Genomic DNA, 54,881 nt, shown 5'->3' on the forward strand with positions numbered 1-54,881 from the left:
TGCTGGTGTTCGGCGACGACCAGACGGTGTTCCCCCGCCTGGGCCGTCCCACCGCCTACGTGCACGACAGCGGGCTGGTCGCCGACGAACCGGTGATCAAGCGCTTCAGCCTGCGCCTGGCCAGCCGCACCACGCGCACCACCCGCCGCGACTACGACTTCGAGAAGCCGCGGCTGCTGCTGGAGGCCGGCAATCGCCCCGCTGCCGACGCCCCGGCCGAGCCGGACCTGGAGGACTACGACTACCCCGGTCGCTTCGTCGATCGCCAGCGCGGCAAGCTGCTCAGCCAGCGCGCCCTGGAGCGGCACCGCGCCGACCGGCGCCTGGGCGAAGGGGTCAGCGACCAGCCGCTGCTGGTCAGCGGGCACTTCCTGGAGATCGCCGAGCACCCGCGCGCGGAGTGGAACGACCTGTGGCTGCTCAGCGAAGTCTTCCACGAAGGCAAGCAGCCGCAGGTGCTGGAAGAGAACGTTACCTCCGACACGTCGGCCAGCACGGACGACTTCCAGCAGGGCTACCGCAACCGCTTCCTCGCCACGCCCTGGGAGGTGTTCTTCCGCCCGCCGCTGGAGCACCCGAAGCCGCGCGTGCTGGGCAGCCAGACCGCGGTGGTGACCGGCCCGCCAGGCGAGGAAATCCACTGCGACCGCTACGGCCGGGTCAGGGTGCAGTTCCACTGGGACCGCGAGGGCCAGGGCGACGACAAGAGCAGTTGCTGGCTGCGCGTAGCCAGCGGTTGGGCCGGCAACGGCTATGGCGGCATCGTCATTCCGCGGGTCGGCATGGAAGTGCTGGTGGACTTCCTCGAAGGCGATCCCGACCAGCCGCTGGTCAGCGGCTGCGTCTACCACGCCGCCCACCCGGTGCCCTACGAGTTGCCGGCGAACCAGACCCGCAGCGTCTTCAAGAGCCTCAGCAGCCCTGGCGGCGGTGGCTACAACGAGCTGCGCATCGAGGACCGCAAGGGCCAGGAGCAGATCTTCGTCCATGCCCAGCGCGACTGGGACGAGAACATCGAGCATGACCAGAAGATCCGCGTCGGCCACGAACGCCACGACACCGTGGAGGCGAACAGCTACAGCGAGTTCAAGGCCGAGGAGCATCACACCGTGCACGGAGAGCGCAAGGTCGAGCTGAAGGCCGATGACCACCTGACGGTCGGCGACAGCCAGCACGTGAAGCTCGGTCGTGCCTACCTGGCCAGGGCCGGGCGCGAGATCCACCTGAAGGCCGGGCAGAAGATGGTGATCGAGGCTGACAGCGAACTGACGGTGAAGGCCGGCGGCAGCTTCATCCGGCTCGACGCAAGCGGCATCGCCATCAGCGGCCCGCTGGCACGGATCAATGCAGGCGGCGCGCCGGGAAGCGGCTCGGGGATCGCGATCAAGATGCCGCGGGTGCCGGGCATGGCCGACCAGGACAGCTCCGGCGCGCCACCCGAGGCGGTCGCGGCCAACCTGCCGCCGCGGCAACCGGTCTGCGAAGAGTGCCTGCTACAGGCGAAGAAAAGAGGCCAGGCGCTCGCCGAGCGCTGAGGAACCGCGATGACGCCGAACCCCCGCCATTGGGCCCGCGAGCTGTGGCAGCGCTCCCGCGATCGCGGCTTGCAGACCCACATCGATGTATTGGTCGATGCCACCGGGCTGGACGACTATCCCTTGCTCGCCGAGCATGCGCGGCAAAGCGATCCTCCGGCGCTGTTCAAATTGCTGGAGCAAACCCCGGAGGCCGCCCTGGCCGACGAGGGCCCGCTGCTGCTGCGCCTGGAAGACGGCCACGCGGCCTGGCTGGACGAACTGCTCGAACGCATCGACTGCCGCCGCCACCTGATGCTCCTGTTCAGCCCCTGGCCGTTGCCGCGCCTGGGCGAGCACCTGCGCAGCTGCACCCAGGCCGAGTGGAACCAGGGTCGTTCCAGCGGCGTACTGCGTTTCTACGAGCCGGGCCTGTTCATGGCGGTCAGCGACATGCTCGATCCCCGGCAGAGCCGTTACCTGCATGCCCCGGTTTCCAGCTGGCACTGGCTGGACCGCGACGGCCGGCCGAGGGCGCTGGCCGGTCATTACCAGGCCCATGAGACGCCGCCGCTGCAAGCGGCCCTCCGCCTGGAAGCGCACCAGGTCGTTGCCTTGCGCGCCTGGAGCGAGGCCGAAGCCTACCGCCGCGAATACTTCGTGCTGCCCCGCGAGCATGGCCTGGGCAGCCAGGAAAGCCTGCTCCAGCATCTGGTCCAGGCGCACCTGGCCGCCGACCGCCAGGGCTTGCAGGACTTCGACCAGCGCGATGCCTTCGTCGCCCAATGGCTACGCGAACAGACCCCCGGCCCCGGCTTTTCCCCGGCGGGAACGAGTCGCGCATGAACGGGCGCGGCATCGGCCTTCCCGCCCTGCTTCCGGGGCCCCTGCTGGCCGCAGGCTGCCAGAGCGGGCCAGACATGCTGGCGGCGCCGGTGATGGGTTCCAACCATACGTCCGCGGTGATCAATTTGTTTTCGGTGAATGGGGCGGGTGGACCGCGTTTAGACCCTTATCAGGGGGATGGTAGCCAGGTTTGTTGCGGAGTGATTCCAAAGAAGTGGAATCCAAATTTGAAAGCTGTCGTGGAATGGGAGAAAGATCCCAAACCGCACGCCGCTATAAGGCGAGATAAATATGGACGGCTGGATAAAGATGATTACTTGAGACATGCCTCAAGCTACACCCGACACAAGATGATCGTGGATATACCTAGATGTAGTGAAAAAATATGCCTGTTGCAGGTGCATTTCCTCCCGTGCGACCAGGTCGCGGTCTCAACAACCTATTACAGCCAGGGGCATCCAGAGTATCCAGATAGAAAGTATTTTCAGAAGAGAGAGCCTTCATGCAAAAGCTCTTGAATGCAAAGGGGTTAAGGACACCTGTTTGGCTGATTGCTTTACTGATAGGTTTTTTGTTTTTACAAGCGTGCCAGGCAGGCCCTGATATGGTGTCTACTCCTATCGGAGGATACAACCATACTTCGGCGGCTATTAACAGATTCAGTGTAAATGGTGCTGGCGGATTAAACCTTGGTCCATTTCAGGGGGGAGCAGGGCAGGTATGTTGTGGTGTCGTTCCTAGAGTTTGGAAGCCGGGCTTGAAGGCAACCGTAGAGTGGGAGGTAGATCCTGAGCCAGGGGCTTATAAAGACTGGCCGGAAAGATATTTTCAGATGGCTGGAGAAAACGTATGAGAGGGCATGGACTCTTGTATGTTCGTCATAAGGAAACTGTCGATATACCTTCTTGTGATAGTAAGGAGATTTGTTCGCTAAAAATACACTTTCTTCCATGTGATAAGGTTGCTACTTCAGCTTCCTGTTATACGCCGTTTCATCCTGAATATCCGAATAAAGGTTACTTTGATATGAGGGGTATGTCATGCAGAAGTTGATGAACTTGATCTGTGTGGGAAATAAAAAGTCCATTGGGCTGGTGGTTTTTCTCAGCACCTTCTTTGGGCTGGTGGCATGCCAAGCTGGGCCTGAAGTGCTGTCTGCACCTATCATGGGTTACAACCATACTCCGGCGGCGATTAACGAATTTACGGTGAATGGTGCCGGGGGGCCAAACCTGGGCCCTCATCAGGGCGGAGGTGGGCAAGTATGTTGTGGCGTGATTCCAAAGTACTGGGTGCCGGGTTTGGAGGCGATTGTAGAGTGGGAAATTGATCCTAATCCTAAGGCTGAACTAAAGCGAGATCGGTACGGGAGTCTGGATATGCAGGACTATCGACGACATGCTAAAAATTACACGCATCACAAGGCGGTTGTTGAAATACCTAGGTATGAAAGGCCTGGGCCGATAAGAGTTCACTTTCTGCCTTGCAATCAGGTTCGTGTAACTGCTGCGGCCACTTCTCCGGGGTACCCTGGATATCCTTATAACTATCCGATGGTTATGGAGAGAGTGGCAGAATGTCCGAAGAAATAAATGTCTTGCGAGAAGATATTCGTGTGACTGTCAGTGTTGCTCCTGAATTTCCGAAGGAAAGGCTTCTTCCGCTTGAGCCAAGTGTTCTCTCTAAGAATATAAGTCGGCAGGTAAAAGAAGAGCGGAAGTATAATGAGGAAAAAATCAAGCGGGATAGGGAGGGTGGCGGAGAAAGCAGTGGAATACCTTGTTGTAAAACTCTGCATGTGAGCATAGGCTATGATGGCACTAATAATAATGATCGGGCTGATGGTGCATCATTGCCGCCTTCTAGAAGTAATGTGGCAAAGCTATTTCATGCTTCTGTCGGAGAAGGCTCCGTGCAGGAAGGGTTGGGTTTCTTTCGATATTACTGCCCTGGGGTTGGTACGGTATTTCCAGATATTCGGGAATATACTCCGTCGAGTCTCGGTTTGATTGCGGCGGCAGGTGGGGAGAACAGAGTAAACTGGGGAATAACCCGCTTGGTTGATGTTTTGCAAGGAACGCTTACCCCAGAAAGTCCTCTTATGCTAGATGAGTCTCAAACAATGATTAAGAACATGGCAACCAATGGAATTGCCAAGGTTCTAACCGGTGGGTTGTTGGAGAACGGCGAGAAAAAACGCCGAGCTGCCTTGGAGCCAAAACTCAAGGAACTGGAGGAAAAGCTTCGCCAGCGTCAGGACTCAGGGCAGAAACCGCATATCCTGGCCATGCGTTTGTATATCTATGGATTCTCCCGTGGGGCGGCGGAGGCACGAGCCTTCGCCAACTGGCTGCAGGAGCTGACTCGGGCCAGCGGTGCCGATGGCCGGGTGGAATATCGCTTCGCCGGCCTGCCGATCTCCATCGAGTTCCTCGGCCTTTTCGATACCGTGGCGGCAGTTGGACTGGCGGATAGCGCGCCGTTCGCCGCCGGACATATGGATTGGGCCGACGGCACCATGCGGCTGCCCGACGAAGCCCAGGTTCAGTGCCTACCGACCACATTGCCGGAAGACTGCGCTTTTCTGAAACGTTGCGTGCATTTGATCTCATGCCATGAGCAGCGTGCCAGTTTTCCGCTGGATTCGATCCGCCGTCGCGACCTGGATGCCAACGGACGTCGTACGGGGCCTTCCTGCTATCGGCAGGGTACGGTGGAATATGCATACCCTGGTGTTCACTCGGATGTTGGAGGGGGTTATGGCGTTGGCAACCAGGGTAAGGCGGTGGGAGGTTCGGAATTCCTGCTATCCCAGATAGCGCTGCAGCATATGTATGCGGAAGCTTTTGATGCCGGTGCTCCTTTGCAGGTTCCCAAATCAGCCGTTCATCCGGACTTTCATGAAGTCTGGCGGGAGATGACGCCTGAAACCGAAGCGGAGTTCAGCGTCTCCGAAGAACTTGCCACCCGTTTCAACGCCTGGCAGGCCCAGGCCAAGGCCGGCCCCCTGGAAGAGGTGATCCGTCGCGAGACCGCGTTGATCACCGCCTGGCGCATCGACCGCTATGCCGGCGGGCTGCGCAACAAGGCGTTCTTCGCCAATGTCCCGCCGGACATGCCGGAAGCCCAGCAGAAGGCCTGGGAGGCCCTGCACAAGCGGCGTAGCCGGGAGTACGCGGCCGCCCAGCAGGGCGAGCCGCTCCCGCCGATGAGCGCCGCCGAACAGGCGGAGTGGGATCGCAACGTGGCGCTGATCGGCGGCGAGGACAAACTGCGCGACCTGCGGGTGGAGAAGCAGTTCGATCCGCCGCTGGACCAGCGCCAACTACTCGGCGCCGCCGCCGAGTTCGCCCATGACTACAAGGGCGACTGGGGCGTGCTCGACGACGGCATGACGGTGGGCGGAGTGATCGACCTGCTGCTCGGCGGCACCGTATTCCTGATCAACGAGGAAGACGAAGCCGAGGAATACAGCCAGATCCACCGCGACGGCAGCGCGCGCTACCACCAGTTGTTCAGCGCTCCCGACCGGGTGGCGCCGGGCCAGGAAAAGCTGGTGGCGCTGTTCGACGAACAGGTGCACGACTCCCGCGCCTGGTTCATGAACACTTCGGCGATAGGCCCGCGAGAACCCTTCACCGACTACTTCCGCTATCGCCTGGTGCATTTCGACAACGAGTCGAACAAGCGGCTCTCGGTACTGGCCACCGCCGGGCGGGTGGTAGGCGTAGGGGTGATGCTGGCCAGCGTCGGCCTCAGCGTCAAGCGTCGCGATCCGCGGATGCTGCTCGGGCTGTTCCTGCCATCGCTGGCGCGTCCGCTGCTGAGCGGCAAGGTCGGCCTGCCGGAGATCAGCGCCTTCGACCCGCTGACCGGGATCGCCTTGCCGATGGTCGGCGGGGCGGCGCTGGACAACCTGCGGGCCTTCACCTGCGAGCCTGGCGACAAGGTCGAGCAGATCGGCCAGTTGCCGCCACCGCCGCCGCTGGCGGTCGCGGCGGTGCAATCGCCCGCATTGCAGCAGGTGCTGCTGGCTCAGCAGACCGTGGAGGCGCTCAAGGCGCGCGACCTGGGCAGCCTGGCCGGGCTGGTGGCCAAGGCCGAACTCACCCAGGCGCCCGCGGCGGCGACCCCGGCCTGGCTCGGCGAGGCGAAGCAGGCCTTGCAGGACATGGGCACGGAGCAGGCGCAACCGCCGGGCCCCGGCTCGGCGCCGGGCTGGCTAAAGCGCGGCAAGGACCTGATGGAATCGCTTTGAACCTCGACCGGCGAACGCGGCCGACCTGTCGCCCCGGATCATTCGGCGCGGATGTCGAACCCGCTGCTGGCCTCGCTGACGATGCGGAAGCGCGCGTTGCCGTCCGCGGCGATCCGGGTTCTCAGCTCGCGGTTCAGCAGGCCCTTGCCGCAGAGGGTGTCGTCCTGGGTATCGATGCCGATACCGACCACATGCTCGCCCGCCGGCACCTGGAAGCTGGCTTCCTCGCCGACGCCGATGCGCGCGGCGACCTGGCGGTCGATAAGGAACGCCACGTAGCAGCCGCCGCCCAGGTAGCCATAGTCGCGGTGGACTTCCAGCTGGCCGCCACCGCTCACCGGTTGCTGGTAGCCGAGCAGGCGTTCGGCGGGGATCGCCCGGGTCTTCTCGGCGGGAACCGAGGAACAGCCGGCCAGGAGGAAAAGGATCGCTACGGCGTACATCGGGCGCATGAAGGCTCTCCGTCGAAAGGTTCCCTCAGGCTAGCCCAGTTTCGCTGGAGCGCGGAGCGACGGGGCGGAGTGGGCTAGAATGCCTGGCCTGTTGTTCCGGAGCCGACTACCGATGCGCCAGGCCCTGCTGATCGTCGACGTGCAACCCTGTTTCGCCCCGCCGGACTGGCTGCTGGAAGGCATCGGCCAACTGCTCGGGCGGATGCCCTCGGTGGCCAGCGTCGAGCGCCATGACGAATCCCGTACGCCGTTCCAGCGCCAGCTCGGCTGGCGACCGCCGCTCGACGATGCCTGCCTGGTGGCGGCCGACCGGGTCTTCGTCAAGCATGGCTACCTGCCGACGGCGGAACTCGTCGACCATCTGCGTGCGCTGCGAGCGGAACGGGTGCTGGTCTGCGGCATCCAGGCTGACACCTGCGTGCTCGCCGCCGGCTTCGCCCTGTTCGACGCCGGCCTGCAACCGACCCTGATCGGCGACCTGGTGCTCGGCTCCTCGCTGGATCGCTCGGGGGAGCTGGGTGTGCGCCTGTGGAAGCATCATTTCGGCCAGGTCGTCAGCCTGGCCGAGGTGCTGGCGGATTGAGGCTCAGTGGGGCCGGCTGAGCAGCGCGACCGTGGCCTCGGCATTCATCATCCGCGCCGCCGCCAGCGGCGTCAGCCCGGCGGCGTCCTGGGCGTCACGACGGGCGCCGTGGGCCAGCAGGCTGGCGGCGACCTCGGCCTGGTTGAACATGGCCGCCATCATCAGTGCGGTTTTGCCGTCGGCCGAGGCGCCCTCGACGTCGGCGCCGCCGGCGAGGAGCAGTTCGACCATCGCCAGGTCGCCCTTGAACGCAGCGCCGGCCAGCGGTGTCTGCCCGGCCAGGTTGCGCAGGTCCGGGTCGGCCTTGTAGGCCAGCAGCAGGCGTACCGTGTCGGCGTGGCCATGGTAGCTGGCCAGCATCAGCAGGCTGTCGCCCTTGTGGTTGCGCAGGTTCGGCGGCAGGCCCTGTTGCAGCAGTTGCTCGAGGCGCTGGCTGTTGCCCTGGCGGGCCAGGTCGAACAGCTGGTGGACGAACTCCTGGGTTTCCATATCCAGTTCTGGACGAGGGCTATCGGTCATGGGGCTGCTTCCTTGTGAATACCGGGTTTGCCGAATGATAGGCGGCCTTGCCGAGGTGGGCTGTTGAGCATTGCCTATGGGGCGGGTTGGCAAATTCAATCGATGGTTGGGGTGGGAAGGTGCCAGCCTGCTGTGACCGGAAGCCGGCCTGGTTGCGTCGTCTTTACAGTTCGATACGGATATCGGTGGCGAAAACGGGGAAAATAAACCGATCGTGCGCCTATCGGCTGTGCCCGGCGTGCACTCTGGAATATCCTTGGCGCCTTCGATACCACTGAGCGGTGCGCGCGCTTGCCGAAGCGAGGCGGTGGCACACTGCGCAATGGCCGACCTTGCCCGGGCCCTGTACGAAAGCGCGTCGCCAACGTCTTTTCGTAGAGCGCCCGGCATCGCCGCGAGCGAACCCGTTTCCGGTGCCGGCCCCAGGCGGGCACCGCTATGCCTAATCGGCCCCGTTCGACGGCGGCCCAGCGAGAGAAGAGGAACAACTGTGCATAAAGCCGTCATCAGCGGAACCGGTCTTTATACTCCGCCCTACAGCATCTCCAACGATGAGCTGGTGGAGAGCTTCAATACCTTCGTGCGCCAGTACAACGACCAGCACGCCGAGGCCATCGCCAAGGGCGAACTGGAGGCGCTGGCCGAGTCCAGCTCGGCGTTCATCGAGAAGGCGTCCGGCATCAAGAGCCGCTTCGTGATGAACAAGGAAGGCATCCTCGACCCGCAGCGCATGGTTCCGTACCTTCCCGAGCGCAGCAACGACGAGTGGTCGATCCTCTGCGAGATGGCCGTGGCCGCCGCCAGGGAGGCGCTGCAGCGTGCCGGCCGCAGCGCCGCCGACATCGACGGGGTGATCGTCGCCTGCTCCAACCTGCAGCGCGCCTACCCGGCGATCGCGGTGGAGGTGCAGGCCGCGCTGGGCATCCAGGGCTACGGCTACGACATGAACGTGGCCTGCTCCTCGGCCACCTTCGGTATCCAGGCCGCCACCACCGCGATCCAGACCGGCCAGGCGCGGGCGATCCTGATGGTCAACCCGGAGATCTGCACCGGCCACCTGAACTTCCGCGACCGCGACAGCCACTTCATCTTCGGCGACGCCTGCACCGCGGTGATCGTCGAGCGCGCCGACCTGGCCGTGTCGAAGCACCAGTTCGACATCGTCAGCACCAGGCTGCTGACCCAGTTCTCCAACAACATCCGCAACAACTTCGGCTTCCTCAACCGCGCCGACGAGAGCGGTATCGGCAAGCGCGACAAGCTGTTCGTCCAGGAAGGCCGCAAGGTGTTCAAGGATGTCTGCCCGATGGTCGCCGAGCTGATCGGCGAGCACCTGGCGGCCAATGAAATCCAGGTCGCCGAGGTCAAGCGCTTCTGGCTGCACCAGGCCAACCTGAACATGAACCTGCTGATCACCCGCAAGCTGCTCGGCCGCGACGCCGAGGCGCACGAGGCGCCGGTGATCCTCGACAGCTACGCGAATACCAGTTCCGCCGGCTCGGTGATCGCCCTGCACAAGCACCAGGACGACCTGCCCAGCGGCGCCATCGGGGTGCTCAGCTCGTTCGGCGCCGGTTACTCGATCGGTAGCGTGATCCTGCGTAAACACTGATCGTGGCGGCGCCTACCGACGCCGAGCTGCTGCCGCGCCTGCTGGCCGGCGAGCAGCGAGCCTTCCGCGAGCTGGTTGGCGCCTACCAGGGCGCCATGCGGGCCGTGGCCTGGGCGATCATCGGCAGATCGCATACCGAGGAAGTGGTGCAGGACGCCTGGCTCGCGGCGGTTCGCGGGCTGGACGGGTTCCAGGGGCGTTCGAGCCTGAAGACCTGGCTGCTGACCATTACCGCCAATACCGCCAAGAGCCGCTTGCGCCAGGTTCGCCGGGAAGTTTTCCTCGACGACCTGCCGGGGCCCCATGGTACGGTGGATGACCAGCGCTTTGCCGCCGACGGTCACTGGAGCCAGCCGCCGCACGCCTGGCACGAGGATTCGCCGGAAGCCCTGCTCGCCGAGGGCGAACTGCGCGATTGCCTGGACAAGACCCTCAACGGTCTGTCCGAGCTGCAGCGCAGCGTGCTGACCCTGCGCGAACGCCAGGGCTTGGAGCTGGAGGAAATCCGTGATCTCCTGGATATCACGCTTTCCAATGTCCGGGTGCTGCTGCATCGCGCCCGCCTGAAGGTCTTCGCCACCCTGGAGCATTTCGAGGAGACCGGCCAATGCTGAGTTGCAAGGAACTGGTCGCCCGGTCCAGCGACTTTCTCGATGGGCAACTGGACTTCCGCGGACAACTGGCGGTGCGCAGCCACCTGCTCATGTGCCGGCATTGCCGGCGCTTCATCCGCCAGATGCGCCTGACCCAGGCGACCGTGCGCCATCTGCCGGAGGGGCCGGGGCCGGAACTCGACCGTCTGGCCGCGCATCTCTCCGAATTGCGCAAGGACGCCGCGCGGCGCTGAGCCGGGGTATCCTCGACACCAAGCCGCCGCCCGCGATTCGTGGGCGGCGGCTTTTTCGTTTCCGCTATCTGGCGTGGGCGAACCGAACCCGGCCTGGCATGGGTGGCTCTCCCTTCCGCGTGACGAGGTCGAGGAGTGTGGCTGGGCTTGGCGGATATCGCTGCGCGATATGCACCCTACGGAGGGGCGGCAATCCGTTTCGCTGGGCGAGCATCCGAAGTTGAGGAGAACGCCTGGGACCTGGCGAATATCGCCGACCGATATTTCTCCAGCAGGGGCAATCCCTGAGTTCAGGCAAAGGGACGGGAAATTTTTTTCGACTCCGCTGTAACGCCGCCAGGGGTGCTCCGTCCATTGGAGCGAGGACGCCATACCGGCGCCCGCTACCAACTTCAGGAGTTACCCATGAAAAAGATTTCCCTCGCTTCTTCCGTCGTCGGCGCTGCTCTGCTCGGCGTAGCCAGTGTCGGCGCGCATGCCGCGCAGAATCCCTTCGCCGTGCAGGAGCTGAGCAGCGGCTACAGCGTGGCTGCCGCCGAGAAAGCCAAGGAAGGTTCCTGCGGCGAGGCCAAGTGCGGTGCCGACAAGGGCAAGCGCGAAGCCTCCAAGGCCGGTCATGAAGGCAGCTGCGGTGCGGATCGCAAGGCCAAGGAAGGTTCCTGCGGTGGCGAGAAGAAGGCCGGCGAAGGCAACTGCGGCGCCGACAAGAAGAAGTCGTAAGGCCTGAGGAGACGGACCATGCAACGGGAATTCGTCAGCGGCGCCGGGCTAGGCTTGCGTCGCGCGCTGCTGGAGCCGCTCGGCGCCGGCGATGGGGTCCGGGTCGACTTCCTCGAGGTCGCCCCGGAGAACTGGATCGGCATCGGCGGCCGTCTCGGCCGCCAGTTCCGCGAGCTGACCGAGCGCCTGCCGTTCCTCTGCCATGGTCTGTCTCTCAACCTCGGTGGCTACGCCCCGCTGGACATGTCGTTGCTGCGTGCGATCAAGGGTTTCATCGAGCAGCATGACATCCGTGCCTACAGCGAGCACCTGTCGGCCTGCGCCGACGACGGCCAGCTCTACGACCTGATGCCGCTACCGTTCAGCGACGAATCGGTGCGCCGGGTCGCCGAACGGGTCCGGGTGGTACAGGACGTCCTCGAGCGGCCGTTGATCGTCGAGAACGTCTCGGCGTATGCGCGCTTGCCGGGCGAGCTGGAAGAGGTCGATTTCGTCCGCGCGGTACTGGAGGAAGCCGATTGCCAATTGCTGCTGGACGTCAACAACGTCTACGTCAACGCCTGCAACTTCGGTTTCGACGCACACGCCTACATCGCCGCGATGCCCAGCCGGAGGATCGCCTACCTGCACATGGCCGGGCACGACGAACAGGGCGCCAGCCTGAAGATCGACACCCATGGCGCGCCGGTCTGCGATCCGGTCTGGGAACTGCTGGCACATGCCTATGCCTGCCATGGCGAACGCCCGACGCTGCTGGAGCGCGATTTCAACCTCCCGCCACTGAGCGAGCTGTATGCCGAAACCGATCGCATCCGCGAGCTGCAGCGGCGCAGCGGTGAAGCGCAACTGCGCAGCCTGGGGTACGGCACATGAACCACACGACCTTGCAACGGCGTTTCGCCGCACGTATCCGCGATCCGCAGCAGGCCTTGCCGCCCGGCATCGCGACGGAGCGCATGGCGATCTACGAGGAACTGTTCTTCAACAACCTGGACGGTTTCATCAGCAGCGGTTTCCCGGTCCTGCGCCAGTTGTTCGACGAGCCGCGCTGGCATCGCCTGGTGCGTGCCTTCATGCGCGAGCATCGCTGCCGCACACCGTACTTCAGCCAATTGGGCGAGGAGTTCATCGGCTGGCTGCAGGACGGCTACCGCGCGGAGGAGGGCGATCCGCCCTTCCTGCTGGAGCTGGCTCACTACGAGTGGGTCGAGCTGGCCCTGTCGCTGGCCGAGGCGCCTGTCGAGACGCTGCCGCAGGCCTGGTCGTGGTCGCCACTGGCCTGGCCGCTGGCCTATCGCTGGCCGGTCCATCGCCTGGGGCCGAGCCATCGGCCGATGGAGCCGCCGGCCGAGCCGACCTGCCTGCTGGTCTGGCGCGATCCGGCGGAGCGGGTGCGCTTCCTGCACCTGTCGCCATTCGCCTATCGCCTCGCGCAGCGCCTGAGCGAGGAGGGCGAGGCGCCGGTGGCGCTGCTGCCGTTGTTGCGCGAGTTGGCCGGAAGCTGCGGCCTGAGCGCCGACGTGGAGTATTTCGAAAATGCCTTCGCCTTGCTGGAGGACTGGCACGCCCAGGGCATCCTCATGGGCGAGGGCGCTCTGGAGTGATGATGAAGACTGTCTTCCTGCGTTTACAGCATGCCCTCGACGTCACCCGTCGAGCGGATTTCCTCGCCCCGCTGGCGCTACGCCTGTACCTGGCGCCGGTGTTCTGGATGGCCGGCTGCCAGAAGCTGGCGGACATGCCGGCCACCATCGAGTGGTTCGGCAATCCCGACTGGGGACTCGGCCTGCCGTTTCCCGAACTGCTGGCCTGGCTCGCCGCGCTGAGCGAGGCCGGTGGCGCCGTGTTGCTGTTGTGCGGCCTGGCCGTGCGCTGGATCAGCCTGCCGCTGATGGTGACCATGCTGGTAGCGATCTTCGCCGTGCACTGGCCGAACGGCTGGCAGGCGATCGCCGATCCGTCCGCGCCGTTCGCCAACGCCCAGGTGCTGGAGGCTGGCGAGAAGCTGGCGCGAGCCCGGGAAATCCTGCGCGAATACGGCAACTACGACTGGCTGACGTCGAGCGGAAGCTTCGCCATCGTCAACAACGGCATCGAGTTCGCCGCGACCTACCTGGTGATGTTGCTCGCGCTGTTCTTCGGCGGCGCCGGCAAGTGGCTTTCTGCTGACTTCTGGATTGCGCGAAAATTGCGCTGAGATTTCTACCCATATCGAATAACCCGAAAGGCCCGTAGTAGAGGGCTTTTCGCGTTATTCGCATTGGAGATAAAAAGTTCCTATGTAATGAAACATTTATCTCCATGCAATTTGGCTGCAATCTGCCATCGCCAAGATTCCCCCCAACACAAAGGGGCCGCCTTACGGCCAGCGCGGAACAAGGGGCGCGCTGTAGCCAGGCACTCGCGTGTTGCCAATGCACACACCATTAAGGGGAAATCTTCGATGATCCGTAAGCACTCGCTCGGCTTCGTTGCCAGCGCTCTGGCTCTGGCCGTATCTGCCCAGGCGTTCGCCGGCACCGTGACCACCGACGGCGCCGATATCGTGATCAAGACCAAGGGCGGCCTCGAAGTCGCCACCACCGACAAGGAATTCAGCTTCAAGCTGGGCGGTCGCCTGCAGGCCGACTACAGCCGTTTCGACGGTTTCTATACCAAGAATGGCAACACCGCCGACGCCGCCTACTTCCGCCGCGCCTTCATCGAACTCGGCGGAACCGCATACAAGGACTGGAAATACCAGATCAACTTCGACCTGTCGCACAACACCGGCAGCTCCGACAACGGCTATTTCGACGAAGCTTCGGTCACCTACACCGGCTTCAACCCGGTCAACCTGAAGTTCGGTCGCTTCGACCCCGACTTCGGCCTGGAAAAGGCCACCAGCTCCAAGTGGGTGACCGCTCCCGAGCGTAACGCCGCCTACGAACTGGCCGACTGGATCAACACCCACCAGGACGGCATGGGCGCCCAGGTCAACTCGACCCTCGCCGACATGGCCTACCTGTCCGCCGGCGTATCCGCCAAGGACGCCGACGACAGCGACGGCGACAGCGTCAAGCAGTTCAACTTCCGCGGCGTGTTCGCGCCGATGCACGAAGCCGGCAATGTTCTGCATGTCGGCGTGAACTATGCCTACCGCGACCTCGACGACACCGCCTTCGACTCGCGCATCCGTCCGCGCCTGGGCATGCGCGGCATCGCCACCAGCGGCGGCAACGACGCCGGTGACAACGGCAACCGCGCGACCTTCGGCGGCGTCTCCAACTCGCCGGCCGGTTCCTACAAGGACGACAGCGTCTGGGGCCTGGAAGGCGCCTGGGCGATGGGCCCGTTCTCGGCCCAGGCCGAATACCTGGCACGCAAGCTGAAGGCCGATGACAACGCCTACAAGGACATCAAGGCCAAGGGTTACTACGCGCAACTGGCCTACACCCTGACCGGCGAGTCCCGCCAGTACAAGCTGGAAGGTGCCAAGTTCGACTCCGTCAAGCCGGAAAACAAGGAAATCGGCGCCTGGGAAGTGTTCTACCGCTACGACAACATCAAGGTGGAAGACGACAACGTGGTCGCCGATACCGCCACTCGCGAAGTCGGCGACACCAAGGCCAAGGCCCACAACCTGGGCGTGAACTGGTACGTCAACGATGCGGTGAAGATCAGCGCGGCCTACGTCAAGGCGAAGACCGACAAGATCACCAACAACAATGGCGACGATGACGGCGACGGCTTCGTGACCCGTTTGCAGTACGTGTTCTAAGAAGCGACAACGATCTGCTCCTGTTTTCGGCCTCGCTCCGGCGAGGTCTTTTTAATCGCTTCCTTACCCGGTTGTGGCGATGTTGGCAGCCTGCAACCGGGTCTTTCTTTCGTTACAGGACTACCCGCAGGTACTGGCAGGAATATCCGAAAGCCAGACGGTTATCGGCAGAAACTCTTGGTTTTCATTGCAGTCATGCAATCTTCGCAAGGTTGCCGCAATATATGAAACAAACTGTTACATCTGACGCCCGGACCTGATGCCTCTAGGCCTGCGCCCTTATCCGACGGCCTCATCCAGGCGCTATCCGGCTGCCTGTCACAAAAGCTTTCGCGCTTTGCAGTCTCGCTGTCACAACCCATCCAGATGATCCCCCTCCAGCAGCGCCGGCCGGCGACAGAACCGGCCGTTTCCGCGCTGCTCAAGACCATTCGAAATCCGAACAGGGGACTTACCTGATGATTCGCAGACACTCGTGCAAAGGGGTGGGGAGCAGTGTTGCCTGGAGTTTGCTGGGCCTGGCGATTTCCGCGCAGAGCCTGGCCGGTACCGTGACCACCGACGGTGCCGACATCGTGATCAAGACCAAGGGCGGCCTCGAAGTCGCCACCACCGACAAGGAATTCAGCTTCAAGCTCGGCGGCCGCCTGCAGGCCGACTACGGCCGCTTCGACGGCTACTACACGAACAACGGCAATACCGCCGATGCCGTCTACTTCCGCCGCGCCTACCTGGAGTTCGGCGGCACCGTCTACCGGGACTGGAAGTACCAGATCAACTACGACCTGTCGCGCAACGTCGGCAACGACAGCGCCGGCTACTTTGACGAAGCTTCGGTCACCTATACCGGCTTCAACCCGGTCAACCTGAAGTTCGGCCGCTTCTACACCGACTTCGGCCTGGAAAAGGCCACCAGCTCCAAATGGGTCACCGCGCTGGAGCGCAACCTCACCTACGACATCGCCGACTGGGTCAACGACAACGTCGGTACCGGTATCCAGGCCAGCTCGGTGGTGGGCGGCATGGCTTTCCTCTCGGGCAGCGTGTTCAGCGAGAACAACAACGATACCGACGGCGACAGCGTCAAGCGCTACAACCTGCGCGGCGTGTTCGCGCCGCTGCACGAGCCGGGCAACGTGGTGCACCTGGGCCTGCAATACGCCTATCGCGACCTGGAGGACAGCGCGGTGGATACCCGGATCCGCCCGCGCATGGGCATGCGCGGCGTCTCCACCAATGGCGGCAACGATGCCGGCAGCAATGGCAACCGCGGTCTGTTCGGCGGCAGTTCGGCAGTCGAGGGGCTGTGGAAGGACGACTCGGTCTGGGGCCTGGAAGGCGCCTGGGCGCTGGGTGCCTTCTCGGCCCAGGCCGAGTACCTGCGGCGCACGGTCAAGGCCGAGCGCGACCGCGAGGATCTCAAGGCCTCCGGCTATTACGCGCAACTGGCCTACACCCTCACCGGCGAGCCGCGCCTCTACAAGCTGGACGGCGCCAAGTTCGACACCATCAAGCCGGAGAACAAGGAAATCGGCGCCTGGGAGCTGTTCTACCGCTACGACTCGATCAAGGTCGAGGATGACAACATCGTCGTCGACAGCGCCACCCGCGAGGTCGGCGACGCCAAGGGCAAGACCCATACCCTGGGCGTCAACTGGTACGCCAACGAGGCGGTGAAGGTTTCCGCCAACTACGTCAAGGCGAAGACCGACAAGATCAGCAATGCCAACGGCGACGATAGCGGCGATGGCCTGGTGATGCGCCTGCAGTACGTGTTCTGAGGCGCTCGGGCCCCGTCCGGCGGGCGGGGCTCGTTTCCGCAGGATGTTACCCGCGTCATGAAATTGCCTGGTGGATGTCCGGGCGGGCCGCCCAGCTTGACCCAGGGCACAGATCGCATGGCGGCATCTGGCTATGCTGGTCCCTCGGAAACGCTCTGGGAGGGACTGATGATCGGCTGGGGACGTGCCTGTATTGGCGTCGGGGGGCTGCTGTTGCTGGGCCAGTTGCTGGGGGGCGCCCTGCTGCTCGCGGACGACGGCGAAGCGACGCTGGCGGTCGAACACTTCTGGCAATTCGTCTTCCTGATCCCGGCGATCCTGGTGGCACTGGGAATGTTCGTCCTGCAGCATCACGTGGGTTCCTTCGCCCAGTTGTACCGCCGGCGTCTCGATGGCGCCTCCTACCTGCTGGTTTCCTGCGGCATCGCCCTGGTCCTGGGCAAGCTCTGCGTCCTGCTGCTCGCCTGAGCCCCTCGCGCGGCCCGGCATGTCCGGGTTTGCCCGAGGCATTCAGCTTCCTGATTTAGCCGGAGGGCGCTGAAACCCTTGGTTACACTGGCCTTCATCACACGAACAGGAAGGCAGGACCCCCTATGCAAAACCGCATGATGATCACCGGTGCCGGCTCCGGGCTGGGGCGCGAAATCGCCCTGCGCTGGGCGCGTGACGGCTGGCGCCTGGCGCTGGCCGACGTCAACGAGGCCGGCCTGGCGGAAAGCCTGAAACTGGTGCGCGAGGCGGGTGGCGATGGCTTCACCCAGCGTTGCGACGTACGCGACTACAGTCAACTGACCGCGCTGGCGCAGAGCTGCGAGGAGAAGTTCGGCGGCATCGACGTCATCGTCAACAACGCCGGGGTGGCCTCCGGCGGCTTCTTCGGCGAGTTGTCCCTGGAGGACTGGGACTGGCAGATCGCGATCAACCTGATGGGCGTGGTCAAGGGCTGCAAGGCCTTCCTGCCGTTGCTGGAGCGAAGCAAGGGCAAGATCGTCAACATCGCCTCGATGGCGGCGTTGATGCAGGGCCCGGCGATGAGCAACTACAACGTGGCCAAGGCCGGGGTGGTGGCGCTTTCGGAAAGCCTGCTGGTAGAGCTGGCGCTGGTCGAGGTCGGCGTCCATGTGGTCTGTCCTTCGTTCTTCCAGACCAACCTGCTGGACTCTTTCCGCGGCCCGAGCCCCGAGATGAAGCACCAGGTCGGCAAGTTGCTGGAGAGTTCGCCGATCAGCGCCGCCGACATCGCCGACTACATCCACGCCGAAGTGGCCAAGGGCAGTTTCCTGATCCTGCCCCACGAGCAGGCGCGGATGGCCTGGAGGATCAAGCAGCAGAATCCCCAGGCGATCTATGACGAGATGACCGCGATGGCCGGCAAGATGCAGGCCAAGCGTCAGCGCCAGGCCTGAGTGGAAATGGCTGCAGGCCAGCAGGGGCGCGGCTTTGCACCATTGCGGTGCGGCGCAGATAGTGCTTGCCCAAGGCGGTGCGATCGAGTAGCTTGAGTCACCGGCCTGCCTGCCGAAGTACGTTGGACCCCACAAGAAGCCTCGCTCATTTGCGAGGCTTTTTGCTTTTCCGCCCTCGCGCCCTGTGCTAGAAGGCTGCCTCTGCGAGTCCGTTCTGTTCTGGAGTACCCCTGTGGAGTCTGAATCCATCGTCTATGGCTGCATCCGCGACTGGCCGGGCGATTCGATGGAGCGGCGCATGCGTCGTGCCGCCAACCGCCGCGTGCTGGACAGCCTGCCGGGCGGCGAGGCCTGGCCGTTCCTCGGACGCGAGATGTTCAGCCGCTGCGAGCAGTCCGGGGCCGGGCTCTACCAGACCCAGATCATCCACTTCGGTGCCAGCTACCAGGCCATCGAATACGAGTGGAGCCTGTGGGTCGAGCAGTTCGAGGCGTTGCTCAGGCGCCTCTACTGGGCCAGCGCGGTGGTCCACCTGGAGACCGAAGTGAACGGCAGCCATACCTTTCGCTGGGAGTCCGAGCGTGGCTTCCATACCCCCCAGGAGAGCGACCTGCAGGTCCGCTGCGCCTGGGAGCGGGAGGGCGGGCGGCGGTGATCAACTACTTCTGGTTCGTCCTCGCGGCGTTCTGCGAGATCGCCGGCTGCTACGCTTTCTATCTCTGGCTGCGGCTGGGCAAGAGCGCCCTGTGGGTGCTGCCCGGCCTGCTCAGCCTGACCCTGTTCGCCTTGCTGCTGACCCGCGTGGAGGCCAGCTACGCCGGCCGCGCCTATGCCGCCTATGGCGGCATCTACGTCGCCGCGTCGCTGTTCTGGCTGGCTTTTGTCGAGCGCTCGCGGCCGCTATGGAGCGACTGGCTGGGCGTGGCCTTGTGCGTGGTCGGTGCCAGCGTCGTGCTGTTCGGCCCGCGCCTGTCTCAGTGACTCAGGCGGGGTGGGTGGCGCGCCCGTCACGGGCGCCGGACCCCGCCGTCCCGGGCCGCCGCACCCCGAACCGGCGGATCACTGCGAAGTGTTGCGCTGTACGTCACCTTTTTCCTGATCCAGTTCCTTGAGCATCTGCGCGTAGGCATCGCAATCGCTCGGCCGGTTCTGTTCCGAGCGGGCTTCCTGGCGCTGGCGCAACTGCTCGTTGAGTTCCCTGGCCCGTTGCGGGTTCTTCTGGGTGATCGAGGCGACCTTGGTGGCGACTTCCTTGCCCATCTTTTCCGCCTCCGCTTCGGAACAGGCGAAGACCGGCGTGGCGACCAGCAAGGCGCAGGCGCTGGCGAGGGCGAAAAGCGGTTTCATGGCGTACTCCTGTGGGGTGGTCCTGAGCGGTGGAGCCCGGTCGAGCCGACAAAGTTCAGCCGCAACGCCGGACGGCGACCGATTCGAACCCTCGCGGCGGGTTGCGGGTCGCACGCATAGAGAGGGTGCGAAGGACCCTCGTTGCTTATGCCGCAGGAGGTATGCCATGACTCACGATTGGGATCTGGTCGAACGGTTGCTGCTGGAGGTCCGGCAGTCCGCCCATGAGAACTTCGCCCCGCGCGCCCATGCCGAACGCCTGGCCGAGGAACGCTCCCAGGCCGGGCAGCGGGTCGGCGACATGGATGCGTTGAAGCAGAAGGCCGCCGACTACGAGGCGATCCTGCTGGAGGGCGGCTTCATCGAGCCGCGTCCGGAAGAGCAGGGCGGCAATGGCGAGAACTTCGTCCTCACGCCGCGCGGCGAGCGCCTGCTCGGCCTGATCGGCGGCGAGACGCCGAAGGCCGCCGAGGCTCGCCGGCTGCTCGAGGAGAACGGCAGCGAAGCGCTGCACGCCGAGCGCTTCGACCGTTTCGTCGCCGGGCTCTGAAACTGCGCCCGACGGGCGATCGGCGGGGCTTGTGAGTCGCCCGCGGCGCCACCATAGTGCGGAGCATGATGCCTATTTCATCCTCTTCCGCCCGCCGCGCCGAGCCGGCTCCGCGGCCCCTGGCGGAGTTCCATCCCGTCGTCCGCCAGTGGTTCGAACGCCACTTCGCCGCGCCCACGCCGGCGCAGGTGGAGGCCTGGCCGGCGATCCGCTAGGGGCTTTCGACCCTGGTCGCCGCGCCCACCGGTTCGGGCAAGACCCTGACCGCCTTCCTCGCCGCCATCGATGCCTTGGTGGTGGAGGGGCTGGCCGCCGGCGGCGAGTTGGCGGATGCCACCCAGGTGGTCTATGTCTCGCCGCTGAAAGCGCTGTCCAACGACATCCGCATCAACCTGGAGCAACCGCTGGCTGGCATCCGCGAGGAACTGGCGCGTCTCGGCCTGCCCGACGTCGATATCCGTAGCGCGGTGCGCACCGGCGATACGCCGCAGGTCGAGCGCGGAGCGATGCGCAAGCGCCCGCCGCACATCCTGGTCACCACGCCCGAATCGCTGTACATCCTGCTCGGCTCGGAGTCGGGCCGGCAGATGCTTGCCGGGGTGCGCAGCGTGATCGTCGACGAGATCCATGCCCTGGCCGGCAGCAAGCGCGGCAGCCACCTGGCGCTGTCGCTGGAGCGCCTGCAGGCGCTGTGTCCGCGACCGCTGCTGCGGATCGGGCTGTCCGCCACGCAGAAACCGATCGAGAAGGTCGCGCGCTTCCTCGTCGGCGCCAGCGGCAATCCGCGCGATCCGGCCTGCCGGATCGTCGACATCGGCTATACGCGCCCCCGCGACCTGGGCATCGAGGTACCGCCGGTGGCGCTGGAAGCGGTGATGTCCAACGACACCTGGGAGCTGGTCTACGACCGACTGGCGCACCTGGCCGGCGAGCACCGCACCACCCTGGTGTTCGTCAACACCCGGCGCATGGCCGAGCGGGTCACCCGCTTCCTCGCCGAACGCCTCGGCAGCCGCCAGGTGGCGGCCCACCACGGCAGCCTGGCCAAGGAGCTGCGCCTGGATGCCGAGCAGCGCCTCAAGGCCGGGCAATTGAAGGTACTGGTGGCGACCGCCTCGCTGGAGCTGGGCATCGATATCGGCGACGTCGAGTTGGTCTGCCAGTTGTCGTCGCCGCGCTCCATCGCCGCCTTCCTGCAACGGGTCGGGCGTTCCGGGCACAGTGTCGGCGGCACCCCCAAGGGCCGGTTGTTCCCGACCTCCCGCGACGACCTGGTGGAATGCGCGGCGCTGCTCGACAGCGTGCGCCGTGGCGAGCTGGACAGCCTGGTGCTGCCACGCCAGCCGCTGGACGTGCTGGCGCAGCAGATCGTCGCCGAAGTGGCCTGCCAGGAGTGGCGCGAGGACGACCTCTATCGCCTGGTGATCCGCGCCGAACCCTACGCCGGGCTGGAGCGCGAGCGCTTCGACGAAGTCCTGCGGATGCTTGCCGAGGGCTACCACTCACGCCTCGGCGTGCGCGGCGCCTATCTCCATCGCGATGCGCTCAACGGCCTGCTCCGTGGCCGCCGTGGCGCGCGGCTGACCGCGCTGACCTCGGGCGGGACCATTCCCGATACCGGCGACTACAGCGTGCTGCTGGAGCCGCAGGGCCTGCTGGTGGGAACGGTCAACGAGGACTTCGCGGTGGAGAGCCTGGCCGGCGACGTGTTCCAACTGGGCAACACCTCGTACCGGATCATCCGCATCGAGCCGGGACGGGTACGGGTCGAGGACGCCCAGGGCCAGCCGCCGAACATTCCGTTCTGGCTGGGTGAGGCGCCGGGGCGCAGCGACGAGCTGTCGGCCAGCGTGGCGCGCCTGCGCGACACCCTCGACGAGCTGCTCGGCGAAGGCCAGGCATTGCCGGAAGGGCAGCGGCTGGAGCCAGCCATCGCCTGGCTCGGCGCCACCCTCGGGCTGGACGATGGCGCCGCGCGGCAGATCGTCGAGTACCTGGCCCGCGCCCGCCAGGCCCTGGGTGGCCTGCCCGGGAGCCGGCGGCTGGTGATGGAACGCTTCTTCGACGAATCCGGCGGCATGCAACTGATCATCCACAGTCCCCACGGCAGCCGCCTCAACCGCGCCTGGGGCCTGGCGCTGCGCAAGCGTTTCTGCCGCAGCTTCAACTTCGAGCTGCAGGCGGCGGCCACCGAGGACGCGATCATCCTCTCGCTGTCCACCAGCCACAGCTTTCCCCTCGACGAGGTCTGGCGCTACCTGCATTCGGCGAGCGCCGAGCACCTGTTGGTACAGGCCGTGCTCGACGCGCCGCTGTTCGGCGTGCGCTGGCGCTGGAACCTGACCACCTCGCTCGGTTTGCCGCGCTATGCCGGCGGTCGCAAGGTGCCGCCGCAACTGCTGCGGATGAAGAGCGAGGATCTGCTGGCCAGCGTGTTCCCCGACCAGGTGGCGTGCCTGGAGAATATCGTCGGCGAGCGCGAGGTGCCCGATCACCCGCTGGTGGCGCAGACCCTTGACGACTGCCTGCACGAGGCGATGGATTGCGAGGGCTGGCTGGCCCTGCTGCGCGACATGGAGAGCGGCGCGGTGGACTTGCTGGCGCGCGACCTGCCGGCGCCTTCGGCGTTGGCGGCGGAGATACTCACCGCGCGTCCCTACGCCTATCTCGACGATGCGCCGCTGGAGGAGCGGCGTACCCAGGCGGTACAGAATCGCCGCTGGAGCGATCCCGAGTCCGCCGACGACCTCGGCGCCCTGGACCTTGAGGCGATCGAGGCGGTGCGTGGCGAGGCCTGGCCGGAAGCGCGCAACGCCGACGAGATGCATGAGGCGCTGAACAGCCTGGGCTTCCTCACCTCGGGCGAGGCCGAGGCCAATCCGGGCTGGGGGGAATGGCTTGCGCAACTGTCGGAGCAACGCCGCGCCGGACGCCTGGACTGCGCAGGCAGCACTCTCTGGCTGGCGGCGGAGCGCCTGCCGGCGATGCGCCTGGTACATCCCGCGGCGAAGGTGCCCGACGCTTTCCAGGCGCCTCGCGGCTATCCGCCGCCGGACTCGGCGGAAGCGGCGACCGTGGAGCTGACCCGCGCCCGCCTGGGTGGCTTCGGGCCACGCACGGCCGGGCAGTTGGCGGCCGACCTGGGCATCGGCCTGGCCGACCAGCAGTACGCCTTGGCAGCCCTGGAGCGCGAAGGCTATGTGCTGCGTGGCCGCTTCAGTCCTGGCGCGACGGAAGAGGAGTGGTGCGAACGCCATCTGCTGGCGCGCATCCATCGCTATACGGTGAAGCGCCTGCGCCGGGAAATCGAGCCGGTGGAGCGCGCCGATTTCATGCGTTTCCTGTTCGACTGGCAGCGCCTGGCGCCGGGCACCCGTGGCCGGGGTGCGGAGTCCCTGGCTACGGTGGTCGAGCAACTGGAAGGTTTCCAGGCCGCGGCGGCCGCCTGGGAAAGCGAACTGCTGGCAGCGCGGGTGGCCGACTACGCCAGCCATTGGCTGGACCAGCTGTGCCGTTCCGGACGCATCGTCTGGGCGCGCCTGGCCGGACGCAGCAAGGCCGCCGGCGGTCCGCTGCGCAGCGCGCCGATCGTGCTCCTGCCGCGCCGCGAGCTGGGGCTCTGGAGCGTCCTGCAGCGCGACGCGCCGGAGCCGGAACTGTCGCCGCGCGCGGCCAGGGTACTGGAGGTGCTGCGCGAGCAGGGTGCATCGTTCTTCGACGAACTGAGCCAGGATGCCCACCTGCTGCGCAGCGAGCTGGAGAACGCCCTCGGCGAGCTGGTCTCGGTCGGCCGGGTCAACGCCGACAGCTTCGCCGGGCTGCGCACCCTGCTGATGCCGGCGGACAAGCGCAGCCGCCAGGAGCGCCGCTCGCGCGGCCTGCCGGGCGGCATGCAGGACGCCGGGCGCTGGGCGCCGCTGCGCCGGGCGAAGGCGGAAGAGGCGGGGCAGCGTTTGCCGGCGGAGGTTCTCGAACATGTCGCCCGGACCTTGCTGCGACGCTATGGGGTGGTCGCCTGGCGCCTGCTGGAGCGCGAGGCCGACTGGCTGCCGCCGTGGCGCGAGTTGCTGCGCGTCTACCATCGCCTGGAAGCGCGCGGCGAGATTCGCGGCGGGCGCTTCATCGCCGGCCTGGCCGGCGAGCAGTTCGCCTTGGCGGAAGCGGTCGGCCTGTTGCGCGAGGTGCGCAAGCGACCGCCGGATGGGGCGATGCTGGTGGTGTCGGCAGTCGATCCGTTGAACCTGGTCGGCGGCCTGCTACCCGGCGAACGGGTGCCGGCGGTGACCGGCAACCGCCTGCTCTATCGAGACGGAGCGCCGCTGGCGGCGCTGGTAGCCGGCAAGGTGCGGATGCTCGCGGAAGTCGACGGCGAGACCGCGCAGCAGATCCGTGCGCTGCTGATCCGCCGTCACTGAGGCCCGCTCAGCGCAGGCTCAGATGGCGGCTGAGCAGGGCCCGCAACGCGGCCGGCTTGACCGGCTTGGACAGGTAGTCGAGGCCGGCGGCGTGGATCTCCGCCACCAGTTCCGGCCGCGCGTCGGCGCTGATCACCACCCCCGGCACCGGCTCGCCCAGGCGCGTGCGCAGCCAGGCCATCAATTGCGTACCGGTCTCGCCGTCGTCGAGGTGATAGTCGATCAACGCCAGTTGCGGGCGCATCTCGCTGTCCAGCAGCGTGGCGCATTCCTCGCGGCTGCGCGCGGTCCAGACCTGGCAGCCCCAGCGGCTGAGCAGGCTGTTCATGCCGGCGAGGATGCTGTCCTCGTTGTCCACGCAGAGCACCTGGGCGCCGTTCAGCGCCTGCGCCGGTTCGGCCTTGTGGCCGTTGGCCAGGGCCGGCGGCGCCTGCCGCGCCAGCGGTACGCGGACGCTGAAGACGCTGCCCTTGCCCGGCCAGGAACGTACTTCCAGCGGATGGCCGAGGACCTTGCAGAGCCGGTCGGCGATCGCCAGGCCGAGACCGAGGCCTTTCTCCGCGCGGGTCTGGTGGCTGTCCAGGCGCTTGAACTCTTCGAAGATGACTTTCTGCTTGTCCGGTGGGATGCCCGGCCCCTGGTCCCAGACCTCCAGGCGCAGGTAGCCGTCCTCGCGGCGCACGCCGAGCAGCACGTGGCCCTTGGCGTAGCGGAAAGCGTTGGTCAGGAAGTTCTGCAGGATGCGCCGCAGCAGCTTGATGTCGCTGTCCACCCGCAGTTGGCTGCCGCGCAGGCGGAAATGCAGGCCCTGTTCCTGGGCCAGCGCCTTGAACTCGACGCCGAGGGCATCGTAGAGGTTGTTCAGCGGGAACGGGTTGCGTTCGGCGCTGACCCGGCCGCTTTCCAGGCGCGAGATGTCCAGCAGGTCGGTGATCAGGTCCTCGGCGGAACGCAGCGACGAGTCGAGGTGCTGCACCAGGTCGCGGACCTCGCCGGGCAGCGCGTCCTGGTGGGCGAGGGCGGCGGAGAACAGCCGCGCGGCGTTCAGCGGCTGCATCAGGTCGTGGCTGACGGCGGCGAGGAAGCGGGTCTTCGACTGGTTGGCGGCCTCGGCGTTGCTCTTCGCCTCGCTGAGTTCCTGGTTCAACTGCGAGAGTTCCTGGGTACGCTCCTGGACCCGCTGTTCCAGCGACTCGTTGGCGCCCTTGAGGCCCTGTTCGGCCTCGCGGTAGGCGGTGATATCGGTGAAGCTCATGACGAAGCCGCCGCCGGGCATCGGGTTGCCGATCAGCTCGATGACCCGGCCGTTGGGGAACAGCCGCTCGGAGGTGTGCGGAGTGCCCTGGCGCATCCAGTACAGGCGCTTGGCCACGTGCATGTCCGGATCGCCGGGCCCGCACAGGCCGCGATCGGCGTTGTAGCGGATGATGTCGGCGATCGGCCGGCCGACGTAGATCAGCCCGTCCGGGTACTCGAACAGCTCCAGGTAGCGGTGGTTCCAGGCCACCAGGCGCAGCGACTGGTCGACCACGCTGATGCCCTGGGTGATGTTCTCGATCGCGCCCTGCAGCAGGGCGCGGTTGAATTGCAGCACCTCGGAGGCTTCGTCGGCGATCCGCACCACGTCCTCCACCTGCATCTCGCGCCCTTCGATGGCGGCCTTCACCACCGCCCGCGCCGAGGACGCGCCGAGGACCCCGGCGAGCAGGCGCTCGGTGTGCGCGATCCACTCGTTGTTGGCGGTCTGGTTCGGGGTGAAGCCCTTGCCCTGGCGGTAGGCGAAGCGGATGAAGCTTTGCCGCGCGCGTTCCTCGCCGACGAAACGCGCGGCGAGCATCAGCAGGTCTTCCACCTGCACCGCGAGCATGAAGCGCGAGTTCTGCCGCTGGGAGATCTCCTGGCCGATGAAGCGGCTGGCCTGCCAGTGCTCGGACACGCGGGTGCGCGAGAGCACCGAGACCAGGCCGAACAGGGCGAAGTTGCCGACCAGCGAGATCAGCACGCCCTGGGTCAGCGGCTCGATCGGCAGGCCGAAGGGATTGCTTGCCAGCCAGGTCAGGCCGGGGATGCGCTCCAGCGGCCAGCCGAGGCCCTTGGCCACCACCGGCAGGACCAGCGTATAGGCCCATAGCAGCGAGCCGGCGGCGAGGCCGGCGAAGACCCCGCGGCGGTTGGCCTGTTTCCAGTACAGCGCGCCGATCATCGCCGGGCCGAGCTGGGCGATGGCGGCGAAGGCGATCTGGCCGATGGTCGCCAGGCTGGCGCTGGAGCCGAGCAGGCGGTAGGCCACGTAGGCGAGCAGCAGGATCACCGCGATGCTCACCCGGCGTACGGTCAGCAGCCAGTGACGGAAGGCCTCGAAGGGCCGTTCGGTGTCCTTTTCCCGGCGTCGCAGCAGCCACGGCAGGAGCATGTCGTTGGAGACCATGGTCGACAGCGCGACGCTGGCGACGATGACCATTCCGGTGGCGGCCGAGGCGCCGCCAATGAATGCCAGCAGGGCCAGCGCCGGGTGCGCCTCGGCCAGCGGCAGGCTGATGACGAAGGAGTCCGGCATTACCCCGGCGGGCAGGTGCAATTGGCCGGCGAGGGCGATCGGCACCACGAACAACGCGGCCAGCACCAGGTAGATGGGGAACACCCAGCGCGCCAGGTTGAGGTCGCGCGGCTCGATGTTCTCCACCACGGTGACGTGGAATTGCCGCGGCAGGCACATGATCGCGGTCATCGCCACGCCGGTCTGCAGCAGCATCGCCGGCCAGTGCACGGTCTCTTCCCAGTAGTCGGCCAACTGCGGCGCGGCGCGGGCCTGGGAGAAGAGATCGGCGAAGCCGTCGTAGAGGCCGAAGGTGACGAAGATGCCCACGGCGAGGAAGGCGGTGAGCTTGACCAGCGACTCGAAGGCGATGGCCAGGACCATGCCGCGGTGGTGTTCGGTGACATCCAGGCTGCGGGTACCGAAGACGATGGTGAACAGCGCCAGCACCAGCGACACGATCAGCGCCGTGTCCTGGGCGCGGGTACCGGTGGAGTCGGCGCCGGAGCCGATCAGCAGGTTCACCCCGAGGACGATGCCTTTCAGTTGCAGGGCGATATAGGGCAGCACGCCGACCATGCAGATCAGCGCCACCACCACCGCCAGCGCCTGCGACTTGCCGTAGCGGGCGGCGATGAAGTCGGCGATGGAGGTGATGTTCTCCTGCTTGCTGATCATGATCATCTTCTGCAGCACCCAGGGCGCGAACAGCATCAGCAGCACCGGTCCGAGGTAGATCGGCAGGAACGACCAGAGCTGGTCGGTGGCCTGGCCGACCGCGCCGAAGAAGGTCCAGCTGGTGCAGTACACTGCCAGGGAGAGGCTGTAGACCCAGGCACGCAGGCGGGGTGAGAGCGGGGTGCGGCGACGGTCGCCATAGAAGGCGATGGCGAACAGGATGGCCATGTAGACCAGGGCGACCACGGCGATCAGCCCGATGGACAGCGACATGCGAACTCCGATGATGTCCCCGCGTGAAGCTGGCGTGAGGCGGGGGTCTTGCTTTCGCGCCAGTTTCGCACTTGTCGGCCCGCGCGTCAGGCCGCCTGCGACCAAGGTCGCACGCATGCTTGAGCCGGACGCGCGGAGTTGGTAGCGTGCCGGGCTGCGTGAGCGCGGACGGCCCCGGCGGCCGGCTGTCCGTTCATCGTAGCCGGTTTCGGCTGCGGCACTAAACGCGGCCGCTACGCTCTGATGGGAGCGGAGTTTTGCGTCGATGTCGAGGAGGGCGCCCATGTTCAAGCCGCTACCGATCACCCTGCAGCGCGGAGCCTTGCGTCTCGAGCCGCTGGTGGAAGCGGACATTCCCGAGCTGGTGAGCCTCGCCGAAGCCAACCGCGAGGCGCTGCAGTACATGGACGGACCGACGCGGCCGGACTGGTACCGCCAGAGCCTCGCCGAGCAGCGCGAGGGCAGGGCGTTGCCGCTCGCCGTCCGCCTCGGCGTGCAACTGGTCGGGACCACGCGCTTCGCCGAATTCCTTCCCGCCTTGCCGGCCTGCGAGATCGGCTGGACCTGGCTCGACCAGGCCCAGCACGGCAGCGGCCTGAACCGCATGATCAAGTACCTGATGCTCAAGCATGCCTTCGACAACCTGCGCATGGTCCGCGTGCAGCTCAGCACGGCGGCGAGCAACCTGCGCGCCCAGGGCGCCATCGACAAGCTCGGCGCGCAGCGCGAGGGCGTGCTGCGCAACCACCGGCGGCTGGCCGGCGGGCGGCTAGACGACACCTTCGTCTACAGCATCACCGACCACGAATGGCCGCAGGTCAAGGCGGCGCTGGAAGCCAGCTTCACCGGCTGAAGCCGGTTCCGTCGCTCCTGCGGTATGCTGGGCGGCCCGTCCGGACGGGCGAACGAGGAGACGGCAGTGCCGGACGAGACGAGCGGAGAACACACGCATTTCTGGCGCGCCGCCGAACTGGGCGGCGTCGAACTGCTGCACGCGCGCTATGTGGAGCAGCGCTTCGCGCCGCACGTGCACAGCAGCTTCGCCCTGGTCATCATCGAGCAGGGCGCGCAGCGCTTCCGCCATCGTGGCGGCGAGCACCTGGCCCCGCTGGGCAGCATGGTGCTGATCAACCCCGACGAAGTGCACACCGGCTCCAAGGCCCATGATGCCGGTTGGCTCTATCGCGGCTACTACCCGGAAATGGAACAGATCGACGGGATTCTCGACGAGCTGGAAATCCATCATGGCGGCGTGCCGCGTTTCGCCGACAGCGTGATCCACGACCAGCCCCTGGCACGCGCCTTCGTCCACTTGCACCGCCTGCTGGCCGAGCATGCCGGCAGCCTGGAAACCCAGACCCGCTGGCGCGAGACGATGCTCGCCCTGTTCCGTCGCCACGCCCGCCTGCCAGAAGCGCCGAAGGCCGGGCAGGAGCCGTTGGCGGTGGCCCGCGCCCGCGAACTGCTGGCGGCGCGGTTGCTCGATCCGCCTTCGCTGGAGGAACTGGCGGCGGCGGTCAATCTGTCCCCGTTCCATTTTGCCCGGGTCTTCCGTCGCGCCACCGGCATGCCGCCCCACGCCTGGCTCAGACAGCGCCGCCTGGAGCAGGCCAGGGCACTGCTCAAGAGCGGCCGGGCGCCGCTGGAGGTGGCCCTGGAGCTGGGCTTCGCCGACCAGAGCCACCTCGGTCGCCAGTTCAAGCAGGCCTACGGGGTGGCACCGGGTGAATACCGCTCGGCCTGCGCGCGCTCGTCCTTGACGACATACGAATAAGTCAAGCTCACATTTGCAAATCATTTGTATTTACGTTCTTTACGATTTGCCGTAATTTTGCGCCCCACTTTTTCCTGCGTCCCTGGGGGAGCCTCGATGTCGTCCGTGAGTTCGTTGTCGCGCCTGGCCGTCGCCATCGCGCTGGGTGTGTCCATGCAGGCGGCGCAGGCCGAAGAGGAAGCCAAGGAGCTGGGCACGGTCACCGTGGTCGGCGACTGGCTGGGCGAAGCCGACCAGGCGGTGGTGCAGAACCATCCCGGCGCGCGCAGCGTGGTGCGTCGTCGGGAAATGCTCGAGAGCGGTGCGCAGAACGTCCGCGACGTGCTGCGCAAGGTGCCCGGCGTGCAAGTGCAGGACAACAACGGTACCGGCGGCAGCGACATCTCCCTGAACGTCGGGGTGCGTGGCCTGACTTCACGCCTGTCGCCGCGCTCGACGGTGATGATCGACGGCGTGCCGGCGGCGGTGGCGCCCTACGGCCAGCCGCAGCTGTCGATGATGCCGCTGTCCATCGGCAACCTGGAGAGTATCGACGTCGTGCGCGGCGCCGGCTCGGTGCGCTACGGCCCGCAGAACGTCGGCGGGGTGATCAACTTCGTGACCCGGGCGATTCCGGAGAAGTTCTCCGGCGAAATCGGCACCACCATCGAGCATGCCGGCCACGGCGGCTGGAAGAAGCTCAACCAGGCGTTCCTCGGCGGGACCGCCGACAACGGCCTGGGCGTGGCGCTGCTGTATTCCGGGGTGAAGGGCGCCGACTACCGCGACGGCAACAACGACAACGATATCGACGACGTGCTGCTCAAGACCCATTGGCAGCTCACCGACAGCGACCAGTTGGCGGCCAACTTCCACTACTACGACGCCTACGCCGATATGCCGGGCGGCCTGACCCAGGCGCAGTACGACGACGATCCCTTCCAGTCGGTGCGCGACTGGGACAACTTCCGTGGTCGGCGCAAGGACTTCTCGCTGAAGTACACCCGCCAGGTCGACGACCTCACCCAGTTCGAGGTGCTCACCTACTACAGCGACAGTTTCCGCGGCAGCAGCATCGCCGCGCGCAACCTCAGGACCATCCCCTCGTACCCGCGCGACTACCATGTGTTCGCGGTGGAGCCGCGCGTCTCGCGGATCTTCTTCGCCGGCCCGACCACCCAGGAGATCGGCATCGGCTACCGCTACCTGAAGGAAGCGATGAACGAGCGCGCCAGTCAGCTGGCCCTGGTCGACAATGTGCCGACCGTGCGTCCCGGCTCGGACGGCCATACCTACCAGGACCGTACCGGCGGTACCGAGGCCAGCGCCTTCTACATCGACGACAAGATCGATGTCGGCAACTGGACCATCACCCCCGGCATCCGCTTCGAGAAGATCGACAGCGACTGGCGCGACCGCCCGGTGCTCGGCCTGAACGGCAAGCCGGTGCAGGAGAAGAAGCGCAGCAAGGACTACAACGAACCGCTGCCGGCGCTGAGCCTGATGTATCATTTGAGCGACGAGTGGAAGCTGTTCGCCAACTACTCCGAATCGTTCGGCAGCCTACAGTATTTCCAGCTCGGCCAGGGCGGCAGCGGCAACGATACCGCCGCCGGCCTGGAGCCGGAGAAGGCCAAGACCTACGAACTGGGCACGCGCTACGACAACGGCAGCTGGGGCGGCGAGATCACGCTGTTCTACATCGACTTCGACGACGAGCTGCAGTACGTCAGCAACGACGTCGGCTGGACCAACCTCGGCGCCACCAAGCACCAGGGCATCGAGACTTCCGGCCACTATGACTTCGCCGCTCTCGATCCGCGCCTGGACGGCCTGTCGGTCTACGGCAGCCTCACCTATACCCGTGCCACCTACGAAGGCGACATTCCCTCCTTCAAGGGGCGCGACCTGCCGCTCTACTCGCGCCAGGTGGCCACCGCCGGGGTGCGCTACGAGGTCGACCGCTGGACCTACAACCTCGACGCCTTCGCCCAGTCCATGCAGCGCGCGCCAGGGCTGAGCACCGACAGCCAGGGCAACTTCACCCACAACTACATCACCGAGCCCAGCGCCGACGGCCAGTACGGCGACATTCCCGGCTACGTGACCTGGAATGCCCGCGTCGGCTACGACTTCGGCCCGCAAGCGTCGAACCTGAAGCTCGGACTCGGGGTGAAGAACCTGTTCGACAAGCAGTATTTCACCCGCTCCAGCGACAACAATTCGGGAATCTACGTGGGTCAGCCGCGAACGCTGTTCATGCAGGCCAGCGTCGGTTTCTGAATATTCGGATGCGACTTGGCGCATCGTCCGACGACAGGCGTCCTGCGGCAACGCGGACGCCTGTTCTATGATGGGCGCGGAATTTCCATCGGAACGCTGTGGCCTGATCCGCGGTCCATGCAGTCCAATCGATGACGGGCTTCCTTTCGGCGGCCACGCAAGGTAACAAGGACGATGACCCAACATTCGCAATTCGCCCTGCTGGGCAAGCGGCGTTTCCTGCCGTTCTTCATCACCCAGCTGCTCGGCGCCTTCAACGACAACATCTTCAAGCAGTCGCTGATCCTCGCCATCCTCTATCACCTCAGCGTCAGCGGCGACCGCAGCCTGCTGGTCAACCTCTGCGCACTGCTGTTCATCCTGCCGTTCTTCCTGTTCTCGGCACTGGGCGGACAGTTCGGCGAGAAGTACAACAAGGACGCGCTGATGCGCGCGCTGAAGCTGGCCGAGGTAGGCATCATGCTGGTCGGCGCTGCCGGCTTCGTCTTCGGCAGCCTGCCGCTGATGTTCGTCGCGCTGTTCGCCATGGGCACCCACTCGGCGCTATTTGGCCCGGTGAAGTATTCGATCCTGCCCCAGCACCTGCACGAGGACGAACTGGTCGGCGGCAACGCGCTGGTGGAGATGGGCACCTTCCTGGCGATCCTGGCCGGCACCATCGGCGCCGGCGTGCTGATGTCCCATGCGCATTACGCGGCGGCGGTGGCCACCGCGGTGGTGCTGGTGGCCGCCTGCGGCTACCTGGCCAGCCGCGGCATTCCGCGAGCGGCGGCGGCGCTGCCGGGGTTGAAGCTCGACTGGAACATCTTCGCCCAGTCCTGGAGCATCCTCCGCCTGGGGCTCGGCCAGCGCCCGGCGGTCTCGCGCTCGCTGGTGGGCAACTCCTGGTTCTGGTTCCTCGGCGCGGTCTACCTGACGCAGATCCCGACCTTCGCCAAGGAATGGCTGCACGGCGACGAAAGCGTGGTGACCCTGATCCTCACCGTGTTCTCGGTGGGCATCGCGCTGGGCTCGATGCTGTGCGAGAAGCTTTCCGGTCGTAAGGTGGAGATCGGCCTGGTGCCGTTCGGCTCGATCGGCCTGACCGTCTTCGGCATCCTCCTCTGGTGGCACGCCGGCGGCATTCCCCCAGGCGAGGCGCCCTACGACTGGCTGGCGGTGCTGCGCCACCATGAGACCTGGGCGGTGCTGGCCGACATCCTGTTCATCGGCATTTTCGGCGGCTTCTATATCGTACCGCTGTACGCCCTGATCCAGGCGCGCACCGACGAGGACAAGCGGGCCCGGGTGATCGCCGCCAACAACATCCTCAACGCCCTGTTCATGGTCGCCGCTGCGCTGGTCTCGATCCTCTTCCTCAGCGTCGCCAAGCTGTCGATCCCGCAGCTGTTCCTCGCCCTGTCGCTGATGAACGTCGCGGTGAACGTGTACATCTTCAAGATCGTCCCGGAATTCACCATGCGCTTCCTGGTCTGGCTGCTCAGCCACACCATGTACCGGGTCCGGCATGTGAACCTGGAGGCGATCCCGGACGAGGGAGCGGCGGTGCTGGTGTGCAACCACGTCTCGTACGTGGACGCGCTGCTGATCGCCGGCTCGATCCGGCGGCCGGTGCGCTTCGTCATGTACTACAGGATCTTCTCGCTGCCGGTGCTCAACTTCGTCTTCCGCACCGCCGGCGCGGTGCCCATAGCGGCGCGCCACGAGGACGAAGGGATCTACGAACGCGCCTTCCAGCGCATCGCCGACTACCTGAGGGACGGGGAGCTGGTGTGCATCTTCCCTGAAGGCAAGCTGACCGCCGACGGCGAGATGAACGAGTTCCGCGCCGGGATCGAGCGGATCATCGAGGAAACCCCGGTTCCGGTGATCCCCATGGCGCTGCAGGGGCTGTGGGGCAGCTTCTTCAGCCGCGACCCGAACAAGGGCTTCTTCCGCCGACTGTGGTCGCGGGTAAGCCTGGTGGCCGGCGAATCGGTGGCGCCGGAGGCGGTGGAGCGCCTCGACCTGCAGGCGCGGGTGACGAGCTTGCGCGGCGAAGCTCGCTGATCGATCCGCAGAAACGAAAAAGCCCCGGCGATGCCGGGGCTTTTTTTGGCGAACTACAAGTTAGACAACTTGTACTTCGTCGGCTTGCAGGCCTTTCTGGCCGTTGACGACCACGAAGGAAACCTTCTGGCCTTCCTGCAGGCTCTTGAAGCCGGTGCCCTGGATGGAACGGAAGTGAACGAACAGGTCGTTACCGCTTTCCGGGGTGATGAAACCGAAGCCTTTGGCGTCGTTGAACCATTTTACGGTGCCGTTCTGACGATTCGACATGGTGTAACTCCTGAAACAAAGTTGATTGCGGCGACGGAAATATCCGAGCCGGTAGGTACTGAGTTGCAAAGAGTACGAGGAGCCGAGGCGATGAGCGGACCGAGATCTACCACACCAGGTCACGATTCACTGTGACCCAAGCAAGCACAGTGGTCGCAGAGTACGCGATAAAACTGCGGAAAGCGATACCCCTCGGAGCATATTCGATGGATGTCTAATGGCTCAGCTTGAGGCCGACCAGTCCGCAGACGATCAGCGCGACGCTGGCCAGGCGCAGCAATGCCATGGATTCGCCGAACAGGACGATCCCGGCGATTACCGTGCCGACCGCGCCGACCCCGGTCCAGACGGCATAGGCGGTGCCCAGCGGCAGGTGCTTCATGGCCAGGCCGAGCAGGCCCAGGCTGACCAGCATGGCGAGCGCCGTGAGGACCGTGGGAAGCGGCTTGCTGAAGCCTTCGGTGTATTTCAGACCAACGGCCCAGCCCACTTCGAACAGGCCGGCAAAAAACAGGATGATCCAGGACATGGCGATCTCCAGGGCAACGGGTGGCGGGGCCGTCCCCATTCGATCACCGGCCGGAGGCGGGTGGTGAGGTCGTCCTCACTGCGTGCGGTATTTTGCATGGTTCATCGGTCGGGACAAGGCTTCCCGACCGGGACCCAGTTCAACGCGGCGTATCATCCAGGCGCCGGAACAGGGCGGCCAGCAGCGAACCGGAGAGATTGTGCCAGACGCTGAACAGCGCGCTGGGCACCGCTGCCAGGGGCGAGAAATGGGCGTTGGCCAGCGCCGCGCCGAGCCCCGAGTTCTGCATGCCGACTTCGATGGCCAGGGCCTTGCGCTGCGCCAGCGGCATGCCGGTCAGCTTGCCGGTGAGATAGCCGAGCAACAGGCCGAAGCCGTTGTGCAGCATCACCACGGCCATGATCAGCAGGCCGGACTCGGCGATCCGCGCCTGGCTGGCGGCCACCACCGCGGCGATGATCACCACGATGCTGAATACCGAGACCAGCGGCAGCACCTCCGCCACCTGCCGGGTGCGCTCGCCGAGCAGGCGCTGTGCCAGCAGGCCGAGGGCGATGGGCACCAGCACCACCTGGAGGATCGACAGGAACATTGCCGCGAACGACACCGGCAGCCAGGCCGAAGCCAGCAGCCAGACCAGCGCCGGCGTGACCAGCGGGGCGAGCAGGGTGGTCACCGAGGTGATCGCCACCGACAGGGCGACATCGCCACGGGACAGCCAGGTCATCACGTTGGAAGCGGTGCCGCCGGGGCAGCAGCCGACCAGGATCACGCCCACCGCGATCTCCGCCGGCAACTGCAACAGGCGGCAGAGCAGCCAGGCCAGGCCGGGCATGATGACGAACTGGGCCAGCACGCCGATCAGCACCCGTATGGGGTGCCGGGCGACCTCGCGGAAGTCTTCGCCCTTGAGCGTCAGGCCCATGCCGAACATCACCAGGCCGAGCAGTGGCGCGATGGCTGCGGTGAGCGGGAGGAACCAGGCAGGGCGGAAGAAGGCGAGGATGGCGAACAGCAGGACCCAGAACGGGAAGCTGGCGCTGACGAAGCGGCTCAGGGCGGTCAGGGCACGCATGGGCTTTCCTTGTTATTGGACGGCCGCCAGTCTGCCATGCCGGGCGCGACTCTCCCAGCGGCGGGCGCCGCCGGGAGAGCGGGGCGTCAGACGCCCTGGGGGATTTCTTCGCCGCCGAGGGCCTCGAAGAGCGCCGGAAGGAATTCGGCGAAGGTCAGCATCATCAGGGTGAAGCTGGCATCGAGCTGGCCGAGGGCGTCTTCGCCGCCGTCCTTTTCCGCCTGCTCCTGCAGCAGGTCTTCGAAGCGCAGGCGCTTGACCGCCAACTTGTCGTCGAGGACGAAGGACAGCTTGTCCGACCAGGCCAGGGACAACTGGGTGACCAGCTTGCCGGCGGTGAGATGCAGCTGGATTTCCTCGCTGGTCAGGTCCTGGCGCTTGCAGCGGACCACGCCGCCATCCTCGTGGGTGTCGCGCAGCTCGCATTCGTCGAGCACGTGGAAGTCGCCGGCGGCTTCCTGGGTCTTGACCCAGTCGGTGAGGGTCGCGGTCGGCGCGACCTTCACGCTCAGCGGGCGTACCGGCAGGGAGCCGAGCGCTTCGCGCAGCGTCGAGAGCAGGTCTTCGGCCTTCTTCGCGCTGGCCGAGTCGACCAGGATCAGGCCGAGGCTCGGCGCGATCGCGGCGAAGGTGCTGGAGCGGCGGATGAAGGCGCGCGGCAGCAGGGTCTGGACGATCTCGTCCTTCAACTGGTCGCGTTCCTTCTTGTAGACCTTGCGCATCTGCTGGGCTTCGATCTCGTCGACCTTTTCCTTCAGTGCGTCACGCACGACGCTGCCCGGCAGGATGCGCTCTTCCTTGCGTGCCGAGATCAGGAAGAAGTCCTGGCTGACGTGTACCAGCGGTGCGTCCGGGCCTTTGCCGAACGGCGCGGTGAAGCCGTAGGTGGTCAGCTCCTGGCTGGCGCAGGGGCGGGCGGGTTTTTCGCCGAGGGCTTTCTCGAGGGAATCGGCATCCAGTTGCAGATCCTGGGTGAGGCGGTAGACGAGCAGATTGCGGAACCACATGGGGTCGTTCTCTCCGGGCACAAAGGACCCATTATTCCGCCGCTGGCGGCTCAGGCCAACCCCGGTCCGTCGCTAACTCCTTGGAACGGCAGAAAATTTTTTTCATCGAGGGGCTTGCCAGGGGCCGAATCGCTCCGTAGAATGCGCCCCACTTCGAGAGTGAAGGGTGATTAGCTCAGCTGGGAGAGCATCTGCCTTACAAGCAGAGGGTCGGCGGTTCGATCCCGTCATCACCCACCAATCTCGCAAGTTACGCGCAGCGGTAGTTCAGTCGGTTAGAATACCGGCCTGTCACGCCGGGGGTCGCGGGTTCGAGTCCCGTCCGCTGCGCCATTTCCTTCCTCAGCTGTATCTCTTGCGCTTCCTTCCCGCTTCATAATTCGACGTTTTTCGACGCTTCCTTTCCGCTGTTCTTCTGTCCTCGTTCCACGCGTTCGTTCTGCTATCTCCTTCATTTTTCGGAAAGTTCGGCCTTGAACTTATCCGCGCGCACCTGTTCCTATTGCCCATAGCCACTGGTCGCGACAGCCTGCTAAGCTCGCGGCTTCATCGAATATGCCCGAGCGGCGAACAGATTAAAGGACTCAGCATGAAACAACATCGGTTGGCAGCAGCGATCGCACTGGTCGGTCTGGTTCTCTCCGGCTGCGATTCGCAGACCAACGTTGAGTTGAAGACCCCGGCGCAGAAAGCTTCCTATGGTATCGGCCTGAACATGGGCAAGAGCCTGTCCCAGGAAGGCATGGACGACCTGGATTCGAAAGCCGTCGCCAAGGGCATCGAAGACGCCCTCGGCAAGAAGAAGCAGCAGCTCACCGATGAAGAGCTGACCGAAGCCTTCGCCTTCCTGCAGAAACGTGCCGAGGAGCGCATGGCGGCCATCGGCGACGAAAACGCCAAGGCCGGCAAGAAATTCCTCGAGGAAAACGGCAAGCGCGACGGCGTGACCACCACCGCTTCCGGCCTCCAGTACGAAATCGTGAAGAAGGCCGATGGCCCGCAACCGAAGGCCACCGACGTGGTGACCGTCCACTACGAAGGCCGCCTGACCGATGGCACCGTCTTCGACAGCTCCATCGAGCGCGGCAGCCCGATCGACCTGCCGGTCAGCGGCGTGATCCCGGGTTGGGTCGAAGCCCTGCAACTGATGCACGTCGGCGAGAAGATCAAGCTGTACATCCCCAGCGAGCTGGCCTACGGCGCGCAGAGCCCGAGCCCGGCGATCCCGGCCAACTCGGTACTGGTCTTCGACATGGAACTGCTCGGCATCAAGGATCCGTCCAAGCCGGACGCGGAGCCCGAGGCCGGTGCCGCAGCGCAGCCCGAAGCCAAGGCGGACGCGAAGAAGTAATTTTTCCGCCGCGATGCATGAAACGCCCCGTCCATGACGGGGCGTTTTCATTTGCGGATTCGGCTGAACCCAGGCGCTGCCGCGAGGGTCTGAAAACAGGTCGAGGGCACGGCCGGTGTTACCCTTATGCACACATTTGTCGCACGTCGACCCGACCTACGGTATTGACCTCGGGTTGTCCGTTGCGCTAGGTCAAACCCTTGATTTTCAATGCTTTTAGAGCATTGTCTAAAAAGTGTCCGATCTGTCGGAAAGCCTGTAGCGACGGGCTTCTCGCCGACGGAAGGGGGGGCTGTTCACAAGGTTATCCACAGTATGCGTGGATAACCCGGAGAGCCTCGGCGGCAAGCGCTTGAGCGAGGTGGAAGGATGGATGCACCACGAGGATTCAGTCGTTACCTGGGGATCGCGGAACGTTTCCTGGCCCGTGGCCGGGTGCCCGCCTTGTTGATTGCGGTAGCACGCAAGCGCTCGCGCCTGAAGCTGGTGAAGAGCGACCTGCGCCTGCTGCAGGAACTGCTGGTGGCCTGGGTTCGCGGCGAATACCGCGGACTCAGCCGCCAGGCGTTGCTCTCGGTGATCGCGGCGCTGGCCTATTTCCTTTCGCCGGTGGATATCGTTCCCGACTTCATCTTCGGTGTCGGCTTGCTCGACGATCTCGCCGTCCTGGCCTGGGTAGTGCGTCGCTGGCAGGCCGAGCTGGATGCCTTCAAGGTCTGGCGCGACGCCCAGGGCGTCGAGACGCAACAGGCGCTGCGAGAGCTGCCGGCTCCCAGGGCGGAGCGCGTTCAGGGGTCCTGAGGCGCTTGCAGGCTGTTTTCCAGCAGGCGCCCGATGCTGCCGTCCCTGACCATCTCATCGAGCACCCGGTCCATACTTTCGACGGGGACCGGCAGTTGTCCGCCATAGATGCAGTGCATCCGATAGCTCTGCAGTACCAGCGGACTGACGCTCAGGCCCAGCTCGGGATGCTGGCGCGTCAGGTAGAGCAGCGGGCGGCGCATGTCCACCGCGGCGTCCAGGCGCGAACGCTTGAGCATCTGCACGCGACTGGCCAGGTCGCGGGTATCTTCGCGGCGAATTTCCCCGGCAGCGAAGGCCTGCATGAGATCGTCCGCGTAGACATAGCCTAGACTTGTACCCAGGGTCTTGCCGCGCAGCTCGGCGAAGTCGCGGATCGCCGGACGGTCGTCGCGCTGCAGCAGGACGTCCTGCTCTTCGAAGAGGGCAGGAGACCAATGGTAGCGTTCGGGTTTGCTATCCCATCCGGGGTTGGAGTTGCAGATCACGTGAATATGTCCGCTGGCCATGAAGCCGTCGATCCTTCGGTTCGGCGTTTCCACGAAACGCAGCGACAATCCCAGCCGCTGCGCGACCCGCTCCCCCAACTGGCGGGTGAAGCCGCCTTGCAGCTGGTGGTCGACGATGTCCACGTAGGGCATGCCGTCGGCGGGGCTGAAGCCCCAGCGCAGCTCGCCGGTGAAGGCCTGTCCGACTCCCAGCAGGATGCACAAACCAAGACTTCTCCGGCGCACCCGTGGGCTCCTCCACCAGGCAGACTGTGTGACCAGGGCAGCAGTATAGCCAGTCCGCAGCGGCGCGGTGCCTGATAAGATGGCGGCTTGCAAGGAGACCGACATGAATGTCCAAGTGATCACGCGAGACGGCGAGGCGGAATACGCGGTGTTGCCCTGGGCCGAATACCAGGCGTTGCTGGCCGCCGCCGGTCGCCCGGCCGCCAGTGTCGCGGTGGAGACGACCGCGCCGGCGGTGCCATCCGCGAGCCTGCTGGAGCGCCGCGAGGCGCGCGGCCTGAGCCTGGAACAGGTGGCCCGGGAGGTTGGTATCAGTCCTTCCTACATGGCGATGATCGAACGCGGCGAACGCGAGGCCAGCGAGGCCATCCTGTTCGCCCTGGAGCGTGTGCTGGGCAAAGCGACGGGGGCCTGACCTTGAGTGTGCTGATCAGCCGTAAACACTGGGATAGCCTGCTGCTGGAAATCGAGGATGCGCGTCGCCAGCGTCATCTGCTCACCTACCGGGCGCTGATCGAGCGCCTGCAACTGCCGACGCCGGCGATGACCACCCTCACAGCGGCTCTCGAGCACCTGGCATCGCTGGATGCGCGCTCGGGGCGTCCGTTGCGCAGTTCGCTGGTCATCAGCCAGGGCGCAAGCCGCTTGCCACGCACCGGTTTCTTCGAGTGCGTGGAGCGCCTCGGGCGTTTTTCCGGTCCGCCGGACGGCCCGGCCGCGGCTGGCTGGCATGCGGCGGAAGTGGTCCGTGTCTTCGAATTCGAGTATCCCGATGAACTCTGAATGGATCTGGCGCCTGCGCGCCCGCCTCGGTTACGGCGTGGCCCGGCAGTTGCTGGGCTGGCCCTGGCTGGTCAAGCAGCCGCGAGCCTGGCAGTGGATGCAGGGGCAGTTCTCGCGCATGGCCAACCTCGGACACCGCGACGCCCAGGCGTTCTACGGTCACCTGCTGCTGTTCCGTGGACAGGGCTTCGGCGCGCGCGAGGAGGGCCTGCGCCTGCTGCGCCTGGCTGCCAGCGCGGGCGATGGGAAAGCGGCCTACCAGCTCGGCGTGCAGGCGCTCAAGGGCGACAGCCGGCAAGCGCCCGACGCGCTGGCAGCCAGCCGCCACTGGGCACTAGCGGCAGAGGCGGGCCACCCGCTGGCGGCGCGCAAGCTGGCGGAACTCTACCGCGATGGAGGCCCGGGCCTGGCGCCGGACAGCGAGCGCGCCGAGCACTATGCGCAACGGGCGTCCGCGCTCGGTCTATAGCTGAACGAACGGTTCAGGCGGCCTCGATCAGGTGCAGGCTGTAGCCTGGCACCGCCTTGGCCTGGCGCTTGGCCTCGGAGGCCAGCGTCGCCAGGTGCGCGGCATCCATTCCCTGGCAGGCTTCGGCCGGTAGATGCACCACGCCGACGGACAATGACAGCAGCGGGTACTCCTCGCGCAGGCCATGGCGGTTGTGCGCAACGAAACAGCCGGCGTCCAGGTGCTCGCGGCTGTAGAAGCGCCGGCATTGGCTCTGGAAGGTTTCCAGCAACCGGTCGATCCGTGTGCGCCAGTCCTCGGGGCCGAGCACCAGCATGAAGTCGTCACCGCCGATATGGCCGACGAAGTCGCTGCCCGGGTCGATCCGTTCGCTCAGGCACTGTGCCAGGCACAGCAGGACCTCGTCGCCGCGGGTGTAGCCGTAGAGATCGTTGAAGGGTTTGAAGCTGTCGATGTCGATGTAGCAGATCACCGCCTCGCGCCTTTGTTGCAGCAGGCGTTCGAGGCATTGCTGGATCGGCACGTTGCCGGGAAGCAAGGTGAGCGGATTGGCGTGCCGCGCCTGCTGGAGCTTTTCCTCGGTGATCAGCCTGAGCACGTCGATCACCCGGCCCATGCCCGCATAGTGCCCGCCGCGGGTGATGATGAAATCTTCCTCGATACGCTGGCGTGCGCGGCTGGTCAGCAGGCGGCTGACCTGCTGCAGGGTCTGGCCGAGTTCCACGGCGAGAAAATCGTCGCTCATCAGGCGGCTGATCGGCTTGCGCAGGAACAGGTCGCAGGCGAAGGGCCGGAGCAAGGCGTCGGTGAGCGCGTGGCGATGGACGATGCCGATGGGACGCCCCTCTTCGTCGAGGATCGCCAGGGAGTTCAGGTTGGCCTGGCGGCGGAAGATTTCCACCACTTCCTGGGTCGAGGTGCGAACGTCGACCGCGCGCTGTTCCAGCAGCAGCGCACGCAGGTCGCCGTGCTCGTCGCTGGAAGACTGGCTGGGGGCGTCAGCGCTGGGCAGCATCTGTTGTACGTCGCTCGCCGGGTGTTCCAGCGGGCGGCCGAACAGATAGCCTTGCACCAGGTCGACCCCCATCTCGCTAAGCACCGCGAGTTCCTCGGGCAGTTCGATGCCTTCGGCGATGACCTGGGCGCGAGAGGCCCGCGCCATCTTCAGGATGGAGCCGACGAACTCGCGTTTCACGGTGTCCAGGTGGATGCCGTCGACGAAGTGGCGGTCGATCTTCACGTAGTCCGGACGCAGTTCCGACCACAGGCGCAGGCTGGAGTAGCCAGCGCCGAGGTCGTCGAGGGCGATGGAGAAGCCCATGGCGCGATAGTGGTGCAGCGCGGTATCGAGCAGGTCGAAGTCGTCGATGGGGGTCTGCTCGGTCAGTTCGATCACCACCCGGTTCGGCGAGATCCCCAGCTGTTGCAGCAATTGCAGGGTGCGGCCGGGCGGATGACCGGCCTCGAGGAGGGACTCCGGGGAGACGTTGAGGAACAGCATGGCGTCGCCCTGGATGTCGCGGAAGCGGCTGAAGGCGCGTTGTCGGCAGAGTAGTTCCAGTTCGCTCAGCCTTCCGCATTGGCGGGCCACGGCGAACAGCGCCAGGGGCGAGTGCAGTGGGCTGTTGGACGGACCGCGGGTCAGCGCTTCGTAGCCGACCAGGCGCCGTTCGGAAAGCGAGAGGATGGGCTGGAACAGGCAGTGCAGGTCGCCGTGGGCCAGGATGCTGTCCAGGGCGCTCAACTGCTCGGTGACGGTCATGGAACGCTCTCGTCGCAATGAAAAAGGGCCGGTTGTGCAACCGGCCCCGTATTTCACGACAGTCCCATGACTGTTTTATGACGCTCCCGCTGAACTCAGTGCTTGGCCACCGCCGAGTTGAGGTTCAGGTAGTCCAGCAGGATGTGCCCGGACTCGGTGAGGTAGGCGTCGTCCTGCGGCTTGGTCTTGTCGTCCTCTTCCGGCAGGGCGTTCTCGTCCTCGCGCTTGAGTTCCTTCAGCGGCTCCTGGCCCTTGGACTTGCGCAGGGCGTTCTCCATGGCCAACTGGCGGTTCTCGATGCTGGTCTGCTGGGCGCGGCGCTTGGCCTCGTTCAGGCTGACGGTCTTCTCCTTCATCAGCTCCTGGGCCAGCGCCAGGCGCTCGCGGGCGTAGACGAAGTCGGCATTGTTCTCGGTGCGCGCGTCGTGCTGGGCCTTGAGTTGCGCGAGGAACGGCTTGAACGGGTTGGCCTCGTCCTTCACCACCGGGCGGATGGTGTCCCAGGGCATCGAGTCGGGCAGGGCGCTTTCGCCGATTTCCTTGTCGTCGACGATGGACGGGTAGCTGATGTCCGGGATCACGCCCTGGTGCTGGGTGCTCTGACCGGAGACTCGGTAGAACTTCGCCAGGGTCAGCTTCAGTTCGCCGTGGTTGAGCGGCTGGATGGTCTGCACGGTGCCCTTGCCGAAGGTCTGTCCACCGAGGATCAGCGCGCGGTGGTAGTCCTGCATGGCGCCGGCGAAGATCTCCGAGGCGGAGGCCGAGAGACGGTTGACCAGTACCGCCAGCGGGCCGGTATAGAAGGCCTTGCCTTCGTCGTCGTTGAGCACGTCGACGCGGCCGTCGCTGTTGCGCACCAGTACGGTCGGGCCCTGGTCGATGAACAGGCCGGTCAGCTCGGTGGCCTCCTGCAGGGAGCCGCCGCCGTTGTTGCGCAGGTCGAGGACGATGCCGTCGACCTTGTCCTTCTGCAATTCGGCGACCAGCTTCTTCACGTCGCGGGTGGTGCTCTTGTAGTTCGGGTCGCCGGCGCGGTAGGCCTTGAAGTCCAGGTAGAAGGCCGGCAGGTCGATCACGCCGAGCTTGTAGCTGCGGCCTTCGTGGTCGACCTTGATGATGGATTTCTTCGCCGCCTGGTCCTCCAGCTTCACCGCCTCGCGGGTGATGGCGACGATCTTGCTGGTCTGGTCGTTCGGCGCGTTGCTCGCCGGAATCACTTCCAGGCGTACCTGGGAACCTTTCGGCCCACGGATCAGCTTGACCACTTCATCCAGGCGCCAGCCAACCACGTCGACCATTTCGCCCTTGCCCTGGGCGACGCCGATGATCTTGTCGGAGGTGGCGATCTGCTTGCTCTTCGCCGCCGGGCCGGCCGGCACCAGGCGTACGACCTTGACGTAGTCGTTGTCGCTCTGCAGCACCGCGCCGATGCCTTCCAGCGAGAGGCTCATGTTGATGTCGAAGTTTTCCGCGTTGTCCGGCGACAGGTACTGGGTGTGCGGATCGTAGGACTGGGCGAAGGCGTTGATGTAGGCCTGGAAGATGTCTTCGCTGCGGGTCTGCTTCAGGCGCGACAGCTGGTTCTTGTAGCGCTTGGTGAGCTGTTCCTGGATCGCCTTGTCGTCCTTGCCGGTGATCTTCAGGCGCAGGACCTCGTCCTTCACCTTCTTGCGCCAGAGGTCGTCGAGCTCTGCGGTGTCCTTCGCCCAGGGGGCCTTTTCGCGGTCGATCAGCAGGCTCTCGTCGACGCTGAAGTCGATCTTGTCGACGCCCTTGTCGAGCATCGCCAGGGCGTAGTCGAGCCGACCTTTCAGGCGGTCGAGGTGGCGCTTGTAGATGACGAAGCCGGGATCGAGGTCGCCGCTCTTGAGGAAGTCGTCGAACCTGTTGCGCCAGCGATCGAACTCGGCGATGTCGCCGGCGGTGAAGTACATCCGCGCCGGATCGAGCATCTTCAGGTAGCTGTCGTAGATCTTGGCCGAGCGTTCATCGTTCAGCGGCGGCTTGTTGTAGTGGTGCCGCTTGAGCAGTTCCACCACGTTGAGGCTGGCGATGACCTGCTCGCGGTCCGGCTGCAGGCTGTCCCAGGAATTCTGGGCGCTGCCGACGGAGACGGCGGTCGAGGCGAACAGCGGCAGCGAACTGGCGCCGAGGAGGAGCAACAGGGCGGTACGGGGCAGAAAACGCTTCATGCTGATTCGACTGATCGCGGAGTAATGACGCATATTAGGCCTTATTAGCCGGCGCCGGGTTCCCTTGGCGCAATGCAAAAAGCCCGACTCTGGGTGATCGGGCCGTGACAACCCCACTATGGAGGCAGCGTGAACGCATTGCAAGGTATCGAAGGTCGTGTCGAGTGGTCGGAAATCGCCGCCCCGTCCTGCGGTCAGGGCGAAATCCGCATCCGCGTGGCGGCCGCCGGACTCAACCGCGCCGACCTGTTGCAGAAGGCCGGGCTCTACCCGCCGCCACCCGGCGCCAGCCCGGCGCTGGGGCTCGAGTGTGCGGGTGTGGTCAGCGAGGTGGGCGCGGGCTGCACCTGGCAGGTCGGCGACCGGGTCTGCGCGCTGCTCGCCGGCGGCGGCATGGCCGAGGAAGTGGTGGTGGACGCGCGCCACGTACTGCCGGTCCCGGCAGGGCTGAGCCTGGCGGAGGCGGCGGGGATTCCGGAGGTCTACGCCACGGCCTGGCTGAACCTGTTCCAGTTGGCGGCGTTGCAGCCCGGCGAGAAAGTGCTGCTGCACGCCGGCGCCAGCGGCGTCGGTTCGGCCGGCATCCAATTGTGCAAGGCGTTCGGCAACCCCTGCTGGGTCAGCGTCGGTTCCGCCGAACGCCTGGCCTACTGCGAATCCCTGGGCGCCGCCGGCGGCGTGCTGCGCAAGCAGAGCCTGGAATCGCTGCGCGATTTCGCCCCGTTCGACGTGATCCTCGATCCGGTCGGCGCCCGCTATGCCGGGTTGAACCTGGAGTTGCTGCGGCGCGACGGGCGCTGGGTGATCATCGGCCTGATGGGCGGCCGCGAGGCGCAACTGGACCTGGCTCAACTGCTAGGCAAACGCATCCAGTTGACCGGCTCGACCCTGCGTACCCGTGATGCCGAGTTCAAGGCGCAGTTGATCGCCGAACTGGGGTTGAAGGTCTGGCCATTGTTCTCCGCCGGGAAACTCCGCGCGCAGCTGGAGCGAACCTTCCCGATCGTCGACGCCGAGGCGGCGTTCGAGGCGTTGGCGAGCAACCAGGTGCAGGGCAAGGTCGTGCTGGTGGTGGACCCGTCGCTGGCCTGAAGGGCCGCTTCGGCGACGCGATGGAAAGCGCGATCCGCTCGCGCTTTCGCAGCGAGCCTGTCAGCGCCAGGCGTTGACCGGCCAGCCCATTTCCTTGGCGTAGGCGAGCAGGGTCGGGTCCGGATTGACCGTATTCGGATGGCCGACCAGCTTCAGCAGCGGCAGGTCGTTGCGCGAATCCGAGTAGAACCAGGCGTCGGCCAGTTGGCGATCGTCTCCTTCCAGCAGGTCGAGCAGACGCAATACCTTGCCTTCGCGATAGGTGAGGGTGCCGAGGGTGCGGCCGGTGTAGTGTCCGTCGAGCACTTCGAGATCGATGGCGAGGACTTCGTCGACGCCGATCCGCGCCGCGATCGGCTTGACCAGGTGCACCCCGGATGCGGAGACGATCAGCACCCGGTCGTTGGCGCTGCGGTGGCGCGCCAGGCAGGCGCAGGCGTCGCTGTAGATCAGCGGCTCGATGACCTCCTCGACGTAGGCCTCCACTTCCCGCTCGACTTCCTCGACGCTGCGACCGATCAGCGGTTGCAGGGTGTAGTCCATGTACAGGTCCATGGACAGCTTGCCTTCGGCGTACTGCTCCATCAGTTCGGCGTCGCGGCGGACGAAGGATTCGTCGACCCAGCCGAGACTCGCCATGCGCTGGCTCCACAGGCTGGAGCAGTCGCCGTGGATCATGGTCTCGTCCAGGTCGAAGATCACCAGGCTCATCAAGCTACCTCTCGAATACTGTTGCGATCGATGACCAGCGTCAGCTGACTGCCGGCCGGATACAGGCGGTCTGCGCTGCGGTTGAGGACGTCGACGGTGAGTTCCACCCCGGCGGCCTCGACGCGGTAACGGATCACGTTGCCGAGCAGACTGTGCGAGCGTACCAGCGCCGGCACGCCTTCGCTCGGTTCGTTGCCCAGGCGCAGGGATTCCGGGCGGATCGCCACCTGTTGCGCGCAGGGCTGGCCGAGCAGGCGGCTGGCCTGTTCGGCGTCGAGCAGGTTGTAGTTGCCGATGAAGCCGGCGGCGAAGGCGTTTTCCGGCGCGGTGTAGAGGGTCTCCGCGTCGCCGCTCTGGACGATGCGTCCGGCGTTCATCAGGACGATGCGGTCGGACAGGGTCAGCGCTTCCTCCTGGTCATGGGTGACGAACACCGTGGTCAGCCCCAGCTCCTGCTGGATGCGGCGGATCTGTTCGCGCAGGTGCTTGCGGATGCGCGCGTCGAGGGCCGACAGCGGCTCGTCGAGCAGCAGCAGGCGCGGGCGCGTCACCAGCGAGCGGGCCAGCGCCACGCGCTGGCACTGGCCGCCGGAGAGTTGGTGCGGGTAGCGTGCGGCGTACTCGCCCAGTTCCACCAGTTCGATGGCTTCGGCGACCCGCTGCTTCAGTTCCGCCGCAGGCACCTTCTGCATGCGCAGGCCGAAGGCGACGTTCTGTTGCACGGTCATGTTGGGGAACAGCGCGTAGCTCTGGAACACCATGGCGATCCCGCGCTTCTGCGGCGGCAAAGGCACCACATCCTCGCCGTCGATGAGGATGCGCCCGCTGTCGACCTCGGTCAGCCCGGCGATGCAGCGCAGCAGGGTGGACTTGCCGCAGCCGCTGGGGCCGAGCAGGGTGACGAACTCGCCGCGGGCGGCGGCGAAGTCGATATCGCGGAAGATGCTGGTGGCACCGTAGCTCTTGTCGAGCTGTTCGACGCTGACGAACGACATGATCAGGCCTTGTCCTTGTTCAGTCGATTGGCCGCCCAGGTCAGGACCAGGACGAACACGAAGTAGGAGACCACCACTGCGCTGGTGTAGTGGCCGCTGCTGTTGCGCATGTTGTTGAGGAACACCTGCAGGGTCTCGTAGCGGGTACCGACCAGCAGGTTGGCGAAGACGAATTCGCCGATGAGGAAGGAGAACGACAGCAGCAGGGCCACCATCACGCCCTTGCGCAGGTTCGGCAGCACGACCAGCAGCGCCGCCTTCCAGGTGCTGGCGCCGAGCAGGTGGGCGGCGTCCATCAGGTCGCGCAGGTTGATCGCCTGCAGGTTGTTGGTGATCGCCCGGTACATGAACGGCAGGGCGATGGTGAAGTAGCAGCCGACCAGCACCCAGGGCGTGCCGATCATTTCCAGCGGCCCGCTGGCATAGAGTTGCAGCAGGCCCACCGAGGAGACGATCGGCGGCACCGCGAAGGGCAGCAGGATGAGCACGTTCATCACGCCGTCCAGGCGCGGGAAGTGGTAGTGGATGACGAACATCAGCGGCAGGATCAGCAACACGCTGAACGCCAGGGCGCCGAAGCAGACCAGCAGCGAGCGGGCGAAGGCCAGCAGGAAGCGCTGGTCGCTCCACAGCGTCAGGTACCACTTCAGGGTCAGGCCGTCCGGCAGCAGGGTCGCCGACCACTGGGTGGCCAGCGAGTAGAGCAGGGTCGCCGCCAGCGGCAGGACCAGGATCAGGAACAGCGCGCAGACCACCAGGCGATGGTAGAGCGCGGCAGGACGTCGATCAGCGCGCGACATGGTAGCTCCTGCGCAGCAGCCATTGGTGGACCAGGGTGATCAGGGTCATCAGGCCGACCAGCACCATGGCCAGGGCGCTGGCCATGTTCGGGTCGGGGAACACGTCGCCGGCGACCAGCGCGCCGATGCGGATCGGGATCACGTTGAAGTTGCCGGTGGTCAGCGAGTACACCGTGGCGTAGGCGCCGAGGGCGTTGGCCAGGAGGATGACGAAGGTACCCAGCAGCGCCGGGGTCAGCACCGGGATGCCGATGTGTCGCCAGTACTGCCAGCCGTTGGCGCCGAGCAGCGCGGCGGACTCGCGCCAGTCCTCGCGCAGGGCGTCGAAGGCCGGGTAGAGCAGCATCACCCCGAGGGGGATCTGGAAATAGGTGTAGAGGATTATCAGGCCGGTCTTCGAGTAGAGATTGAAGTCGTCGATCCAGCCGGCCTGCTTGAGCAACAGGGTCAGCGCGCCGTTGAAGCCGAGCAGGATGATGAAGGCGAACGCCAGCGGTACCCCGGCGAAGTTGCTGGTCATGTTGGAGAAGGCCATGACGAAGTCGCGCAGGCGGCTGTCGACGTGGCGCAGCGAATGGCTGCCGAGCACCGCGATGAGCAGGCCGAGCAGGCTCGACCAGCCGGCGATCTCCAGGCTGTGGCGGATCGCCTGGCGGTAGAAGGGCGAGCCGAACAGCTCGAGGTAGTTGGCCAGGCTCCAGGCGTCGCTGGCCTTCAGGCTGTTCAGCGCGACCCAGGCCAGCGGCGCTATCTGGAAAATCACGAAGAACGCCGCGAAGGGCAGCAGGAACAGCAGCGCCAGCCATTTGCCGGAGAGTCGTTTCATGGGGCGAGCAGCTCCCGGCAGACGGGTTTGTCGTGGGCGGCGCCGAGGATTTCGCAGAGCGTGCCGCAGAGGTCGGTCTGCAGCGGTTGCGTCAGGTCGTCGCGGCTGAAGGCGTCGCCGAAGACGAACAGCGGCACCTCGCGCTCCTCCTCGAGGATGCCGCCGTGGCTGCGGTCCTCGTTCATTCCGTGATCGGCGGTGATCGCCACCTGGTAGCCGGCCGCCAGCCACTGGTGCAGGTATTCCGACAGCAGTGCGTCGGCGCGCCGCGCGGCGTTGCGGTAGGCGGGGCTGGCGAGGCCGTGCCTGTGCCCGGCGTCGTCGATGTTCATCGAGTGGACCAGCATGAAGTTCGGTGCGTGCCGGCGGCGCAGGCTTTCCGCGTCGGCGAACAGGTGCGAGTCCGGATAGTGGTCGCTCCAGTAGAAGTGTCCGCGCTGGATCGGCAGTGCGCTGTCGTCGGTGTGGCGGTCGCGGGCCGGGTCGAACGGCGCGCGGTTGTACAGTTCGCTGACCCAGTGGTAGGCCGCTGCCGCGGTACTCAGGCCGGCCGCGCGGGCGTAGTGGAACAGGCTCTGTTCCTGGCTCAGGCGGACCACGTCGTTGTGCAGGATGCCGCTATCGATCGGCGGCACTCCGGTGAGGATGCATTCGTAGAGCGGCCGGGACAGCGAAGGCAACTCGCATTCCAGGCGGTACGACTGGCCGCGGCCGGCGCCGCAGAGGGCCTGGAGATGCCCCATGCAGTCGCGGGCGACGCTGTGGTTGAGGCCGTCCAGCAGGACGAGGATGACGTCGTGGCGCATTCGGGGTATCCGTCGATGCGGGGCGGCCGCCGGGGAGGGCGGCCGCGCTCCGCGTCACTGCATGTTGATGATCACCGCTTCCTGCCACTGCCGCGGCAGGCGCTTGGAGGTTTCCTCCCAGGCCTTGGCGTCCTTGATCGGCTGGGCCTTGGCGTACTGCTCGTTGGGTAGCAGTTGGGCCTTCACGTCGTCCGGCAGGGTCAGGCTCTCGGCGCGGATCGGTCGCGCGTTGCCCTTGGCCAGGTTGATCTGTCCGGCGTTGCTGAAGATGTACTCGCGGGCGAGCTTGGCGGCGTTCGGGTGCTTGGCGTACTTGTTGATGATGGTGGTGTAGCCGGAGATCACCGAGCCGTCCGAGGGGATCAGCACCTCGAAGCGCTCCGGGTCGATCTGCTGGCGGTAGCTGAGGCCGTTGAAGTCCCAGACGATGCCGACTTCGACCTCGCCCTTTTCCAGGGTGGCGATCACCGGGTTGGTCAGCGACAGGCGGCCCTGCTTGGCGATCTTGCCGAAGAACTCCAGGCCCGGCTTGATGTTCTTCTCGTCGCCGCCGTTGGCGATGGCCGCGGCGAGCACCCCATTGACCGCCTGGGCGGCAGCGCTGACGTCGCCGATGGTGACCTTGTACTTGCCCTGCAGCAGGTCGGCCCAGCTGTGCGGTACGTCCTTCACCAGTTGTTTGTTGACGATGAAGGCGATGGTCCCGGTGTAGGCGAGCGCCCAGTGGCCGTCCTGGTCCTTGGCCCAGGCCGGGATCTGTTCCCAGGTGCTCGGCTTGTACGGCTGGCTGACGCCCTGCTGCACGGCGATGGGGCCGAAGGCGGCGCCGACGTCGCCGATGTCGGCGCTGGCGTTGTCCTTCTCGGCCTTGAACTTGGCCAGCTCCTGGGCCGAACTCATGTCGGTATCCATGTGCTTGAGCCCATACTTGCTCTCAAGGTCCTTCCAGGTGTCCTTCCAGTTCGCCCAGCTGTCGGGCATGCCGACGCTGTTGACCTGGCCTTCCTTGCGCGCGGCCTGTTCCAGCGCCTGCAGGTCCGCTTCGGCGGCCAACGCCAGGCCGCTGCCGAGGGCGATGGCGGTTCCCAGCAATGAAGCAAGCATGCGTTTCATTCGGTGCTCCTTCGTTCGAGAGGTTCGGTCGGGCAGCCTCGGGAGTTCTCGACGCTCCTTCGGGCGGGACTGCCGCGGGTGTGGTCTAGATCAGCAAGACCCAGGCCAATCTAGAGCCGCTGGATGACGGTTTCATGTCAGCTAGCCGCGCCTGGCATCGCCGCGGCTTGCATCCGCAGAAGCGTAGACCATACTTAAGCCCTCGATTCCATGGGCGCCGGGCGCCTCCGGGAAGACCGTTGTCTTGTAGCTGTCACGTCCCGGTCATCTGGGTTTCCTAGCATCGGACGAGCCGGAGGCACAGGGCGGGCCGGCGGAAATGCCCCTTGTTGGGGCTGGACTAGACCAATAAGGAAGCTGTCGATGCGTGACGAAGCGCTACCCACCGTAACGGCGATCTGCCGGGCGCTCAGCGAGCAGATCGGCCATGGTCTGCTGCCGGCGGGTGGCAAGCTGCCGGCCGAGCGCAAGCTCAGCGAGCTGTTCGCGACGACCCGGATCACCCTGCGCGAGGCGCTGATCCAACTGGAGTCGCAGGGCCTGATCTACCGCGAGGAGCGCCGTGGCTGGTTCGTCTCCCCCGAGCGGCTGGCCTACAACCCGCTGGTCCGCAGTCACTTCCATGCGATGGTCAGCGAACAGGGCCGGGTGCCGGCGACCGAGGTTCTGTCGGCCCGGCAGATGCCGGCGAGCGCGGCGGTCTGCGAGCTGCTGGAGCTGCCGGCGCTGTCCAGCGTCTACCAGATCCGCCGGGCGCGGCGGGTGGACGGGCGGCTGGTGCTGTATGTCGAGCACTACCTGAACGCGCAGTACTTCCCCGGGATCCTCGGCCACGACCTGACCCGCTCGCTGACCGAACTCTATGCCAGCGAGTACGGCATCCACTATGGGCGGGTGCGTTTCGACATGGTGCCCACGGCACTGCATGCCGAGGCTGCGGCGCCGCTGAAGGTGGCGGTGGGCAGCCCGGCCCTGCGTATCAGCCGGATCAACCGCGACCAGCGTGATCGGCTGATCGACTGCGACCTGGAGTTCTGGCGCCACGACGCCATCCATATCAGCGTCGAGGTACCGCAGTAACGCCACGCGTCGACGACCTGCGGCACCTTCTGCGAGGATGGGGCTCCGGGAAAAGGAGCCCTCGCATGTTCATACTGCCGATTTCGTCCGACCTGCACCTGGAGCTGCTCGACCAGCCGCGCGCGGAGGAGCTGTTCCGCCTGGTACGTGCCAACAGCGAGCACCTGGCGCCCTGGATGCCGTGGGTGCCGCTGACGCAGAGCGTGGACGATACCCGCCGTTTCATTGGCGAAGGCCAGCGGTTGTGGGCGGAGCGCAGGAGCTGCCGCTGCGGGATCGTAGAATCCGGATGCCTGGTCGGCGTCATCGACCTGCACGACTTCACCGAGGACAGTCGCAGCGCCAGCATCGGCTACTGGCTGGCGGCGTCCGCGCAAGGGCGCGGGCTGCTGGCCAGGGCGTTGGGGAAGACGATCGAGCTGGGTTTCCTTGGCTACGACCGGCAGCGCCTGGTGATCCGCTGTTCCACCGAGAACCTGCGCAGCCAGCGCGCCGCCGAGCGCCAGGGCTTCCGGCGCGACGGAGTGATCCGGGCCAACGAGATCATCGCCGGGCGTGCCCACGACCATGCGATCTACACGCTGTTGCGCAGCGAATGGCACGCTGCGCACGCCTGAGTGGCCCCGGGCGAATGCCCGGGGCGTGAGCGCGCCTGGCGCTCAGGGCAGCTCGCTGCTGGCGTAGAAGGCGCCGAGCACCTTGACCAGGTGCGCCAGGTCATGGCTACCGGCCAGCTCGCGAATCGAGTGCATGGCGAAGGTCGGCAGGCCTATGTCGACGGTGCGCACGCCGACCTGGCTGGCGGTGATCGGGCCGATGGTCGAGCCGCATCCCATGTCGCTGCGGGTCACGAAGCTCTGCACCGGCACTTCGCTGTCCTGGCAGAGGTGGCGGAAGAAGCCGGCGGTTTCGCTGTTGGTGGCATAGCGCTGGTTGCTGTTGATCTTGATCACCGGACCGCCGTTCAGCGCCGGGCCATGGTTGGCGTCGTGCTTGTCGGCGTAGTTCGGGTGTACGCCATGGGCGTTGTCGGCCGAGACCAGCAGCGAGCGCTGGATCGCCCGGCTGAAGGCGTCACCTTCCGGCAGCAGGCGGCGCAGTACCTGTTCGAGGAACGGACCGTCGGCGCCGCAATGCGAACAGGAACCGACTTCCTCGTGGTCGGTGCAGACCAGGATGCAGTTCTCGTCGCCTTCGGCGTTGAGCAGGGCTTCCAGGCCGGCGTGGCAGGACGGCAGGTTGTCCAGGCGCGCCCCGGCGATGAACTCGTCGTTGAGACCTACCACCGCGGCGGACTGGGTGTCGTAGAACGACAGCTCGTAGTCCAGTACCACGTCGGCGGTGATGCCGTGCTCGCGCAGCAGCTGTTCGTCGAGCAGCAGGCGGAAGTCGGCGGCCTCGCCCGGCGCCAGTTGGGCGATGATCGGCGGCAGTTCGTTCTGCGCGTTGATCGGCCAACCCTCGTTGGCGGCGCGGTTGAGATGGATGGCCAGGTTGGGGATTACCGCGATGGCCTTGCGGAAGTCGACCAGGCGGCTTTCCAGCTTGCCATTGGCGCGGAAGGTGACGCGCCCGGCCAGTGACAGGTCGCGGTCGAACCAGGGGGCGAAGAGGGCGCCGCCATAGACTTCGACGCCGAGCTGGAGGAAGCCGTTGCGAGCGATCTCCGGGTTCGGCTTGACCCGCAGGCAGGGGCTGTCGGTGTGCGCGCCGACCAGGCGGAAGCCGCTTTCCAGGGGCGAGCGACGGCCCAGGCGGATGGCGATCAGCGACGAGTCGTTACGGGTCACGTAGTAGCGGCCGCCGGTTTCGGTGTGCCAGGCGTCGCGCTCGTCGAGGCGGCGGTAGCCGGCGGCTTCCAGGCGGCGGGCGAGGCTGGCGGTGGCATGGAAAGGCGTGGGCGAGGCCTTGAGGAAATCGATCAGGCCCTGGTTGAGTTCTGCGCGCATAGTGGCTCCGGACGGCAATCCATGCAGTCTATCGTATTGTCCGACGGGGTTCAGGTCGTTGGCGGCGGGGCCGGCCAGAAAAAGCGGAAGCTGGTCGTTGTATGGCAAGACGGGGTACCGGAAATCGGCGGGCGGCGTCCCGGCGGGCCGGGACGCGGCGGGGAAGGCTCAGAACGGCGCCGGCGACTCGAAGCGCAGGCGTTCGCCGCTCTGCGGATGGGTCAGGCACAGCAGGCTGGCGTGCAGGCACAGGCGTTCGTGGGCGGCGAGGGCTTCGGGGTTGGCGTAGAGGCGGTCGCCGAGCAGCGGATGGCCGATGGAGAGCATGTGCACGCGCAACTGGTGCGAACGGCC

The 54,881-nt window shown here is 65.8% G+C and carries 53 protein-coding genes, 2 tRNA genes and 1 pseudogene (1 of these 56 cut by a window edge); 37 read left to right on the plus strand and 19 right to left on the minus strand.

The features are described 5' to 3' along the window. From tssI to HMPREF2716_RS29090, 7 genes are all read left to right on the plus strand, one after another. Window positions 1–1,535: type VI secretion system tip protein TssI/VgrG (gene tssI, locus HMPREF2716_RS22600; RefSeq protein WP_070622014.1), on the plus strand; the 1,535-nt coding region annotated here is incomplete at its 5' end. 9 nt (window positions 1,536–1,544) lie between these two features. Beyond that, the gene (locus HMPREF2716_RS22605; RefSeq protein WP_016852618.1) at window positions 1,545–2,360 is read left to right on the plus strand and encodes a toxin Tle1 chaperone Tla1; all 816 of its coding nucleotides are present in this window, start codon (window positions 1,545–1,547) and stop codon (window positions 2,358–2,360) included. Further along, window positions 2,357–2,878 (plus strand): Tli1a family immunity protein, encoded by a 522-nt coding sequence (locus tag HMPREF2716_RS29700; protein ID WP_031800740.1) that lies wholly within the window; start codon window positions 2,357–2,359, stop codon window positions 2,876–2,878. The genes HMPREF2716_RS22605 and HMPREF2716_RS29700 overlap by 4 nt, the downstream gene beginning before the upstream one ends. After that, on the plus strand, window positions 2,863–3,213 hold the full coding sequence (locus HMPREF2716_RS29890; protein WP_079380431.1) for a DUF3304 domain-containing protein: 351 nt from the start codon (window positions 2,863–2,865) through the stop codon (window positions 3,211–3,213). The genes HMPREF2716_RS29700 and HMPREF2716_RS29890 overlap by 16 nt, the downstream gene beginning before the upstream one ends. Next, a complete protein-coding gene (locus HMPREF2716_RS29895) occupies window positions 3,210–3,413 on the plus strand; it encodes a DUF3304 domain-containing protein (protein ID WP_073650793.1) in 204 nt (67 codons plus the stop codon). Before HMPREF2716_RS29890 ends, HMPREF2716_RS29895 begins: the two co-directional genes overlap by 4 nt. Beyond that, window positions 3,401–3,952, plus strand: coding sequence for a Tli1a family immunity protein (locus HMPREF2716_RS29085; RefSeq protein WP_073650794.1), 552 nt, complete (start codon window positions 3,401–3,403; stop codon window positions 3,950–3,952). The genes HMPREF2716_RS29895 and HMPREF2716_RS29085 overlap by 13 nt, the downstream gene beginning before the upstream one ends. A 530-nt stretch (window positions 3,953–4,482) precedes the next feature. After that, window positions 4,483–6,618, plus strand: a complete 2,136-nt coding sequence (locus HMPREF2716_RS29090) for a T6SS phospholipase effector Tle1-like catalytic domain-containing protein (protein WP_323180928.1) — start codon at window positions 4,483–4,485, stop codon at window positions 6,616–6,618. A gap of 38 nt (window positions 6,619–6,656) precedes the next feature. Here HMPREF2716_RS29090 and HMPREF2716_RS22620 read toward each other — a convergent pair whose 3' ends face one another. Continuing rightward, on the minus strand, window positions 6,657–7,070 hold the full coding sequence (locus tag HMPREF2716_RS22620) for a 3-isopropylmalate dehydratase (RefSeq protein ID WP_070622015.1): 414 nt from the start codon (window positions 7,068–7,070) through the stop codon (window positions 6,657–6,659). Between the two features lie 79 nt (window positions 7,071–7,149). Here HMPREF2716_RS22620 and HMPREF2716_RS22625 point away from each other — a divergent pair, with 79 nt between their 5' ends. Continuing rightward, entirely contained in the window at window positions 7,150–7,653 is a 504-nt protein-coding gene (locus HMPREF2716_RS22625; RefSeq protein ID WP_003143462.1) for a cysteine hydrolase family protein, read from the plus strand. Window positions 7,654–7,656: 3 nt separating this feature from the next. Here HMPREF2716_RS22625 and HMPREF2716_RS22630 read toward each other — a convergent pair whose 3' ends face one another. Beyond that, window positions 7,657–8,172 carry an ankyrin repeat domain-containing protein gene (locus HMPREF2716_RS22630; RefSeq protein WP_003091630.1) on the minus strand — a complete coding sequence of 172 codons (516 nt, stop codon included), beginning with the start codon at window positions 8,170–8,172 and terminating at the stop codon, window positions 7,657–7,659. Between the two features lie 490 nt (window positions 8,173–8,662). On the opposite strand from HMPREF2716_RS22630, the gene HMPREF2716_RS22635 reads away from it, so the two are divergent. The 13 genes from HMPREF2716_RS22635 to HMPREF2716_RS22695 all read left to right on the plus strand — a co-directional run bounded on the left by HMPREF2716_RS22635 (window position 8,663) and on the right by HMPREF2716_RS22695 (window position 19,279). Next, window positions 8,663–9,784, plus strand: coding sequence for a beta-ketoacyl-ACP synthase III (locus tag HMPREF2716_RS22635; protein ID WP_003104436.1), 1,122 nt, complete (start codon window positions 8,663–8,665; stop codon window positions 9,782–9,784). A 2-nt stretch (window positions 9,785–9,786) separates the two neighbouring features. Beyond that, a complete protein-coding gene (locus HMPREF2716_RS22640; RefSeq protein WP_003104434.1) occupies window positions 9,787–10,398 on the plus strand; it encodes an RNA polymerase sigma factor in 612 nt (203 codons plus the stop codon). Continuing rightward, window positions 10,392–10,631 (plus strand): anti-sigma factor family protein, encoded by a 240-nt coding sequence (locus HMPREF2716_RS22645; RefSeq protein ID WP_003104432.1) that lies wholly within the window; start codon window positions 10,392–10,394, stop codon window positions 10,629–10,631. The genes HMPREF2716_RS22640 and HMPREF2716_RS22645 overlap by 7 nt, the downstream gene beginning before the upstream one ends. Before the next feature lie 405 nt (window positions 10,632–11,036). After that, window positions 11,037–11,351, plus strand: coding sequence for an HvfA family oxazolone/thioamide-modified RiPP metallophore (locus HMPREF2716_RS22650; protein WP_003091625.1), 315 nt, complete (start codon window positions 11,037–11,039; stop codon window positions 11,349–11,351). Between the two features lie 18 nt (window positions 11,352–11,369). Further along, a complete protein-coding gene (locus tag HMPREF2716_RS22655; RefSeq protein WP_003114074.1) occupies window positions 11,370–12,224 on the plus strand; it encodes an HvfB family MNIO-type RiPP peptide maturase in 855 nt (284 codons plus the stop codon). Further along, window positions 12,221–12,955 (plus strand): HvfC family RiPP maturation protein, encoded by a 735-nt coding sequence (locus HMPREF2716_RS22660; RefSeq protein WP_003114075.1) that lies wholly within the window; start codon window positions 12,221–12,223, stop codon window positions 12,953–12,955. The genes HMPREF2716_RS22655 and HMPREF2716_RS22660 overlap by 4 nt, the downstream gene beginning before the upstream one ends. Before the next feature lie 2 nt (window positions 12,956–12,957). After that, window positions 12,958–13,548: an HvfX family Cu-binding RiPP maturation protein gene (locus HMPREF2716_RS22665; RefSeq protein ID WP_003143472.1), complete on the plus strand. Its 591-nt coding sequence runs from the start codon at window positions 12,958–12,960 to the stop codon at window positions 13,546–13,548. A 246-nt stretch (window positions 13,549–13,794) separates the two neighbouring features. After that, on the plus strand, window positions 13,795–15,111 hold the full coding sequence (gene oprO, locus HMPREF2716_RS22670; RefSeq protein WP_003104423.1) for an outer membrane porin OprO: 1,317 nt from the start codon (window positions 13,795–13,797) through the stop codon (window positions 15,109–15,111). Window positions 15,112–15,569: 458 nt separating this feature from the next. Beyond that, entirely contained in the window at window positions 15,570–16,892 is a 1,323-nt protein-coding gene (gene oprP / locus HMPREF2716_RS22675) for an outer membrane porin OprP (RefSeq protein ID WP_070622016.1), read from the plus strand. A gap of 168 nt (window positions 16,893–17,060) precedes the next feature. Next, a complete protein-coding gene (locus HMPREF2716_RS22680) occupies window positions 17,061–17,360 on the plus strand; it encodes a hypothetical protein (RefSeq protein ID WP_003091621.1) in 300 nt (99 codons plus the stop codon). A 125-nt stretch (window positions 17,361–17,485) separates the two neighbouring features. After that, the gene (locus HMPREF2716_RS22685) at window positions 17,486–18,298 is read left to right on the plus strand and encodes an SDR family oxidoreductase (protein WP_003091619.1); all 813 of its coding nucleotides are present in this window, start codon (window positions 17,486–17,488) and stop codon (window positions 18,296–18,298) included. Between the two features lie 232 nt (window positions 18,299–18,530). After that, window positions 18,531–18,953, plus strand: a complete 423-nt coding sequence (locus HMPREF2716_RS22690; RefSeq protein WP_003091617.1) for a hypothetical protein — start codon at window positions 18,531–18,533, stop codon at window positions 18,951–18,953. Further along, window positions 18,950–19,279 carry a YnfA family protein gene (locus HMPREF2716_RS22695; protein WP_003111657.1) on the plus strand — a complete coding sequence of 110 codons (330 nt, stop codon included), beginning with the start codon at window positions 18,950–18,952 and terminating at the stop codon, window positions 19,277–19,279. The genes HMPREF2716_RS22690 and HMPREF2716_RS22695 overlap by 4 nt, the downstream gene beginning before the upstream one ends. A 78-nt stretch (window positions 19,280–19,357) precedes the next feature. Here HMPREF2716_RS22695 and HMPREF2716_RS22700 read toward each other — a convergent pair whose 3' ends face one another. Further along, a complete protein-coding gene (locus HMPREF2716_RS22700; RefSeq protein WP_003091615.1) occupies window positions 19,358–19,645 on the minus strand; it encodes a hypothetical protein in 288 nt (95 codons plus the stop codon). Window positions 19,646–19,811: 166 nt separating this feature from the next. On the opposite strand from HMPREF2716_RS22700, the gene HMPREF2716_RS22705 reads away from it, so the two are divergent. Further along, window positions 19,812–20,195, plus strand: coding sequence for a hypothetical protein (locus tag HMPREF2716_RS22705; RefSeq protein WP_003091614.1), 384 nt, complete (start codon window positions 19,812–19,814; stop codon window positions 20,193–20,195). 68 nt (window positions 20,196–20,263) lie between these two features. Next, window positions 20,264–24,610, plus strand: a pseudogene (locus HMPREF2716_RS22710) (DEAD/DEAH box helicase). A gap of 7 nt (window positions 24,611–24,617) precedes the next feature. Here HMPREF2716_RS22710 and HMPREF2716_RS22715 read toward each other — a convergent pair. After that, window positions 24,618–28,097 (minus strand): PAS domain-containing hybrid sensor histidine kinase/response regulator, encoded by a 3,480-nt coding sequence (locus HMPREF2716_RS22715; RefSeq protein WP_003117605.1) that lies wholly within the window; start codon window positions 28,095–28,097, stop codon window positions 24,618–24,620. Window positions 28,098–28,362: 265 nt separating this feature from the next. Between HMPREF2716_RS22715 and HMPREF2716_RS22720 the strand changes: the two genes are divergently transcribed. The 4 genes from HMPREF2716_RS22720 (at window position 28,363) to HMPREF2716_RS22735 (ending at window position 34,182) form a co-directional block, all read left to right on the plus strand. Continuing rightward, entirely contained in the window at window positions 28,363–28,950 is a 588-nt protein-coding gene (locus HMPREF2716_RS22720; protein ID WP_003119682.1) for a GNAT family N-acetyltransferase, read from the plus strand. Window positions 28,951–29,016: 66 nt separating this feature from the next. Then, entirely contained in the window at window positions 29,017–29,871 is an 855-nt protein-coding gene (locus HMPREF2716_RS22725) for an AraC family transcriptional regulator (RefSeq protein WP_003091607.1), read from the plus strand. A 96-nt stretch (window positions 29,872–29,967) separates the two neighbouring features. After that, on the plus strand, window positions 29,968–32,133 hold the full coding sequence (locus HMPREF2716_RS22730) for a TonB-dependent receptor family protein (RefSeq protein WP_070622017.1): 2,166 nt from the start codon (window positions 29,968–29,970) through the stop codon (window positions 32,131–32,133). 174 nt (window positions 32,134–32,307) lie between these two features. After that, a complete protein-coding gene (locus HMPREF2716_RS22735; protein WP_003117607.1) occupies window positions 32,308–34,182 on the plus strand; it encodes an MFS transporter in 1,875 nt (624 codons plus the stop codon). Between the two features lie 60 nt (window positions 34,183–34,242). Here HMPREF2716_RS22735 and HMPREF2716_RS22740 read toward each other — a convergent pair whose 3' ends face one another. The 4 genes from HMPREF2716_RS22740 to rdgC form a co-directional block, all read right to left on the minus strand. Continuing rightward, complete coding sequence (locus tag HMPREF2716_RS22740) at window positions 34,243–34,452, minus strand: cold-shock protein (protein WP_003115568.1); 210 nt, start codon at window positions 34,450–34,452, stop codon at window positions 34,243–34,245. Between the two features lie 214 nt (window positions 34,453–34,666). Then, the gene (gene sugE / locus HMPREF2716_RS22745; protein ID WP_003091603.1) at window positions 34,667–34,981 is read right to left on the minus strand and encodes a quaternary ammonium compound efflux SMR transporter SugE; all 315 of its coding nucleotides are present in this window, start codon (window positions 34,979–34,981) and stop codon (window positions 34,667–34,669) included. A gap of 139 nt (window positions 34,982–35,120) precedes the next feature. After that, window positions 35,121–36,056, minus strand: a complete 936-nt coding sequence (locus HMPREF2716_RS22750) for a bile acid:sodium symporter family protein (protein WP_003115569.1) — start codon at window positions 36,054–36,056, stop codon at window positions 35,121–35,123. An 86-nt stretch (window positions 36,057–36,142) separates the two neighbouring features. Beyond that, window positions 36,143–37,063 (minus strand): recombination-associated protein RdgC, encoded by a 921-nt coding sequence (gene rdgC, locus HMPREF2716_RS22755; protein WP_003091601.1) that lies wholly within the window; start codon window positions 37,061–37,063, stop codon window positions 36,143–36,145. A 164-nt stretch (window positions 37,064–37,227) separates the two neighbouring features. On the opposite strand from rdgC, the gene HMPREF2716_RS22760 reads away from it, so the two are divergent. From HMPREF2716_RS22760 to HMPREF2716_RS22775, 4 genes are all read left to right on the plus strand, one after another. Beyond that, window positions 37,228–37,303, plus strand: a tRNA-Val gene (locus HMPREF2716_RS22760). Between the two features lie 16 nt (window positions 37,304–37,319). Then, window positions 37,320–37,396 (plus strand) — tRNA-Asp (locus tag HMPREF2716_RS22765). A 256-nt stretch (window positions 37,397–37,652) separates the two neighbouring features. Next, a complete protein-coding gene (locus HMPREF2716_RS22770) occupies window positions 37,653–38,414 on the plus strand; it encodes a BamJ family beta-barrel-assembly machinery protein (protein ID WP_003091600.1) in 762 nt (253 codons plus the stop codon). Between the two features lie 369 nt (window positions 38,415–38,783). Continuing rightward, window positions 38,784–39,215, plus strand: a complete 432-nt coding sequence (locus tag HMPREF2716_RS22775; protein WP_003114790.1) for a YkvA family protein — start codon at window positions 38,784–38,786, stop codon at window positions 39,213–39,215. Here the strand turns inward: HMPREF2716_RS22775 and HMPREF2716_RS22780 are convergent. Next, a complete protein-coding gene (locus tag HMPREF2716_RS22780; RefSeq protein ID WP_070622018.1) occupies window positions 39,203–39,949 on the minus strand; it encodes a substrate-binding periplasmic protein in 747 nt (248 codons plus the stop codon). The genes HMPREF2716_RS22775 and HMPREF2716_RS22780 overlap by 13 nt on opposite strands. A 103-nt stretch (window positions 39,950–40,052) precedes the next feature. On the opposite strand from HMPREF2716_RS22780, the gene HMPREF2716_RS22785 reads away from it, so the two are divergent. The 3 genes from HMPREF2716_RS22785 to HMPREF2716_RS22795 are packed head-to-tail and all read left to right on the plus strand — an operon-like array spanning window position 40,053 to window position 41,201. Then, window positions 40,053–40,364, plus strand: coding sequence for a helix-turn-helix domain-containing protein (locus HMPREF2716_RS22785; RefSeq protein WP_003091597.1), 312 nt, complete (start codon window positions 40,053–40,055; stop codon window positions 40,362–40,364). Window positions 40,365–40,366: 2 nt separating this feature from the next. Beyond that, window positions 40,367–40,732, plus strand: a complete 366-nt coding sequence (locus HMPREF2716_RS22790) for a hypothetical protein (RefSeq protein WP_003114793.1) — start codon at window positions 40,367–40,369, stop codon at window positions 40,730–40,732. Further along, complete coding sequence (locus tag HMPREF2716_RS22795) at window positions 40,722–41,201, plus strand: SEL1-like repeat protein (protein ID WP_003109166.1); 480 nt, start codon at window positions 40,722–40,724, stop codon at window positions 41,199–41,201. Before HMPREF2716_RS22790 ends, HMPREF2716_RS22795 begins: the two co-directional genes overlap by 11 nt. A gap of 13 nt (window positions 41,202–41,214) precedes the next feature. Here HMPREF2716_RS22795 and HMPREF2716_RS22800 read toward each other — a convergent pair whose 3' ends face one another. Then, window positions 41,215–42,963, minus strand: a complete 1,749-nt coding sequence (locus HMPREF2716_RS22800) for a bifunctional diguanylate cyclase/phosphodiesterase (RefSeq protein ID WP_043494009.1) — start codon at window positions 42,961–42,963, stop codon at window positions 41,215–41,217. Between the two features lie 95 nt (window positions 42,964–43,058). After that, on the minus strand, window positions 43,059–45,155 hold the full coding sequence (locus HMPREF2716_RS22805) for a carboxy terminal-processing peptidase (RefSeq protein WP_003091593.1): 2,097 nt from the start codon (window positions 45,153–45,155) through the stop codon (window positions 43,059–43,061). 129 nt (window positions 45,156–45,284) lie between these two features. Between HMPREF2716_RS22805 and HMPREF2716_RS22810 the strand changes: the two genes are divergently transcribed. Beyond that, the gene (locus HMPREF2716_RS22810) at window positions 45,285–46,247 is read left to right on the plus strand and encodes an NAD(P)H-quinone oxidoreductase (RefSeq protein ID WP_003114796.1); all 963 of its coding nucleotides are present in this window, start codon (window positions 45,285–45,287) and stop codon (window positions 46,245–46,247) included. Between the two features lie 60 nt (window positions 46,248–46,307). Here the strand turns inward: HMPREF2716_RS22810 and HMPREF2716_RS22815 are convergent, their stop codons facing one another. The 6 genes from HMPREF2716_RS22815 to HMPREF2716_RS22840 are packed head-to-tail and all read right to left on the minus strand — an operon-like array spanning window position 46,308 to window position 51,498. After that, entirely contained in the window at window positions 46,308–46,958 is a 651-nt protein-coding gene (locus tag HMPREF2716_RS22815) for an HAD family hydrolase (RefSeq protein WP_003091591.1), read from the minus strand. After that, entirely contained in the window at window positions 46,958–47,953 is a 996-nt protein-coding gene (locus tag HMPREF2716_RS22820) for an ABC transporter ATP-binding protein (protein ID WP_003109170.1), read from the minus strand. The genes HMPREF2716_RS22815 and HMPREF2716_RS22820 overlap by 1 nt, the downstream gene beginning before the upstream one ends. A gap of 2 nt (window positions 47,954–47,955) precedes the next feature. After that, complete coding sequence (locus tag HMPREF2716_RS22825; RefSeq protein ID WP_003091589.1) at window positions 47,956–48,753, minus strand: ABC transporter permease; 798 nt, start codon at window positions 48,751–48,753, stop codon at window positions 47,956–47,958. Next, the gene (locus HMPREF2716_RS22830) at window positions 48,740–49,579 is read right to left on the minus strand and encodes an ABC transporter permease (protein WP_003091588.1); all 840 of its coding nucleotides are present in this window, start codon (window positions 49,577–49,579) and stop codon (window positions 48,740–48,742) included. Before HMPREF2716_RS22830 ends, HMPREF2716_RS22825 begins: the two co-directional genes overlap by 14 nt. Next, on the minus strand, window positions 49,576–50,385 hold the full coding sequence (locus HMPREF2716_RS22835) for an alkaline phosphatase family protein (RefSeq protein ID WP_023120349.1): 810 nt from the start codon (window positions 50,383–50,385) through the stop codon (window positions 49,576–49,578). Before HMPREF2716_RS22835 ends, HMPREF2716_RS22830 begins: the two co-directional genes overlap by 4 nt. A 54-nt stretch (window positions 50,386–50,439) precedes the next feature. Then, a complete protein-coding gene (locus HMPREF2716_RS22840; RefSeq protein ID WP_023517841.1) occupies window positions 50,440–51,498 on the minus strand; it encodes an ABC transporter substrate-binding protein in 1,059 nt (352 codons plus the stop codon). 363 nt (window positions 51,499–51,861) lie between these two features. On the opposite strand from HMPREF2716_RS22840, the gene HMPREF2716_RS22845 reads away from it, so the two are divergent. After that, complete coding sequence (locus tag HMPREF2716_RS22845) at window positions 51,862–52,578, plus strand: UTRA domain-containing protein (protein ID WP_003122232.1); 717 nt, start codon at window positions 51,862–51,864, stop codon at window positions 52,576–52,578. Window positions 52,579–52,643: 65 nt separating this feature from the next. Beyond that, window positions 52,644–53,195, plus strand: coding sequence for a GNAT family N-acetyltransferase (locus HMPREF2716_RS22850; RefSeq protein WP_003114799.1), 552 nt, complete (start codon window positions 52,644–52,646; stop codon window positions 53,193–53,195). A 42-nt stretch (window positions 53,196–53,237) separates the two neighbouring features. On the opposite strand, the gene HMPREF2716_RS22855 is transcribed toward HMPREF2716_RS22850, so the two are convergent. Beyond that, on the minus strand, window positions 53,238–54,527 hold the full coding sequence (locus HMPREF2716_RS22855; protein ID WP_070622019.1) for a M18 family aminopeptidase: 1,290 nt from the start codon (window positions 54,525–54,527) through the stop codon (window positions 53,238–53,240). 168 nt (window positions 54,528–54,695) lie between these two features. Beyond that, window positions 54,696–54,881, minus strand: the 3' portion of a protein-coding gene (locus HMPREF2716_RS22860; protein ID WP_003114801.1) for an RluA family pseudouridine synthase. Its footprint extends 450 nt past the window's final position; 186 of the gene's 636 nt are visible here — the last part of the coding sequence; the start codon falls outside the window, past its right edge — the gene reads right to left on this strand; the stop codon is at window positions 54,696–54,698.

The organism is Pseudomonas sp. HMSC076A11, from assembly GCF_001810205.1.
Classification (GTDB): Bacteria; Pseudomonadota; Gammaproteobacteria; order Pseudomonadales; family Pseudomonadaceae; genus Pseudomonas; species Pseudomonas aeruginosa.

What these genes read in the sequence shown, in the direction of transcription:
- HMPREF2716_RS22740 (WP_003115568.1), bottom strand. Translation starts at nt 34,452, where the DNA reads ATGTCGAATCGTCAGAACGGCACCGTAAAATGGTTCAACGACGCCAAA.
- HMPREF2716_RS22830 (WP_003091588.1), bottom strand. Translation starts at nt 49,579, where the DNA reads ATGAAACGACTCTCCGGCAAATGGCTGGCGCTGCTGTTCCTGCTGCCC.
- HMPREF2716_RS22650 (WP_003091625.1), top strand. Translation starts at nt 11,037, where the DNA reads ATGAAAAAGATTTCCCTCGCTTCTTCCGTCGTCGGCGCTGCTCTGCTC.
- HMPREF2716_RS22685 (WP_003091619.1), top strand. Translation starts at nt 17,486, where the DNA reads ATGCAAAACCGCATGATGATCACCGGTGCCGGCTCCGGGCTGGGGCGC.
- HMPREF2716_RS22605 (WP_016852618.1), top strand. Translation starts at nt 1,545, where the DNA reads ATGACGCCGAACCCCCGCCATTGGGCCCGCGAGCTGTGGCAGCGCTCC.
- HMPREF2716_RS29090 (WP_323180928.1), top strand. Translation starts at nt 4,483, where the DNA reads ATGATTAAGAACATGGCAACCAATGGAATTGCCAAGGTTCTAACCGGT.
- HMPREF2716_RS22840 (WP_023517841.1), bottom strand. Translation starts at nt 51,498, where the DNA reads ATGAAACGCATGCTTGCTTCATTGCTGGGAACCGCCATCGCCCTCGGC.
- HMPREF2716_RS22655 (WP_003114074.1), top strand. Translation starts at nt 11,370, where the DNA reads ATGCAACGGGAATTCGTCAGCGGCGCCGGGCTAGGCTTGCGTCGCGCG.
- HMPREF2716_RS22850 (WP_003114799.1), top strand. Translation starts at nt 52,644, where the DNA reads ATGTTCATACTGCCGATTTCGTCCGACCTGCACCTGGAGCTGCTCGAC.
- HMPREF2716_RS22785 (WP_003091597.1), top strand. Translation starts at nt 40,053, where the DNA reads ATGAATGTCCAAGTGATCACGCGAGACGGCGAGGCGGAATACGCGGTG.
- oprP (WP_070622016.1), top strand. Translation starts at nt 15,570, where the DNA reads ATGATTCGCAGACACTCGTGCAAAGGGGTGGGGAGCAGTGTTGCCTGG.
- HMPREF2716_RS22700 (WP_003091615.1), bottom strand. Translation starts at nt 19,645, where the DNA reads ATGAAACCGCTTTTCGCCCTCGCCAGCGCCTGCGCCTTGCTGGTCGCC.
- HMPREF2716_RS22845 (WP_003122232.1), top strand. Translation starts at nt 51,862, where the DNA reads ATGCGTGACGAAGCGCTACCCACCGTAACGGCGATCTGCCGGGCGCTC.
- HMPREF2716_RS22735 (WP_003117607.1), top strand. Translation starts at nt 32,308, where the DNA reads ATGACCCAACATTCGCAATTCGCCCTGCTGGGCAAGCGGCGTTTCCTG.
- HMPREF2716_RS22800 (WP_043494009.1), bottom strand. Translation starts at nt 42,963, where the DNA reads ATGACCGTCACCGAGCAGTTGAGCGCCCTGGACAGCATCCTGGCCCAC.
- HMPREF2716_RS22855 (WP_070622019.1), bottom strand. Translation starts at nt 54,527, where the DNA reads ATGCGCGCAGAACTCAACCAGGGCCTGATCGATTTCCTCAAGGCCTCG.
- HMPREF2716_RS22730 (WP_070622017.1), top strand. Translation starts at nt 29,968, where the DNA reads ATGTCGTCCGTGAGTTCGTTGTCGCGCCTGGCCGTCGCCATCGCGCTG.
- HMPREF2716_RS29890 (WP_079380431.1), top strand. Translation starts at nt 2,863, where the DNA reads ATGCAAAAGCTCTTGAATGCAAAGGGGTTAAGGACACCTGTTTGGCTG.
- HMPREF2716_RS22680 (WP_003091621.1), top strand. Translation starts at nt 17,061, where the DNA reads ATGATCGGCTGGGGACGTGCCTGTATTGGCGTCGGGGGGCTGCTGTTG.
- HMPREF2716_RS22720 (WP_003119682.1), top strand. Translation starts at nt 28,363, where the DNA reads ATGTCGAGGAGGGCGCCCATGTTCAAGCCGCTACCGATCACCCTGCAG.
- sugE (WP_003091603.1), bottom strand. Translation starts at nt 34,981, where the DNA reads ATGTCCTGGATCATCCTGTTTTTTGCCGGCCTGTTCGAAGTGGGCTGG.
- HMPREF2716_RS29700 (WP_031800740.1), top strand. Translation starts at nt 2,357, where the DNA reads ATGAACGGGCGCGGCATCGGCCTTCCCGCCCTGCTTCCGGGGCCCCTG.
- HMPREF2716_RS22750 (WP_003115569.1), bottom strand. Translation starts at nt 36,056, where the DNA reads ATGCGTGCCCTGACCGCCCTGAGCCGCTTCGTCAGCGCCAGCTTCCCG.
- HMPREF2716_RS29895 (WP_073650793.1), top strand. Translation starts at nt 3,210, where the DNA reads ATGAGAGGGCATGGACTCTTGTATGTTCGTCATAAGGAAACTGTCGAT.
- HMPREF2716_RS22770 (WP_003091600.1), top strand. Translation starts at nt 37,653, where the DNA reads ATGAAACAACATCGGTTGGCAGCAGCGATCGCACTGGTCGGTCTGGTT.
- HMPREF2716_RS22795 (WP_003109166.1), top strand. Translation starts at nt 40,722, where the DNA reads ATGAACTCTGAATGGATCTGGCGCCTGCGCGCCCGCCTCGGTTACGGC.
- HMPREF2716_RS22665 (WP_003143472.1), top strand. Translation starts at nt 12,958, where the DNA reads ATGAAGACTGTCTTCCTGCGTTTACAGCATGCCCTCGACGTCACCCGT.
- HMPREF2716_RS22835 (WP_023120349.1), bottom strand. Translation starts at nt 50,385, where the DNA reads ATGCGCCACGACGTCATCCTCGTCCTGCTGGACGGCCTCAACCACAGC.
- HMPREF2716_RS22630 (WP_003091630.1), bottom strand. Translation starts at nt 8,172, where the DNA reads ATGACCGATAGCCCTCGTCCAGAACTGGATATGGAAACCCAGGAGTTC.
- HMPREF2716_RS22705 (WP_003091614.1), top strand. Translation starts at nt 19,812, where the DNA reads ATGACTCACGATTGGGATCTGGTCGAACGGTTGCTGCTGGAGGTCCGG.
- HMPREF2716_RS22805 (WP_003091593.1), bottom strand. Translation starts at nt 45,155, where the DNA reads ATGAAGCGTTTTCTGCCCCGTACCGCCCTGTTGCTCCTCCTCGGCGCC.
- HMPREF2716_RS22715 (WP_003117605.1), bottom strand. Translation starts at nt 28,097, where the DNA reads ATGTCGCTGTCCATCGGGCTGATCGCCGTGGTCGCCCTGGTCTACATG.
- HMPREF2716_RS22820 (WP_003109170.1), bottom strand. Translation starts at nt 47,953, where the DNA reads ATGTCGTTCGTCAGCGTCGAACAGCTCGACAAGAGCTACGGTGCCACC.
- HMPREF2716_RS22815 (WP_003091591.1), bottom strand. Translation starts at nt 46,958, where the DNA reads ATGAGCCTGGTGATCTTCGACCTGGACGAGACCATGATCCACGGCGAC.
- HMPREF2716_RS22625 (WP_003143462.1), top strand. Translation starts at nt 7,150, where the DNA reads ATGCCTGGCCTGTTGTTCCGGAGCCGACTACCGATGCGCCAGGCCCTG.
- HMPREF2716_RS22825 (WP_003091589.1), bottom strand. Translation starts at nt 48,753, where the DNA reads ATGTCGCGCGCTGATCGACGTCCTGCCGCGCTCTACCATCGCCTGGTG.
- HMPREF2716_RS22645 (WP_003104432.1), top strand. Translation starts at nt 10,392, where the DNA reads ATGCTGAGTTGCAAGGAACTGGTCGCCCGGTCCAGCGACTTTCTCGAT.
- HMPREF2716_RS29085 (WP_073650794.1), top strand. Translation starts at nt 3,401, where the DNA reads ATGCAGAAGTTGATGAACTTGATCTGTGTGGGAAATAAAAAGTCCATT.
- HMPREF2716_RS22775 (WP_003114790.1), top strand. Translation starts at nt 38,784, where the DNA reads ATGGATGCACCACGAGGATTCAGTCGTTACCTGGGGATCGCGGAACGT.
- HMPREF2716_RS22620 (WP_070622015.1), bottom strand. Translation starts at nt 7,070, where the DNA reads ATGCGCCCGATGTACGCCGTAGCGATCCTTTTCCTCCTGGCCGGCTGT.
- oprO (WP_003104423.1), top strand. Translation starts at nt 13,795, where the DNA reads ATGATCCGTAAGCACTCGCTCGGCTTCGTTGCCAGCGCTCTGGCTCTG.
- rdgC (WP_003091601.1), bottom strand. Translation starts at nt 37,063, where the DNA reads ATGTGGTTCCGCAATCTGCTCGTCTACCGCCTCACCCAGGATCTGCAA.
- HMPREF2716_RS22660 (WP_003114075.1), top strand. Translation starts at nt 12,221, where the DNA reads ATGAACCACACGACCTTGCAACGGCGTTTCGCCGCACGTATCCGCGAT.